Annotated in this window: 33 protein-coding genes; 22 read left to right on the forward strand and 11 right to left on the reverse strand. The window is 75.0% G+C overall.

Annotation, left to right across the window (positions count from 1 at the left end):
- The first annotated feature begins 199 nt into the window (after window positions 1-199).
- The 7 genes from ACTWP5_RS09505 (at window position 200) to ACTWP5_RS09535 (ending at window position 10,201) form a co-directional block, all read left to right on the forward strand.
- Window positions 200-1,009, forward strand: coding sequence for a sirohydrochlorin chelatase (locus tag ACTWP5_RS09505; RefSeq protein WP_443220348.1), 810 nt, complete (start codon window positions 200-202; stop codon window positions 1,007-1,009).
- Between the two features lie 35 nt (window positions 1,010-1,044).
- Window positions 1,045-2,433, forward strand: a complete 1,389-nt coding sequence (locus tag ACTWP5_RS09510; RefSeq protein WP_443220349.1) for a deoxyguanosinetriphosphate triphosphohydrolase — start codon at window positions 1,045-1,047, stop codon at window positions 2,431-2,433.
- Between the two features lie 143 nt (window positions 2,434-2,576).
- A complete protein-coding gene (locus ACTWP5_RS09515) occupies window positions 2,577-3,851 on the forward strand; it encodes an NAD(P)/FAD-dependent oxidoreductase (protein WP_443220350.1) in 1,275 nt (424 codons plus the stop codon).
- Between the two features lie 204 nt (window positions 3,852-4,055).
- A complete protein-coding gene (locus ACTWP5_RS09520) occupies window positions 4,056-4,913 on the forward strand; it encodes an Acg family FMN-binding oxidoreductase (RefSeq protein ID WP_443220351.1) in 858 nt (285 codons plus the stop codon).
- Between the two features lie 130 nt (window positions 4,914-5,043).
- A complete protein-coding gene (locus tag ACTWP5_RS09525; protein WP_443220352.1) occupies window positions 5,044-6,786 on the forward strand; it encodes a pyruvate dehydrogenase in 1,743 nt (580 codons plus the stop codon).
- Between the two features lie 149 nt (window positions 6,787-6,935).
- A complete protein-coding gene (gene dnaG, locus ACTWP5_RS09530) occupies window positions 6,936-8,900 on the forward strand; it encodes a DNA primase (RefSeq protein WP_443220353.1) in 1,965 nt (654 codons plus the stop codon).
- A gap of 158 nt (window positions 8,901-9,058) precedes the next feature.
- Complete coding sequence (locus ACTWP5_RS09535) at window positions 9,059-10,201, forward strand: RNA polymerase sigma factor (RefSeq protein ID WP_443220354.1); 1,143 nt, start codon at window positions 9,059-9,061, stop codon at window positions 10,199-10,201.
- 41 nt (window positions 10,202-10,242) lie between these two features.
- Here ACTWP5_RS09535 and ACTWP5_RS09540 read toward each other — a convergent pair whose 3' ends face one another.
- Window positions 10,243-10,980: an SDR family oxidoreductase gene (locus tag ACTWP5_RS09540; protein ID WP_443220355.1), complete on the reverse strand. Its 738-nt coding sequence runs from the start codon at window positions 10,978-10,980 to the stop codon at window positions 10,243-10,245.
- A gap of 119 nt (window positions 10,981-11,099) precedes the next feature.
- Between ACTWP5_RS09540 and ACTWP5_RS09545 the strand changes: the two genes are divergently transcribed.
- From ACTWP5_RS09545 to ACTWP5_RS09555, 3 genes are all read left to right on the forward strand, one after another.
- Window positions 11,100-11,963 (forward strand): LysR family transcriptional regulator, encoded by an 864-nt coding sequence (locus ACTWP5_RS09545; RefSeq protein WP_443220396.1) that lies wholly within the window; start codon window positions 11,100-11,102, stop codon window positions 11,961-11,963.
- 121 nt (window positions 11,964-12,084) lie between these two features.
- Window positions 12,085-13,545 (forward strand): arylsulfotransferase family protein, encoded by a 1,461-nt coding sequence (locus ACTWP5_RS09550; RefSeq protein WP_443220356.1) that lies wholly within the window; start codon window positions 12,085-12,087, stop codon window positions 13,543-13,545.
- 119 nt (window positions 13,546-13,664) lie between these two features.
- Window positions 13,665-15,848: an SGNH hydrolase domain-containing protein gene (locus tag ACTWP5_RS09555; RefSeq protein ID WP_443220357.1), complete on the forward strand. Its 2,184-nt coding sequence runs from the start codon at window positions 13,665-13,667 to the stop codon at window positions 15,846-15,848.
- Between the two features lie 31 nt (window positions 15,849-15,879).
- On the opposite strand, the gene ACTWP5_RS09560 is transcribed toward ACTWP5_RS09555, so the two are convergent.
- The 3 genes from ACTWP5_RS09560 to ACTWP5_RS09570 form a co-directional block, all read right to left on the reverse strand.
- Window positions 15,880-17,397 carry an FGGY family carbohydrate kinase gene (locus ACTWP5_RS09560; protein ID WP_443220358.1) on the reverse strand — a complete coding sequence of 506 codons (1,518 nt, stop codon included), beginning with the start codon at window positions 17,395-17,397 and terminating at the stop codon, window positions 15,880-15,882.
- Between the two features lie 231 nt (window positions 17,398-17,628).
- Window positions 17,629-18,876, reverse strand: a complete 1,248-nt coding sequence (locus tag ACTWP5_RS09565; RefSeq protein WP_443220359.1) for a cation:proton antiporter — start codon at window positions 18,874-18,876, stop codon at window positions 17,629-17,631.
- 68 nt (window positions 18,877-18,944) lie between these two features.
- Window positions 18,945-19,460 carry a cation:proton antiporter regulatory subunit gene (locus tag ACTWP5_RS09570; protein ID WP_443220360.1) on the reverse strand — a complete coding sequence of 172 codons (516 nt, stop codon included), beginning with the start codon at window positions 19,458-19,460 and terminating at the stop codon, window positions 18,945-18,947.
- Window positions 19,461-19,812: 352 nt separating this feature from the next.
- On the opposite strand from ACTWP5_RS09570, the gene ACTWP5_RS09575 reads away from it, so the two are divergent.
- The 5 genes from ACTWP5_RS09575 (at window position 19,813) to sigJ (ending at window position 25,422) form a co-directional block, all read left to right on the forward strand.
- Entirely contained in the window at window positions 19,813-20,226 is a 414-nt protein-coding gene (locus ACTWP5_RS09575) for a hypothetical protein (protein ID WP_443220361.1), read from the forward strand.
- A gap of 264 nt (window positions 20,227-20,490) precedes the next feature.
- A complete protein-coding gene (locus tag ACTWP5_RS09580) occupies window positions 20,491-22,014 on the forward strand; it encodes an MFS transporter (RefSeq protein ID WP_443220362.1) in 1,524 nt (507 codons plus the stop codon).
- Between the two features lie 132 nt (window positions 22,015-22,146).
- Window positions 22,147-22,647 carry an ester cyclase gene (locus ACTWP5_RS09585; RefSeq protein WP_443220363.1) on the forward strand — a complete coding sequence of 167 codons (501 nt, stop codon included), beginning with the start codon at window positions 22,147-22,149 and terminating at the stop codon, window positions 22,645-22,647.
- Window positions 22,644-24,395, forward strand: coding sequence for an AMP-binding protein (locus ACTWP5_RS09590; RefSeq protein ID WP_443220364.1), 1,752 nt, complete (start codon window positions 22,644-22,646; stop codon window positions 24,393-24,395). The genes ACTWP5_RS09585 and ACTWP5_RS09590 overlap by 4 nt, the downstream gene beginning before the upstream one ends.
- On the forward strand, window positions 24,370-25,422 hold the full coding sequence (gene sigJ, locus ACTWP5_RS09595) for an RNA polymerase sigma factor SigJ (RefSeq protein WP_443220365.1): 1,053 nt from the start codon (window positions 24,370-24,372) through the stop codon (window positions 25,420-25,422). Before ACTWP5_RS09590 ends, sigJ begins: the two co-directional genes overlap by 26 nt.
- A 6-nt stretch (window positions 25,423-25,428) precedes the next feature.
- Here the strand turns inward: sigJ and ACTWP5_RS09600 are convergent, their stop codons facing one another.
- From ACTWP5_RS09600 to ACTWP5_RS09630, 7 genes are all read right to left on the reverse strand, one after another.
- Entirely contained in the window at window positions 25,429-27,774 is a 2,346-nt protein-coding gene (locus ACTWP5_RS09600; RefSeq protein ID WP_443220397.1) for an ATP-binding protein, read from the reverse strand.
- Between the two features lie 313 nt (window positions 27,775-28,087).
- Complete coding sequence (locus ACTWP5_RS09605) at window positions 28,088-29,299, reverse strand: benzoate/H(+) symporter BenE family transporter (protein WP_443220366.1); 1,212 nt, start codon at window positions 29,297-29,299, stop codon at window positions 28,088-28,090.
- Window positions 29,296-30,585 carry a nucleotide sugar dehydrogenase gene (locus tag ACTWP5_RS09610; protein ID WP_443220367.1) on the reverse strand — a complete coding sequence of 430 codons (1,290 nt, stop codon included), beginning with the start codon at window positions 30,583-30,585 and terminating at the stop codon, window positions 29,296-29,298. The genes ACTWP5_RS09605 and ACTWP5_RS09610 overlap by 4 nt, the downstream gene beginning before the upstream one ends.
- A 134-nt stretch (window positions 30,586-30,719) precedes the next feature.
- Window positions 30,720-31,679 (reverse strand): UbiA family prenyltransferase, encoded by a 960-nt coding sequence (locus ACTWP5_RS09615; RefSeq protein WP_443220368.1) that lies wholly within the window; start codon window positions 31,677-31,679, stop codon window positions 30,720-30,722.
- Entirely contained in the window at window positions 31,676-32,584 is a 909-nt protein-coding gene (locus ACTWP5_RS09620; RefSeq protein WP_443220369.1) for a class I SAM-dependent methyltransferase, read from the reverse strand. The genes ACTWP5_RS09615 and ACTWP5_RS09620 overlap by 4 nt, the downstream gene beginning before the upstream one ends.
- Window positions 32,585-32,762: 178 nt before the next feature.
- Window positions 32,763-33,896 (reverse strand): DegT/DnrJ/EryC1/StrS family aminotransferase, encoded by a 1,134-nt coding sequence (locus ACTWP5_RS09625; protein ID WP_443220370.1) that lies wholly within the window; start codon window positions 33,894-33,896, stop codon window positions 32,763-32,765.
- A complete protein-coding gene (locus ACTWP5_RS09630; protein ID WP_443220371.1) occupies window positions 33,893-35,104 on the reverse strand; it encodes a DegT/DnrJ/EryC1/StrS family aminotransferase in 1,212 nt (403 codons plus the stop codon). The genes ACTWP5_RS09625 and ACTWP5_RS09630 overlap by 4 nt, the downstream gene beginning before the upstream one ends.
- A 256-nt stretch (window positions 35,105-35,360) precedes the next feature.
- On the opposite strand from ACTWP5_RS09630, the gene ispH reads away from it, so the two are divergent.
- The 7 genes from ispH to ACTWP5_RS09665 form a co-directional block, all read left to right on the forward strand.
- Window positions 35,361-36,293, forward strand: coding sequence for a 4-hydroxy-3-methylbut-2-enyl diphosphate reductase (gene ispH / locus ACTWP5_RS09635; protein WP_443220372.1), 933 nt, complete (start codon window positions 35,361-35,363; stop codon window positions 36,291-36,293).
- On the forward strand, window positions 36,290-37,369 hold the full coding sequence (locus ACTWP5_RS09640) for a polyprenyl synthetase family protein (protein WP_443220373.1): 1,080 nt from the start codon (window positions 36,290-36,292) through the stop codon (window positions 37,367-37,369). The genes ispH and ACTWP5_RS09640 overlap by 4 nt, the downstream gene beginning before the upstream one ends.
- A gap of 231 nt (window positions 37,370-37,600) precedes the next feature.
- Complete coding sequence (locus ACTWP5_RS09645; RefSeq protein WP_443220374.1) at window positions 37,601-38,677, forward strand: hypothetical protein; 1,077 nt, start codon at window positions 37,601-37,603, stop codon at window positions 38,675-38,677.
- Window positions 38,667-39,611, forward strand: a complete 945-nt coding sequence (locus ACTWP5_RS09650; protein WP_443220375.1) for a sugar phosphate isomerase/epimerase family protein — start codon at window positions 38,667-38,669, stop codon at window positions 39,609-39,611. Before ACTWP5_RS09645 ends, ACTWP5_RS09650 begins: the two co-directional genes overlap by 11 nt.
- A complete protein-coding gene (locus tag ACTWP5_RS09655; RefSeq protein ID WP_443220376.1) occupies window positions 39,608-41,056 on the forward strand; it encodes a M20/M25/M40 family metallo-hydrolase in 1,449 nt (482 codons plus the stop codon). Before ACTWP5_RS09650 ends, ACTWP5_RS09655 begins: the two co-directional genes overlap by 4 nt.
- 108 nt (window positions 41,057-41,164) lie before the next feature.
- Window positions 41,165-42,307 carry an Ldh family oxidoreductase gene (locus tag ACTWP5_RS09660; RefSeq protein WP_443220377.1) on the forward strand — a complete coding sequence of 381 codons (1,143 nt, stop codon included), beginning with the start codon at window positions 41,165-41,167 and terminating at the stop codon, window positions 42,305-42,307.
- Window positions 42,304-43,328, forward strand: a 1,025-nt coding sequence (locus ACTWP5_RS09665) for a Gfo/Idh/MocA family protein (protein ID WP_443220378.1), incomplete at its 3' end; no start/stop codon positions are given. The genes ACTWP5_RS09660 and ACTWP5_RS09665, both read left to right, overlap by 4 nt.

Genomic DNA, 43,328 nt, shown 5'->3' on the forward strand with positions numbered 1-43,328 from the left:
TCTCCGGCCGTGTCCGGCCGTGGGATGCTCTCCGTCGTGACACCAGCATGCTTCGCGCGTGTTACGGCGGGGACGGCGATCGGTTACGCCACCGGTGCGCCGCGCTCCGAGTGTGAGCTTCGCTACGGTGAGGAGCGGGAGGGGCTTTGGTGACATCGAGGCAACACGGCGGCAACGAGACGGGCGCACGCTGGCGGTCATGAGCACCCGCCCGTTCTCCGCCGTGCCCGCCGCCGGTCGTCCCGCCGCGTCGCCGGGCGCGCAGGCGCCGACGCTGGTGGCCGTCGCCCACGGCTCGCCCGACCCGCGCGCCCGAGGGGCCGTCGAGGCCCTGGTCCGCCTCGTGAGGGCGCTGCGCCCGGGGCTGCGGGTGGAACTCGCCCACCTGGAGACGGACCAGCCCCTGCTGGCCGACGTCCTGGGCCGGCTGCGCGGCGAGGCGGTCCTGGTGCCGCTGCTGTTCAGCCGGGGCTTCCACGTCAAGCACGACATCCCCGCGGTGCTGGCCGCCCGCGCCCGCCACCTGACGGCGGTCACGGCCGCCTGCCTGGGCCCGCACCCGCTGCTGGCCGAGGGGCTCCACAGCCGGCTGATGGAGGCCGGGTACCGGCCGGGCTCGCCGGTGGTGTTGGCGGCGGCCGGCTCGCACGACCCGGAGTCGGCGGCCGGCACGCAGCACACGGCCGACCTGCTCTCGGCGCGGCTCGGCGGCGTCGTGGTGACGCCCGCCTACGCCTCCGCCGCGCGTCCCACGGTCGGCGAGGCGGTGCGGGCGCTGCGGGAGGCGGGCCACGCGGCGCGGGACGCCGACGTCGCCGTGGCCTCCTGCTTCACCGCGCCCGGCCTCTTCGCCCGCCGCTGCGCCGAGGCGGCCCCCGGTGTCGTCGCCGCGCCGCTCGGCGCGCACCCGGCGTTGGCGCGCCTGCTGCTCCACCGTTACGACCAGGCGCGCGGCGCGACCGCCGCGAAGCCGCCGGGTACCGGCCGCGCGTTGGAAACCGTCTCGTAGCGCCGCGGTCCCGCCCGTGGGGCTACGGTCGGGCTATGCACGCGCACGAGCCGCACGAGCCGCACGAGCCGCACGAGCCACGGGGCGGGCACGACGACGGGCCGCGCGCCCCGTTCGCCCACCACGGCGCCTACGACCCGGCCGACGCCGAGCGGTTCGACCCCGAGCCGGACAAGCGGCCCGGACGCACCGCGTTCCAGCGCGACCGCGCCCGCGTCCAGCACTCCGCCGCGCTGCGCCGCCTCGCGGGCAAGACCCAGGTCGTCACGCCCGACACCGCCGACGCCGCCGCGTTCCCGTGGGACGCCGCGCCCCGCACCCGGCTGACGCACTCGCTGGAGTGCGCCCAGATCGGCCGGGACCTCGGCGCCGCCTTCGGCTGCGACCCGGACGTCGTGGAGGCCGCCTGCCTCGCCCACGACCTGGGCCACCCGCCGTTCGGGCACAACGGGGAGCGCGCCCTGGACGAGATCGCCCGCGACTGCGGCGGGTTCGAGGGCAACGCCCAGTCGCTGCGCCTGCTGACCCGGCTGGAGCCCAAGCGGTGGAGCGGCGGCGGCAGCGGCCGGTCCGTCGGCCTGAACCTCACCCGCGCCACGCTCGACGCCGCCACCAAGTACCCCTGGCCGCGCGGCGGCGACCCGCGCGACGCCGCCTCGCCGAAGTACGGCGTCTACGAGGACGACCTGCCCGTCTTCTCCTGGCTGCGCCGCGGCGCCCCGGCGGGCCCGGCCCGGCGCTGCTTCGAGGCCCAGGTGATGGACTGGTCCGACGACGTCGCCTACTCCGTCCACGACGTGGAGGACGGCCTGCACGCCGGCCACCTCGACCCCGGCCTGCTGCTGGCCGAGCCCGAGCGCCGCGAGGTGTTCGCCGTCGCCGCCCGCCGCTACGCCCCCTCCGGCACCGAGCCCGCCGAACTGGCCGCCGCGCTCGACCGGCTGCTGGACCAGGAGTGGTGGCCCCACGGCTACGACGGCTCCGCCCCCGCGCAGGCCCGGCTGAAGAACGCCACCAGCCAGCTCGTCGGCCGGTTCTGCCTGGCGGCCGAACGCGCCACCCGCGCCGCCCACGGCCCGGGGCCGTTGCGCCGCTACGCCGCCGAGCTCGTCGTGCCGCGCGAGGCCCGGCTGGAGTGCGCCGTGCTGAAGGCCGTCGCCGAGGTCTACGTGATGCGCCGCCCCGACCTGTCCCGGCAGCGCACCCGGCAGCGGGAGATCCTCGCGGAGCTGGGCGCGGAGCTGCTGCGCCGCGCGCCCGAGGGCCTGGACCCGCAGTACCGCGCGCTGTTCCAGGAGGCGGCCGACGACGCCGCGCGGCTGCGGGTGGTCGTCGACCAGATCGCCTCCCTCACCGACGCCGCCGCCCGCTGGCTGCACGCCCGGCTCACACGCGGGCGCGCGGCCGGCGCCACGCCCGCCTGACGCCCCCGTCCCTCCCGACCACCCGACCCGGGGACACCCGGGTGGCTGACCGCCCCCTTTCGGGAAGGCACCAGGTGGGGCAGGCTCCATCCAGACTCCGCGCACCGTCCGGCGGGGTCGCGACCGACCGGGAGGGAAGCGCGTTGAACGGGACATACAGGACGTTCGTGATCGTCGGGGGTGGTCTGGCCGGCGCGAAGGCCGCACAGACCCTCCGCGAGGAGGGCTTCACCGGCCGCGTCATCCTCGTCGGCGACGAACACGAGCACCCCTACGAACGTCCACCGCTCTCCAAGGACTACCTCGCCGGCCGCGTCGAGCGCGACAGCGTCTACGTCCACGACGCCTCCTGGTACGCCCACCACCGCGTCGAGCTCCACCTCGGACAGCCCGCCGTCGCCATCGACCGCGACCGCCGCGAGGTCCGCCTCGGCGACGGCACCCGCCTGGAGTACGACGCGCTGCTGCTGGCCACCGGCGCCGAGCCCCGGCGGCTGGGCATCCCCGGCACCGACCTCGCCGGCGTCCACCACCTGCGCCGCCTCGCCCACGCCGACCACCTGCGCGGCGTGCTGACCGACCGCTCCCGGCCCGAGGAGCCCCTGGTCATCGCGGGCGCCGGCTGGATCGGCCTGGAGGTCGCCGCCGCCGCCAGGACGCTCGGCTCGCAGGTCACCGTCGTCGAGCCCGCGCCCGGTCCGCTCCACCAGGTCATCGGGCCCGAGATCGGCGAGGTCTTCACCGCGCTCCACCGCGAGAACGGCGTCACCTTCCGCTTCGGCACCCGCATCCGCGAGATCACCGGCCGCGACGGCGTCGTCGCCGGCGTCCGCACCGAGGACGGCGAGGAGCTGCCGGCCCGCGCCGTCCTCGCCGCGATCGGCGCCACGCCCCGCACCGCGCTCGCCCGCTCCGCGGGCCTGGCCCTCGTCGACGACGGGGCCGGCGGCGTCGCCGTGGACGCCGGGCTGCGCACCTCCGACCCGCGGATCCTGGCCGCCGGCGACGTCGCCGCCGTCGCCCGACCCGCCCCGGCCCCCGGGACCCCGGAGCGGCTGCGCGTCGAGCACTGGGCGAACGCGCTGAACTCGGGCCCCGCCGCCGCCCGCGCCATGCTCGGCCAGGACGTCACCTACGACCGGGTCCCGTACTTCTACTCCGACCAGTACGACGTCGGCCTGGAGTACTCGGGCTGGGCCCCGCCCGGCGCCTACGACCAGGTCGTCTGCCGGGGCGACGTCCCCGGCCGCGCCTTCGTCGCGTTCTGGCTGAGCGAGGGCCGGGTGCGCGCCGGCATGAACGTGAACGTCTGGGACGTCACCTCCCCGATCCAGCAGCTGATCCGCTCCGGCGCCCCCGTCGACACCAAGGCCCTGGCCGACCCGGACGTCCCCCTGGCCTCCCTCGTCGCCGAGTGACGCCCCGGCCGGCTCCCCTCCGGGTGCGGGAGGGCGCCGGCCGGCCTAGCGTGGGGAACAGCGGGCGGGAGGAGTACGGCCAGGGCGGAGGACGAAAGGCCGCCCCCGGGCGGGCCGGCGAAGGAAGGACAGGACGGAACAGGACGGGACGGGGCGGGGCGGACGGAGCAAGGACGACGCGCGAGCGAGGGCCGGTGCCGGGTGGTGCAGTCGCTGATCCTGGACACGCCGACCGTGACCTCCCTGGTGAGGGCCGCCACGGCGGCCCCCTCCCTGCACAACGCCCAGCCCTGGCGCTTCCGCTTCCTCACCGACAGCGTCACCTTCCAGGTCAGGGCCTCCCTGGACCGGGCGCTGCCCAGGGAGGATCCACACGGCCGCGCCCTGCACATGGGCTGCGCCGCCGCCCTGCTGAACCTGCGCGTCGCCGCCGCCCACGCCGGCTGGCTGCCGCTCACCGCCCTCCTGCCCGACCCCTACGACCCGCGCCTGCTGGCGACCGTCCGGCTGGAGCGCCCCCTCGGCGGGCTCCACCCCGAGGCCGTGCCGGACACCGAGCCGGGACCGGAGGACCTCGCCGCCCTCGCCGCGCTCCACCCGGCGATCCGGCGCCGCCACACCTGCCGCCAGCCCTTCCGCGAGGAGCCCGTCCCCGTCGAACTCCGCGCCGCCCTGTGCCAGGCCGCCGGCCGGGAGGGCGCGAGGCTCCGCTTCCCCGAGCCCGACGAGGCGTGGAGGCTCCTGGAGACCTCCCGGGACGCGGAGGGCCGCGACCTCGCCCCATTCACCACCGCCACGACGGGGGCGCCCTCCCCGAACCTCGCGGTGATCGGCACCACGGAGGACCGCTCCGTGGACTGGCTGCGCACCGGCCAGGCGATGGAACGCGCGCTGCTGCTGGCCGCCGGGCACGGCCTCACCGCCGTCCTGACCTGCCACACCCCCGGCTGGCACGAGCCCCACGCCCCCGACCATCCGCAAGCGATGATCCGCTTCGGCTACGCCCCCGCGTCCCCGGCGACGCCGCGCCGCCCGACCAGTCTCGTCCTCGACATCGTCTGACCCCTCCGAGCCCGCCGTCCCGTCCGTCGACCCCGGCAGCCACCGCCACCGCGGCAGCCACCGCCACCGCGACAGCCACCGCGACAGCCACCGACCGAGCGAGCACCCAGCAGAAAGGCGTGTGCCAGCGATGCCCAAACAGACCGTGGCCGAGCAGTTCGTCGACATCCTCGTCTCCGCCGGAGTCAGCCGCCTCTACGGCGTCGTCGGCGACAGCCTCAACCCCGTCGTGGACGCGGTGCGCCGCAACGCCGCCATCGACTGGGTCCACGTCCGCCACGAGGAGACCGCCGCCTTCGCCGCCGGCGCCGAGGCCCAGCTCACCGGCCGGCTCGCCGCCTGCGCCGGCTCCTGCGGCCCGGGCAACCTCCACCTCATCAACGGCCTCTACGACGCCCACCGCTCCATGGCCCCCGTGCTGGCCCTCGCCTCCCACATCCCGAGCTCCGAGATCGGCACCGGCTACTTCCAGGAGACCCACCCCGACCAGCTCTTCCGCGAGTGCAGCCACTACTGCGAGCTGATCTCCAACCCGCGCCAGATGCCGCGCGTGCTCCAGACCGCCGTCCAGCACGCCGTCGGCCGCGGCGGCGTCAGCGTCGTCGTCCTCCCCGGCGACATCGCCGCCCAGCAGATCCCCGAGCGCACCGCCGAACACGCCCTGGTCACCAGCCGGCCCACCGTCCGCGCCGCCGACAGCTCCATCGACGCCCTGGCCCGCATGGTCGAGGAGGCCGAACGCGTCACCCTCTTCTGCGGCAGCGGCACCGCCGACGCCCACGCCGAGGTGATGGCCTTCGCCGACCGCGTGAAGGCCCCCGTCGGGCACGCGCTGCGCGGCAAGGAGTTCATCCAGTACGACAACCCCTTCGACGTCGGCATGAGCGGCCTGCTGGGCTACGGCGCCGCCTACGACGCCATGCACGAGTGCGACCTGCTCCTCCTGCTGGGCACCGACTTCCCCTACGACTCCTTCCTCCCCGACGACGTGGCGATCGCCCAGGTCGACGTCCGCCCCGAGCGCCTGGGCCGCCGCTCCACCCTCGACCTCGCCGTCTGGGGCGACGTCGGCGAGACGCTGCGCTCCCTCACGCCCCGCGTCTCCGCGCGGACCGACCGCCGCTTCCTGGACCGGATGCTGAAGAAGCACGCCGACGCGCTGGAGGGCGTGGTCCGCGCCTACACCCGCAAGGTCGACCGCCGCGTCCCGATCCACCCCGAGTACGTCGCCTCCGTCCTCGACGAGGAGGCCGCCGAGGACGCCGTCTTCACCGTCGACACCGGCATGTGCAACGTGTGGGCCGCCCGCTACCTCACGCCCAACGGCCGGCGCCGCGTCATCGGCTCCTTCAGCCACGGCTCCATGGCCAACGCCCTGCCCCAGGCCATCGGGGCCCAGTTCCTCGACCGGGAGCGACAGGTGGTGTCGATGTCGGGGGACGGCGGCTTCTCCATGCTGATGGGGGACTTCCTCACCCTCGTCCAGCACGAGCTCCCGGTGAAGGTGGTCCTCTTCGACAACTCCTCCCTCGGCATGGTCGAGCTGGAGATGATGGTCGCCGGCCTGCCGGCGTACGGCACCGCCACCACCAACCCCGACTTCGCGGCCATCGCCCGCGCCGCCGGGGCGCACGCCACGCGGGTGGAGAAGCCGAGGGAGCTGCGCTCGGCGCTGCGGGAGGCGTTCGCGCACCCGGGGCCCGCCCTCGTCGACGTCGTCACCGATCCCACCGCGCTGTCGATCCCGCCGAAGATCAGGGCGGAGATGGTCACCGGCTTCGCGCTGTCGGCCAGCCGGATGGTGCTCGACGGCGGCGTCGGCCGGATGCTCCAGATGGCCCGCGCCAACATCCGCAACATCCCCCGCTTCTGAGGCCGCCCGCCTCCGAGGGGCCGTTCCCGAGGCCGCCGCGCCCGGCCTGCCGGCCGCCGACGACCCACCCGCCGCCGCGGCCCGACGACCAGCGGTGAACCGGTCCGGGGCGCCCCCCGACTGTCACCGGGCGGCCGTAGACTTCCCTCGTGGCGGGCAGGATCAACGACGAGGACGTGCGAGCGGTCAGGGACGCGGTCCCGATCGACGCGGTCGTCTCCGAGTACCTCCAGCTGCGCAACGCCGGCGGCGGGAACCTCAAGGGCCTGTGCCCGTTCCACGACGAGAAGTCCCCCTCCTTCCACGTCTCCCCGAGCAAGGGCCTCTTCCACTGCTTCGGCTGCCAGGAGGGCGGGGACACCCTCGCCTTCGTGATGAAGGTCGAGCACCTGTCCTTCGCCGAGGCCGTCGAGCGGCTCGCCGCCCAGGCCGGCATCACCCTTCGGTACGAGCAGGGCGGGTACGCCCCCGGACGGCAGCAGAGCGAGCGGACCCGGCTCGTCGAGGCCCACCGGGCCGCCGCCGCGTTCTACGCCGAGCAGCTCGCCGCCTCACCCGAGGCCGAGATCGGCCGCCGGTTCCTCCAGGAGCGCGGCTTCGACCAGGCCGCCGCCGAGCACTTCGGCGTGGGGTACGCCCCGGCCGGCTGGGACCACGCGGTGCGCTTCCTGCGGGGGAAGCGCTTCACCGACCGGGAGCTGCTGGCCTCGGGCATCGCCCAGGACGGGCGGCGCGGCCCCATCGACCGCTTCCGAGGCCGGCTGATCTGGCCCATCCGGGACATCACGGGCGAGATCATCGGCTTCGGCGCCCGCCGCCTCCGCGAGGACGACACGGGACCGAAGTACCTGAACACCCCCGACACCCCGATCTACCGCAAGTCCCAGGTGCTCTACGGTATCGACCTCGCCAAGCGCGAGATCGCCAAGCAGAACCGCGCCGTCGTCGTCGAGGGGTACACCGACGTGATGGCCTGCCACCTCGCGGGCGTCACCACGGCCATCGCCACCTGCGGCACCGCCTTCGGCGGCGAGCACGTCAAGATCCTGCGGCGGCTGCTGATGGACGCCAGCAGCTCACACGGCGCCGGCGAGGTCGTCTTCACCTTCGACGGCGACGCCGCGGGCCAGAAGGCCGCGCTGCGGGCGTTCGACGACGACCAGAAGTTCGCCGCCCGCACCTCGATCGCCATCACCCCCGGCGGCATGGACCCCTGCGAGCTGCGGCTGGCCGAGGGCGACGACGCCGTGGCCGCGCTGGTGGAGGCCCGTTCCCCCCTGTTCGACTTCGCCATCAGGAACGTCGTCGGCCAGCACAACCTGGAGACCGCCGAGGGCCGTTCCGCCGCGCTGGAGCACGCGGCGCCGATCGTCGCCCAGCTGAAGGACCCCTCGATCCAGCACGAGTACGCCGTCCGCCTCGCGCACCTCGTCGGCATCCCCGACGAGCGGTTCGTGCTGCGCCGCGTCGCGCGGCTCGGGCAGCTCGCCCGGGCGGGCGGCTCCGGCGGCTCCCGGCGGCCGGTGGCCGCCGCGCCGGGCGGGCACGCGGCCGGCCCCGCCGGGGTGTCCACCGGGCCGTCGTCCGCCGGCTCCGCCCACGCCGGCCCCGCCGGGCCCCCGCTGAACCTGCGCAGCCCGGCCCTGCTCGCCGAGCGCGAGCTGCTGAAGCTCGCCCTCCAGCTGCCCCACCTGGTCTCGCCCGTCTTCGACGCGTACGGCGAGGACGAGTTCACCGCGCCGCCGTACGCCCTGATCCGCCGCGTCATCGCCGAGGCCGGCGAGGCCAGCTCCGCCGACGGCGACGCCGCCGGGTACCTCGCCCGCGTGCAGGACGCGGCGCCCGACGACGCCGTGCGCGCCCTCGTGCGGGAGCTCGCCGTGGAGCCGCTGCGCACCCGCCGCGACCCCGACGAGGCGTACGCGGGGCAGCAGCTGGTGCGGGTGCGGATGGCCGCCGTGGAGCGGCGCGTCGCCGAGCTGGAGGGCAGCGCCCGCCGGCTGGAGGCCCAGGGCGACGCCGCGCGGGCCTCGGCCGTCCGGCAGGACCTGTGGACGCTCGCCCGGTACCGCACCGCCCTGCGCGAGCGCGGCGCCGAGGCGCTCTACGCCTGAACGCGTCCCGTCCTCAACCCTGTCCTCGGCCCCTCCCTCCGCCCGTGCCTCCGCCGCGCCCACACGCCGCGCGCACCGCGCATCCCCGGAGATTCCCGGAACAAAAGTGCCCGCACGCATCTCGTGGCGACGGTGTGTCGTAGCGCACACTGGGTGCGGTGCCGCTCCCCGGCCGACGACTGGAGGTCGCGTACGTGCAGACCCAGACGCTCAGCAGTGCCCTCCCCGCCGCCCCCGCACCACCCCTCGCCACGCTGGAGCCGGAGCGCGCCGAGCCCGACGGGCCGTGGCGGCGCGAGCCGGCGGACGCCGGACACGGCCTTGACCTCGACGCGGAGCCGGAGCCGGAGCGCGGCCGGGCCCCCGGACCCGTCGCCTCCTCCGGCGGTGGCAACGACCTGCTGCGCCAGTACCTGCGCGAGATCGGCCGCATCCCCCTGCTGACCGCCTCCGAGGAGGTCGAGCTCGCCCGGCGCATCGAGGCCGGCCTCTTCGCCGAGGAGAGGCTGCTGAAGGCCGCGCCCGAGGAGCTGGACGAGCTGCTCGCCCTCGACCTCGACCGGCTCGTCGTCCGTGGCCGGCTCGCCAAGCGCCACCTCATCGAGGCCAACCTCCGCCTCGTCGTCTCCGTCGCCAAGCGGTACATCGGCCGCGGCCTGACCATGCTGGACCTCGTGCAGGAGGGGAACCTCGGCCTGATCCGCGCCGTGGAGAAGTTCGACTACACCCGCGGCTTCAAGTTCTCCACCTACGCCACGTGGTGGATACGCCAGGCCATGTCCCGCGCCATAGCGGACCAGGCCCGCACCATCCGCGTCCCGGTCCACGTCGTCGAGCTCATCAACCGCGTCATCCGAGTGCAGCGCCGCGTGCTCCAGGAGCAGGGGTACGAGCCCAGCTCGGAGGAGGTCGCCGTCCTCCTCGGCCTCACCCCCGCCCGCGTCACCGAGATCCTGCGGCTGGCCCAGGACCCCGTCTCCCTCCAGGCCCCCATCGGCGAGGAGGACGACGTGCACCTCGGCGACCTCATCGAGGACGCCGACCTCCTCTCGCCCGCCGAGTCCGCCGCCTTCCTGCTGCTGCGCGAGCAGTTGGAGGCGGTGCTGTCCACCCTCGCCGACCGCGAGCGCCGCGTCGTCGAGCTCCGCTACGGCCTGCTCGACGGCCGTCCCCGCACGCTGGAGGAGATCGGCCGCCTCTTCGGCGTCACCCGCGAGCGGATCCGTCAGATCGAGCACAAGACGCTCGGCAAGCTCCGCGACCACACCTACGCCGAGCAGCTGCGCGGCTACCTCGACTGAGCCGGCGCCGGCTGGTGCCGGCCGGTGCCGGCCGGGGCCGCTCACCAGGGGACGACGCCGTCGTCCTCGAAGAACGAACCGGTCGGGCCGCCGTCGGGCAGCGTGGCGAGCCGGATCGCCGTGGCCGCGCCCTGCTCGGGCGTGCGGGGCCCGTGGAAGCCGGTGAAGTCGGTCGCGACCAGGCCCGGACAGACGGCGTTGACGAGGATGTCCGTGCCGGCGAACCACCGGGCGTACTGCACGGTGACGGCGTTGAGGAACGACTTCGACGGCGCGTAGGCCGCCATGACGGGGCCGACGTCGACGTCGGGGTCGGCCTGCCGGGTCAGGGAGCCGACGGAGCTGGAGACGTTGACGATCCGTGGCGACGTCGAGCGCCGCAGCAGCGGCAGGAGCGCGTTGGTCACCCGGATGACGCCGATGACGTTGGTCTCCACGACCGTGCGGACCAGGTCGAGGTCGAGCGTGGTCGGGTCCTGCGCCCACCCCGGCCCCGTCTCTCCCGCTATGCCGGCGTTGTTCACCAGCGCGTCCAGGCGCCCGGCGCGTCGCCCGACCAGCGCCGCCGCGTCGGCGACGCTCCGGTCGTCGGTCACGTCCAGCGGCACCCCGAAGGCGTCGGCCCCGGCCGCGCGCAGCGCCTCGACGGCGGCCTCGCGCCGGTCCTCGTCGCGCGCTCCCACGCCCACGCGGTACCCGAGGGCGCCAAGCCCGGCCGCGATCGCGTATCCGATGCCCTTGTTCGCGCCGGTCACCAGCGCGGTCCTCGTTTCGCTCATGCCCTGATGCTCGCCCGCGGACCGACGGCCCCTCCAACACCGATGCGGTGCCCTGTCATACCCGGTGGGTATCAGCGGGGTCGTACGCTGGTGGTGTGGCTGTGGAGACCGTGGACACCGTGGACGCCGTGGAGACCCGCGAGTTGAGGTACTTCGTGGCCGTCGCCGAGGAGCTGCACTTCGGCCGCGCCGCCGAGCGCCTCGGCATGGCCCAGCCGCCGCTGTCCCGGGCGATCCAGCGGCTGGAGCGGCGCCTCGGCGTCACCCTGCTGGAGCGTGACCGTCGCGGCGTCCTTCTGACGGGCGCCGGCGAGGTGCTGCTGCACGAGGCCCGCGCGGCCCTCGACGCGACGACCGCCGCGGTCCGCCGCACCCGTCGCGTCGGGGGCGCCGACGGCCCCGGGGGTCCCCGCGACCGGCTGGTGCTGGCGGTGAAGGCCGCCGCCTCCCACGAGTTGCTGCGCAAGCTCCTCGACGCCTACGCGGCCGAGCCCGGCGCCGCCGAGGTCGAGGTGCTGCCGAGCGGCACGTGCGAGCAGGGGGACATGCTGCGCGACGGCCGCGCCGACGTGGCCCTCATGCACGTGCCCTTCAACTCCCTGGCCGGGTTCGACAGCGAGGAGCTGCTGACCGAGGGGCAGATCGCCGTCCTGCCCGCCGGACACCCCCTCGCCGCGCGCCGGAGCCTGTCCCTGGCCGAGGTCAGCGCCGTCCCCGACCTCCCGCTCGCCCGCTGGTCCCGCCACGGGACGTTCCCACCCGGTCCGGGCCCCGAGATCCACGACCAGACGCAGCTGGCCCAGCTGATCGCCCTCGGGCGCACCGTCGCGGTCTTCCCCGACTCCGCCCGCGCGTGGCTGTGGGCCGAACACGCCGCCGTCCCCCTGACCGACGCGCCCCCGGTGGTCACCCACATCGTCTGGCCCGCGCACAGCCGCTCCCTCGCCCTGGCCGCGCTGGTCCGCACGGCCACGCGGCTGTGACCCTCCCGCGCCGGGCCGCCGCCGGCGGCGGCGGACAGCCCTGAGGGCTCGTTGCGCCGGCGCCGAGGGCTGACTACAGTCCCCGCCGGGGCTGGGCCGTCCATCAGCAGGGAGATCACCCGTGCGTCCCTTACGGACACGTGTCCCGGTCCGGTCCTGTGTCGCGGCGGCGGCCGGCGCAGCGCTCATCGTCCCTCTCGCGTCGGCGGCCGGTGCCGCCGAGCGCCACCCCTCCCCACCAGCCGTCGTGCCGCTGGCGGCCCTCGACCCCGACGCGTACGTCACCCTCGACGCCAGCCTCCAGGCTCCCGAGCTCACCACCACGACCTCGGGCCGGGAGGACCCCGGCCTGCTGCTGACCACCCCGGGCTTCCTGGACACCGCACCGGCCGTCATCTACGACAACACCGGTCAGGTCGTCTGGCAGCGGGACGGCGTCCACCTCAACTTCGAGCAGGTCACGTTCCGGGGCCGACCCGCGCTCGCCCTCTTCGACTCGACGCGCGGCGCGCACGTCGTGCTGGACGAGTCCTACACCGAGGTCGCCACCCTCCAGCTGCGGGGCGGCCCGGCGACGGACGGCCACGACATCGCGTTCAGCCCGGACGGCTCCCGCGTCCTCCTCCAGGGCTGGGTCGAGACGGAGATCGACCTCAGCCCGTGGGGCGGCCCCGCCGACGCCACGGTCCTGGACACGGTCATCCAGGAGCAGGACGTCGAGACCGGCGAGGTCACCTTCGAGTGGAACGCGCTGGACCACGTGGCGCCCGACGAGACGCAGGAACCCCTCGGCAGCCGCGACCTGTTCCACGCGAACTCCCTCGCCTACGACACGGACGGCGACATCCTCACCAGCTTCCGCCACACCAGCACCGTCTACAGGATCGACACCGGCAGCGGCCGGATCGTCTGGCGGTTCGGCGGCGAGCAGAGCGACGTCACCTTCGAGGGGGGCGCGGGCGACATGCCGAGCTACCAGCACGACGCGCAGCGTCTGCCGGACGGCTCGCTCTCGGTCTTCGACAACGGCGCCACGCACAGCCCGCGGGAGTCGCGCGGCGCCGTCTACACCCTCGACGAGTCGTCGATGACGGCCACGCTGACGAGGGAGCTGCGGGCCGACCCGCCGGCGTTCACCCAGATCATGGGCAGCAACCGGCGGGTGGCGGGTGGCAACCAGCTCGTCAGCTACGGCACCACCGGCCGGATGGTCGAGTTCGCCGACGGCCAGGAGGTCTTCAGCGCACGGTTCGGGCCGTACGTCTCGACCTACCGGGCCGAGCGCACCACCGACTGGACCGGCACCCCGGCCACCGCGCCCGCGGTCGTCGTCGGCGACGCGGCCGGGGACGGCACCCGCGCGGTGAACGTCAGCTGGAACGGCGCGACCGAGGTCGCCGACTGGCGGATCCAGGCCGGCCCGGACCGGGGCCGGCTGACCACGCTGGGCACCGTGCCGAGGACCGGTCTGGAGACGGCCGCCGAGGTCACCGTCCCCGAGGACGCCGACGTCCTGCGCGTCACCGCCCTCGACGAGCACGGCAGGGCCCTCGCCAGCCGCACCCTCTCCACCACCACCTGACGCCCCGCCCGACACCGGCGTCGGACCGCTTCTGACCAGGCGTGTCATCCCGCCCCACGGGCCCCGTGCGGGCCGTGCCGGGTTGACTCCGTACCGGTACCGTCTGATATCGAGGATTGATGCATGGTGAACGGAACGGGACGCCCGAGCAGCCAGGAGACCTCCGCTCGACCAGCTCGACCAGCTCCGCGAGCCCGACCAGCTCCGTAGCGACCCTGCCGGAGGCCAGACCCGGCACCGTCGGCGGAAGCCGCGAGGCGGAGCCCGGACACCGTGCCCACCGCTTCCGTGGCGACGTCGAGGGCCTGCGCGCCGTCGCGCTCGGAGCCGTGCTGCTGTACCACGCCGAGGTGTCCTGGACGCCCGGCGGCTACGTCGGCGTCGACGTGTTCTTCGTCATCTCCGGCTTCCTCATCACCGGCCTGCTGCTGCGCGAGGCCCAGAGCACGGGCCGCGTCGGCCTGCTCGGCTTCTACGCCCGCCGCGCCCGCCGCCTGCTGCCGGCCGCCGTCGTGGTGCTGGCCAGCGTCACGGCCCTCGCCTGGCTGCTGATGTCGCCCGTCGAACGGTCCGGCGTCTACCGGGACGTCGTCGCCTCCGCCCTCTACGTCGTCAACTGGCGGCAGGCGTCCGAGGCCGTGGCGTACTCCGAGCTCGACGCCGAGGCCAGCCCCGTGCAGCACTTCTGGTCCCTCGCCGTGGAGGAGCAGTTCTACCTGCTCTGGCCGCTGCTCGTGCTCGCCGTCGCCTGGTGGTGCCGGGGTGGCCGCCGCCGCCCCCGACGCGACCCCCGCCTGCCGCTGGCGGTCGTGCTCGGCTCGCTCGCCGTGGTCTCGTTCGCCTACGCCGTCCGGTTCACGGCCGAGCGGGGCGACGCCGCCTACTTCACGACGACGGCCCGCGCCTGGGAGCTGGCGGCCGGCGGCCTGCTGGCCCTGGTGCCCGCCGCCCGCTGGCAGCGGCTCGGCCGGCACGTCGCCCTGGCGCTCGGCGTGGGCGGCGTCGCCGCGCTCGTGCTCGCGGTGTACGGCCTCACCGAGGAGAGCCCCTTCCCGGGACCGTGGGCGGCGCTCCCCGTCGCCGGCACCGCCGCCGTCATCGCGGCGGGCTCGATCACCCAGGCCACGCCCGTCGGGTGGCTGCTCGCCACCCGCCCCATGCGGGCCGTGGGACGCGTCTCCTACTCCTGGTACCTGTGGCACTGGCCGCTGGTCGTTCTCGCGACGGCCTGGCAGGGCAGGCTGCCCAGCATCCTGCTGCTGACCGTGGTGGTGCTGGCGTGGGTCCCGGCCTACCTCACCTACCGCCTGGTGGAGACCCCGGTCCGCCGCGCCCGCCCGCTGGCCGCCACCGGTCCCGCGCTGGCGCTCGGCGGCGGCTGCACCGCGGTGGGCGTGGCACTGGGGACCGTGGCGCAGGCGGCGGTGCCGACCGTGGCGCTGGCGCCGCTGTCCCAGACCCCGGGCGCCCAGGCGCTGGCCAGCAGCACCGCGCCGCAGCGCGTCGCGAGCGCGCTGCGTCCGCTGCCGGCCGACGCGACGGACGACCGGGGCCGGGCGCACGCCGACGGCTGCCTCGTCGACCAGGAGTCCACCGAGGTCAGGGCCTGCGTCTACGGCGACACCTCCTCGGACACCACCGTCGTGCTCCTCGGCGACTCGCACGCCCTCCAGTACTCCGCCGGGCTCGACCCCGTCGCGAGGGAACGCGGCTGGCGGCTGGTGACGCTGACCAAGTCCGGCTGCACCCCGGCGGACGTCTCCCTCTACCACCAGCAGTACGACCGGGTGTACGAGGAGTGCGACACCTGGCGGGCCGGGGCGCTGGAGCGCGTCGAGGAGCTTTCGCCCGCCCTGGTCGTCACGGGGAACCGGGCGGTCGCGCCGGTGGTGAGCGAGGGCCGGCGGCTGAACGAGGAGGACAGCGCCGAGGCCATGACCGAGGGCTACGCGAAGACGCTGCGGCGGCTCGCGGACACGGGCGCGGAGGTCACGGTCATCGCCGACAACCCCTACCCGCCGCGGGACGTCCCGTCCTGCGTCTCGGAGAACCTCGACGACCTGACCGCCTGCGCCTTTCCCACGAGCGAGGGCCTGGCGTACACGCCGGTCAACACCGACGCCGCCAGGGAGGTGTCGGGCGTCTCCCTGATCGACCCGACGCCGCTGCTGTGCCCCGAGGACGACCTGTGCCCGGCGGTCATCGGCAACGCGCTGGTGTACCGCAACGGCACCCACCTCACCTCCACCTACACCCGCACCCTGGCCGACTGGTTCGACAGGCGCCTGCCCGACGAGCTGTGACGCGCCGGCGGGGCCGGCGCCGGCCCCGCCGTCAGGCCGGCGCGCCCGGGGCCTCGCCGGGACCGCCGGCCTCCCCGGACGCGTCGTGCTCAGGGTCCCCGGGCGTGCCCGCCGCGTCCAAGGCGCCCGGGTGGGCCTGTTCGCGCACCGCCGCGTACTGCTGGCGGACGGCCGCGCCGACCTCGACGTCCTCCGCCCCACCCTCGCCGGGACGGAACGTCAGGCCCGGGGCGGCCGGCCACGCGGGCGGCTCCCCGGCACCGGAGTGGCCCGAGGACCCCTCCGCCGCCTGGGCCCACGCCGCCTGCCGCGCCGCGCCGAGCGTCGTGTAGGGGCCGGGCTCGGGTATCACGATCTCCGCGTCGAAGATCGACGGGGCCAGCGCCTGGACCGCGGGCAGGCCGGCCGCGAGACCCAGCAGGAAGACGCGGTCGATCCGGACGCCGCGCCGCCGCAGCACCTCGGCGGCGTCGGCCAGGCCGCACAGCATGCCCTCGAACGCGGCCCGCGCCAGGTGCTCCGGCCTCATGCTCTCCCGCCGCAGCCCTGCCAGGGTCCCGGCGGCGTGCGGCAGCTCCGGCGTGCGCTCACCCGCCAGGTACGGCAGCAGCACCAGGCCGTGCGCACCGGGCGTGGAGGCCGTCGCCATCTCCGACAGCCGCTCCAGGTCGCAGCCGAGGAGCTGGGCGGTGCCGCGCAGCACCCGCGTCGCGTTGAGGGTGCGGACCACCGGCAGGTGACGGCCGGTGGCGTCGGCGTAGCTGCTGATCGTGCCGGTGGTGTCGGTCAGCGCCTCGCCGTGGACGGCGAAGATCGATCCGGTGGCGCCCAGCGACACCACCGCGTCGCCGGGACCGACGCCGAGGCCCAGCGCGGCGGCCATGGTCTCGCCCGTGCCGGCCGAGATCAGCAGCCCCTCGGGCGTGCGGCCGGAGGCGTCGGCCGGGCCCAGCACCCGCGGCAGCGCCACGGGATGGCCGACGGCGAGCTCGGCCAGCTCGGGCCGCCAGGACTCGGAGGCCGCCGACCAGTACCCCGTGGACGAGGCGCCGCCCCGGTCGGTGGTCCACCCCTCGGGGCGGCCCAGCAGCTGCCAGACCAGCCAGTCCTGGGCCTGCACCACGGCGGCGGTGCGCCGCGCCGCCTCGGGATCGGCGCGGGAGAGCCAGCGGAGCCGGGAGACCGGCTGGCCCGTCTGCGGCACCAGGCCGACGGCCTCCGCCCAGGCGCGCCGGCCGCCGAGGGCGTCGACCAGCCACGCCGCCGCGGCCTGCGCCCGGTCCTCGCCGCCGGAGGGCAACGCCACGGGCTGCCCCTCGTCGTCGAGCGCGACCAGGCCGTGCTGCTGGGCCGTGACGCCGATCGCGGTGACGTCCTCCAGCAGCCCGCCGTCGGCCGCCTCGCCGAGCGAGAGCAGCCACGACTGCGGGGCCGCCTCGTCCTCGGGATGCGTGGCCTGGCCGTGCCGGAGGACCCGGCCGGTCTCTGAGTCGCAGACGACGATGCGCGTGTGAACGGCGGAACTGTCCAGGCCGGCGACGATACCCATGCGGCCGATGATGCCTCATCCCGCCGACAGCCTCCGGGCGTTCCCGTCACGTTCCGGCCCTGTGCCTCCCTGCGCCCCACCTGAGCCCCCGGCCGCACGCACCGTGAACGGGTCCGGGCCGAACCCGCGCGGTGTCCACGCGGGTTCGGCCCGGACCGGGTCGGGGTTTCGGCGGAGATTCGGCGGGATGCGGCTGAGCCCTCCCGGGCCCCGCCGCACCCCGCGGAAGGACTACACGCGGGACGCCGAGTCCGTCGGGGTGCCGTCCGTCGGCGTGCCGCCCTTGGCCGCCGACGCCGCGGCCTCCTCCGCCGCCCGGCGCGCCGCCAGCCGCTCCCGGATCGGCCGGGTGGCGGGCTCGGTGAAGCGCGCGGCGAACGGCCCGAGGATGACGAGGATCAGCACGTACGCGGTGGCCAGCGGCGCCAGCCGCGGCTCCGTGCCGGCGGCGAGGCCGGCGATGACGATGGAGAACTCGCCGCGTGCCACCAGCGCCCCGCCCGCCCGGAACCGGCCGCGCGGCCCGATCCCGGCGCGGCGCGCCGCCCAGTACCCGGTGGCGATCTTCGTCGAGGCCGTGACGACGGCCAGCACGAGCGCCGGCACCAGCACCGGCGGTATCTGCGTGGGATCGGTCGACAGGCCGAAGAACACGAAGAAGACGGCCGCGAACAGGTCCCGCAGTGGGGTGAACAGCCGCCGGGTGGTGTGCGCCACCTCGCCGGACAGGGCGATGCCGACGAGGAACGCGCCGACCGCCGCCGACACCTGGAGCTCCTGCGCGAGACCGGCGACGAGCAGCGTCAGGCCGAGCACCACCAGCAGCAGCATCTCCGGGTTGTCGGAGGACACGGCCCTGCTGATCACCCGCCCGTGCCGCAGCGCCACGTAGAGCGTGACGCCCGCCGTGCCCAGCGCCAGCGCCACCGTGAGGCTGCCGCTGGCCAGGCCGACGCCGGCCACCGCCGTCGTGAGGATCGGCAGGTAGAGGGCCATTATCAGGTCCTCGATCACGAGGACGCCGAGGATCACGGGCGTCTCGCGGTTGCCGAGCCGGTCGAGGTCGGTGAGGACCTTCGCGATGACGCCGGAGGAGGAGATGTACGTGACGCCGGCCAGGGCCAGGGCGCCGACCGGCCCCCAGCCGAGCAGCAGCGCCGCGATCGCGCCGGGCAGCCCGTTGAGCAGGAGGTCGACCAGGCCGGAGGGGTACTGCTCGCGGAGGCTGTCGACCAGCTCCGAGGCCGTGTACTCGAGGCCCAGCATGAGCAGCAGGAGGATCACGCCTATTTCGGCGCCGACCTCGACGAAGCCCTCGACGTCGTGGAGCGGCAGCAGCCCGCCGTGGCCGAAGGCCAGCCCGCCCAGCAGGTAGAGCGGGATGGGAGAGAGCCCCACGCGCTCGGCGAGCCGGCCGACGATGCCGAGGCCCAGGACGAGCAGGCCGAGTTCGATGAGCATGCCGGCGGTGTCGTGCACGTGCCAGTCCCCCTTCTAGTCAGTCTTCCCGGTCTTCCCGGTCTTGCCGGTCTTTCCGGACGTTCCCGTCAGTCTTCTTCTGCGAGGCCGTTGAGGATGTCGGCCAGGTCGGACACACCCTCCCGGGTGCCGACGGCGACCAGCGTGTCCCCGGCCTCCAGGCGGTGGTCGGGACCGGGCGCCGGGTGGTGGGCGCCGGTCCTGCGCAGCACGGCGACGATCGACGCCCCGGTGCGGGTGCGGGCGCGGGTGTCGCCCAGGGGGCGCCCGCGGTAGGGGGAGTCCGCGGGGATCGGGATCTTCTCCGTCACCAGGTCGATGTCGATCTCGCCACCCCCGGAGGCCTTGTGCACGGCGGCGCCGATCGCCTCGGCGCCCCGCGGCGCGAGGATGGCCGCGAGCTTGGCGGCCTCCATCATCTCCAGCGGCACGGTGGCCTGACAGGTGTCCGGGTCCTCGGGGTCGAAGAACCCCACGAACCGCCGCCCGTCGTCGTGGACGACGACGGAGATGTGCCGCCCCTCCCGTGTGGAGAAGTCGTACTGCGTGCCGACTCCCGGCAGCGGAGTGCGCTTGAGCGCCATGGTTGGCCTCCCTGGGGCCTTCTTCGAGGTGGCTGCCGTGGTTCCGCGGCTTGTGCGATCGTAACGTTCCCCCGGCCTGTTCCGTGTACACGACCATTCGCGCCAGCAAGCGAACGGCGTGGACACCCTGGGGACACACCCGCGGTCCCTCCCGCGGGCGCCGCCGTACGGCCCACCGCCCGTCCCGCCCGTCCCCCACCCGGCCCTCGCGCGCCGCTCGCGCGCGGATCGAGGAACCGGTCGAGGACGCGGGCCCCGTAGACCCCACGTGTCACCTGGCTGACACACTGTCTCGAACCTTCTGTGGGAAGGCAGTTCGTGACCCTCCACTACTGAAGCAGGTGAGTAGCAGGTGAGTACGAAAGAAGAAGTCGCCGGTCCGGGCCGGGCGTTGGTCGGGGCGATACGGACCACGACACTGCTGGCGTTGGTGATCGCGCTCTTCCAGGCCATGTCGGCGGGCACGGGGATCGTCGACGGCAACGAGACCATGCGGGACCTGCACGGACTCAACGGGCTGATCACCAACATCATCGCGCTCGCGCAGGTCATCGTCGTGATCCTGCTGTGGTGGCGTGTCCGTAGCCTGTGGTGGCCGATCCTGGCGTCCGTGGTCCTCTTCGCGCTCGTCGCGACGCAGGTGGTGACCGGCGAGGACCGGGACCTGGCCTGGCACGTCACCTTCGGCTCCGTGATCGTCGCCGCCGACACCGCGCTGTTGTTCTGGGCGTTCACGCTGCGCGCCGTGGGCCGCGAGCGGGCGTGACGGCGGCTCTCCCGCCACCCCGGCCGCCCCGGGCGGGTCGCCGTGGGGCGAGGCGGGGAGCGCAGACGACCGCGCCGGGCTGAGGCGCGGCGTCCGTGGGCTCTCGACGGGCCGGGCAGCGATGCCCGGCCCGTCCGTCGTCCCGACCCCGTGCGGTGCCGTGCCACATCCGGTCCGGCGGGGCGTGTCACACTTCCGGGCCCTCGTGCGTCGGTCGTGGGTGAGAGTCACCCCGACCGGCACGTGGCACGAGGGAGCCCTGGGATGGAAGCGCGGAAAGCGGAAGAGCGGCAGCGAAACCCGTGGCTGGTGCTGGCGGTGCTGTGCCTCAGCTTCTTCATGACGCTGCTCGACACGACGATCGTCAACATCGCCGTCCCCGAGATGGCCGAGGGCCTCGGCGCCTCCGTCGACGACATCCTCTGGTTCGTCAACGCCTACCTGCTGCTCTTCGCGGCCCTCCTGCTGCTGGCGGGCCGCATCGGCGACCGGTTCGGGCCCCAGCGCGTCTTCCTCGCCGGCCTCGCGGTCTTCACCCTCGCCTCCGCCCTGTGCGGCATGGTGGACACCCCGGGGCAGATGATCGCGGCCCGCGCCGTGCAGGGCCTGGGCGCCGCCGTGATGATGCCGCAGACGCTGGTGCTGATCAGCGCCGTCTTCCCCGCCGAGCGCCGCGGCGCCGCCTTCGGCGTCTGGTCGGCCGTGGCCGGCCTCGCGACGGTCTCGGGCCCGGCCGTCGGCGGCGTCGTCGTCGACGTGCTCGACTGGCGCTGGATCTTCTTCATCAACGTGCCGCTCGGCGTCGCCGGGCTCGTCGGTGCGCTGCTGCTCGTCCCCGACGTGCGCACCGGGCGGCGCACCCCGCTCGACCTTCCGGGCGCGGTGCTCGCCACCGTCGGCCTCTCCCTGCTGGTGTACGGGCTGATCGAGGGGGAGCGGTACGACTGGGGCACGATCGAGGGCTTCGTGAGCATCCCGCTGGTGCTGGCCCTCGGCGCGGCGGTGCTCGTCGCGTTCGTGCTCCACCAGCGGGCCCGCCAGGGCCGGCAGCCGCTGCTGCCGTTCGCGCTGCTGCGCCTGCGCCGTTTCACCGTCTCCTCCTCCGTGGCCGGCCTGCTGCTCTTCGGCTCCATCGGCGGGCTGGTGCCGCTCACCCTCTATCTCCAGTCCGTCCTCGGGCTCTCCCCGGCCGAGGCCGGACTGGCGCTCGTGCCCGGTCCGCTGCTGTCGGTCTTCGTGGCGCCGGTGGCGGGCAACCTCGTCGCGAAGGTCGGCGGCCGCGTCCTGCTGGTGCCCGGCCTGCTGGTCTTCGGCGGCGGCATCGCGATGATGGCGCTCATGATCCAGGCCGACTCCAGCGTCTGGGCCCTCATCCCCGGGCAGCTCGTCTTCGGCCTCGGCATGGGCCTGGTCTTCGCGCCCACCAGCACCGTCGCCATGCAGGAGGTGACGCCGCCGCTGGCGGGCGTGGCCTCCGGCGTGTTCACCACCGCGCGGCAGATCGGGGCGGTCGTCGGCGGCGCCGCCGTCGGCGCCGTGCTCTCCAGCCGGCTGGCGGCCGAGGGCGTCCCGGAGGAGGCGCGCGAGCAGGCCGAGTTGCTGGCCGCCCCCGCGTACGCGGAGGCGCTGACCGAGGCCGTCCGGTACGGCCTGCTGCTGGCCGTCGCCGTGTCCCTGGTCGCCGCGCTGCTGGCGATGCTGCTGCCCGCGCACCGGCCCTTTGCCGCCGCCGGGCCGGCCGAGTCCGCCGAGCCCGACGAACCCGCCGTCGCGGGCGCCCGCGGCTGACCCGCCCGCGAGCCCCCGCCTCCCCACCCCACCCCACACCGCCCCACCCCACCCGACCCGCGTCCGCCCCTCGCCCGGCGCCACCGCACACGCGCCATCGCCATCGCCATCGCATACGGAAGAAGGTCACGCATGTCCGACACCACGCTGTTCCAGCGCTACGTCCGCGCCCTCGGCGAGCAGGACTGGGAGCTGCTGCGGGAGCTGTACACCCCCGACGTCGTCATGTACGCCCCCTCGCGCTGGGGTGCCAAGGGCATCGACTTCGTCCTGGCGTTCTGCCAGCAGATCCACAGCGCCCACCCCGGCATCCGCGTCGTGCTGCACGACGAGTTCTACAGCGCGGACGGCACCCGCGGCGCGGTCCGTTTCGCGCTGCACTGGCACAACACGGGCACCTTCTTCGGCAAGCCCGCCACCGGCGAGCGCGGCATCAGCATCGAGCAGCACACCGTCCGCGTCGAGGACGGCAGGATCGCCGAGCAGGTCGCCGCCGTCAGCACCCTGCACCTGCACACCCTCCAGAAGGAGGCGTGGGGCATGGACCACGTGCGTGACGTCGCCGACCCCGCCCCCGCGATCCTCTCCGTACCGGCCCCGGCCACCACCCCGGCGGAAGGAGACCTTTCGTGACGGTCCGGGGGGTCGCCCGGGTCCACCGCGTCGAGGGCGTCGACGGCCTGTTCACCGTCCGACCGCCCGTCGAGGTCGCCACGCGGTTCCGGGCGCGCGGCTGGTGGCGCGACACCTCCGTCCTCCACGACCTGGTGCGGCACGCCGTCGAACGCCCCTACGCCCCCGCGATCGTGGCCCGCGGCGTGGCGGAGGGCCGCACCCGCGTCATCCGCTACGCCGACCTCCTGTGCTACGTCCGACGGTTCGCCGCCGCCCTGACCTCCCTCGGCGTCGACCGCGGCGACCGTGTCGCCTTCCAGCTGCCGAACTGGTGGGAGGCGGCGGCGATGACGCTGGCCTGCCGCTGGGCCGGCGCGATCGCGGTGCCGCTCCAGATCACGCTGCGCTCCCTCGAACTCGAACGGGTGCTCAACGCGGCCCAGGCCCAGCTGTGCGTCGTCCCCGACAGCTGGGACGGCTACGAGTGCGCCGCCGCGCTGGAGGAGATCGCCCCCCGCCTGCCGTGGCTGCGCTACCGCGCGGTCTACGGCGACCGCGTCCCCCCGGGCGCCGTCGACTTCGCCGAGTACTTCCTGCGCACCCCCCACGAGGAGTGGGACACCGCCCCCGCCCGCCTGCCCACCAGCGGCGAGCTGGACCAGCCCTGCGTGCTGCTGTTCACCTCGGGCACGACCGGCGAGCGCAAGGCCGTGCTCCACACCGAGAACACCCTCTACGCCGGCTGTGGCGGCCACGCCGCGGTCGTGGCCCGCGGCTGGTCGGACGGCGAGGTCTTCGCGACCCCGCTGCCCATCACCGGTCAGGCCGGGATGCTCTACGCCGTCTGGGCGCCGGTGCTGGCCGGCGGCACCGGCGTGTACCAGGACGCGTGGTCGCCGGCCGGGTACCTGGAACTGCTGGCCGAGGCTGAGGTCACCCAGACGCTGATGGCGCCGCTCTTCGCCGAGCAGCTGATGGCCGAGTACCGCCGCCGCCCCCGGCCGCTGCCGTCGCTGCGCCTCGTGATGTGCGGCGGCACGCCCGTCGAGCCCGAGCTGGTGCGCGAGGTCACCGCGCGGCTCGGCGTGCCGCTGCGCGCCTGCTGGGGCATGACCGAGACGGGCATGGGCTTCCGCACCCCGGAGGACGCCCCGGACGACCGCGCCTGCCACAGCGACGGCGCCCCGATGCCGGGCGTGGAGACCGAACTGCCGCCGGTCCCGGGCGGCGACGGACTGTGCCGGCTGCGGGTGCGCGGCGCCGGCGTCTCCATCGGCTTCTGGCAGCCGGGATCGGGCACGGGCGTGCGCCAGCCGTGGCACGACGACGCCGGCTGGGTGGAGACCGGGGACCTGGTGCGCCCGGACGGGCGGGGCGGGATCCGCTTCGCCAGCCGGGGCGACCGGCGCCTGGGCAGCTTCCACATCATTCCGGTCGCCGAGGTGGAGCGCGAGATCATGCGCCACCCGGGCGTCCGGGAGGCCGCGATCGTCGGACACCACGACGCGCACGGCCACGAGCACCTGTGCGTCGCCGTCGTGGCCAGCGGAAACCGCTGCCCGAGCCTCGCGGAGCTGGCCCAGATCCTCACCGAGCGCGGCATGAGCCAGGCCTATCTGCCGACGATGCTGAGGGAGGTGGGACCGGCGCTGCCCAGGACCGAGAACGGCAAGATTCACTACGGTCGGCTACGGGCGATGACGGTAGACTCCGCGGCGGGTTCGGCCGAGAGGGGGAGCCATGGCTCGTACGACGGTCACCGCTGAGGACACCACCGAGGGCACGGCGCGCGGCAGGGCACGGGGCGGGGCACGCGGCACGGGCGAGGGCGTGGTCGGCACCGCGGACGGACCCGGCGGACCCGGCGGACCCGGCGGACCGGGCGGACCCGTCCCGGGCGCGGCGGCCACCGCCGTCGCCGACCCCTTCCTCGCCCACCGGGACGTGCTGTTCGCGATCTCCTACCGGATCCTCGGCAGCGTCGTCGACGCCGAGGACGTCGTCCAGGAGGCGTGGCTGCGGTGGCGGCGGGTGCGGCGCGAGGACGTCGCCGACCCCCGCGGGTACCTGGTGCGGACCGTGACCCGCACCGCCATCGACCAGCTGCGGCGCCGCAGGTCCCGCGGCGAGGAGTACGTCGGCCCGTGGCTGCCCGAGCCGCTGCTGGTCTCCTCCGACGTCGCCGTGGACTCGGCCCTGATGGGGGAGTCCCTCAGCGTGGCCGTGCTGGTGATGATGGAGACGCTGTCGCCGCTGGAGCGGGCGGTCTTCGTGCTCCACGAGGTCTTCGGCTTCACCTTCCCCGAGGTGGCCCGCGCCGTGGACCGCTCGGAGAGCGCGGTGCGGCAGCTCGGCAGCAGGGCGCGGCGGCGGCTGAAGGGCCGTGAGCGGCGGTTCGAGCCCGACCACCACCAGTGCCGTGCCGCCACCGAGCGGTTCGTCGCCGCCTGTCTCGACGGGGACATGGCGGCGCTGATGCGGGTGCTGGCGCCCGAGGTGACGATGTGGGCGGACGGCAACGGACGCGCCGAGACGCCCAGGGTCCCGCTCCACGGCGCCGAGGCCATCGCCCGGTACTTCGTCTCCGTCGCGGGCGGGTACCCGCCGGGCATGGCGCTGCGGCTGTGCGAGCAGGCCGACGGGCGTCCCGCCGCCGTGCTGGCCTCGCCCGGCGGGGTGTTCGCGGTGGTCGCCGTCGACGTGGAGCTCGTCGACGGCGAGCCCCGCGTGACCGGCGTCGGCGCCGTCCGCAACCCCGACAAGCTCCGCCGGGTGCCCGTCGCGGCGGCCTGACGGCCGTCACCGCCGCTGGGACCCGGTGCCGTTCTGCCGTTCCCGGTGGAGCACCCACTGGGCGATGTGGATGCGCGAGGAGGCGTCCAGGCGCCGCATGATCTGCCGCACGTGGTTGACCACCGTCCACTCCGAGAGGTCGAGATGACGCGCTATCTGCCGGTTGGTCATGCCGTGGCTGACCAGCAGCGCCACCTCGTACTGGCGCGCCGTCAGCTGGACGGTGCGCGAGGTGGCGGGGCAGGGCTCCGCCGCCGGGGGCGGCACGGCCAGCGCCTCGGTGGCCGCGGCCTCGGCCGACATCTGCCGGCCGGCACGGCGGTCCGCCTCGTACTCCGCCCCCGACAGCATGGTCCGCAGCCGCCGCAGCAGCGCCGGGGCGCCGTTCCTGCCGGGCGGGCAGACGCCGAGCGGGCTGACGCCCGTCGCCTCGCGCAGCGAGGCCGCCGCCGCCAGCAGGCGCGCCACCCGGTGGCCCTGTTCCGGCAGCCGCTCCCACAGCAGGCGGGCCCGGCTCTCCAGCACCTCGGGCAGCAGCGTGTGCTCCCCGATGGGCCGCAGCCGGTGCAGCGCCTCCCACAGCAGCCGCTCGCCGAGGTCCGCGTCGCCCCGCTCGGCGGCCAGGTGGCCGCGCAGCGCCAGCACCTCGCCCTGCCCGCGGGCGTCCTGAAGGCGCGTGTACTGGCCGTCGGCCGCGTCCAGCAGCTCCGCGGCGATCTTCGCGTCGGTGCGCCAGCCGTGCCCGGCCGTCGCCAGCAGCGCCCGCGCGAGGTCCGGGTGCGGCTCGCCGTCCCCGGCGGCGCGCAGCAGCCGGGTGGCGGCGGCGCGGGTCTCGGCGGGCCCCGCGTCGCGCTGCGCCGTCGCCAGGTGCGCGAGGGCCGCCGCGGACCGGGTGGCGTCGCCCTGGTCGTGGAAGGCGACGGCGGCGCGGTGGAAGCAGTCGGCCGCCAGCCGGACGTCGCCGGCGGCCATCGCGATCCTGCCCCTGGCCAGCTCGGCGCGGGGCGCCTGGGCCCGGTGCCGGGGGTCGTCCAGCAGCGAGGCCGCGGCCTCGCCCAACCACCGCTCGCCGAGCGCGAGGTGGCCGCGCACCAGCCAGTACCGCTCCAGCGACACGGAGGCCAGCGCGGCCTCGGTGCGGCGGCCGGACTTCTCCAGGTGGGACAGGGCGGTGTGGACGCCGTCGTGCTCCAGCGCGATCAGCCCGAGCCACCGCTCCTGCCGGGGCCCCGTCAGGTGCCGGGAGGCGCCCAGCACGAAGCCCAGGAAGTGCTCGGCGTGGCGGCGCCGCGCCCAGCCCAGCTCGCCGGAGCGCTCCAGGCGCTCCAGGCAGAACTCCCTGACGGTGTTGAAGAGGGTGAAGCGTGGCTCCTCGCCCTCCGGGCTGACCCACAGCAGGTGGTGCGCGACGAGCGTCTCCACCGCCTGCTCGGTGGGGAGCGAGGGCATCTCCCAGAAGCTCTCCAGCGTGTCCAGGCTGACGCTGCCGGTGAAGACCGCCAGCCGGGTCAGCAGCCGGCGGTGCTCCTCGTCGAGGAGGGAGAAGCTGTGCTCGGTCAACGCGGCGGCGGAGCGGTGGTGCGGGGAGCGGGCCGAGTGCCGGCCGCCGAGCACGGGATGGCCGAGCCGCAGCCGTTGCAGCAGGGTCTCCACCCGGAACAGCCGCAGCCGGTCGGCGATCAGCTCGATCGCCAGCGGCAGGCCGTCGAGGCGGGCGCAGATCTCCGCCACCGCCCGGGCGTTGTGCGGGGTCAGCGTGAACGACGGCTGGACGGCCCGCGCCCGGTCCAGGAAGAGCGCCACCACCGCGTAGTTCTGTAACTCGGCGGGGTCCTGCCGGTAGGGCGGAACGGGCGTGGACAGCGGTTGGACCTCGTACAGCCGCTCCCCGTAGGTCCACAGCCCGCGGCGCCCGGTGGCGAGGATCCGCAGGCCCGGCAGGCGGGCCAGCAGCGACTCGGCCGCGGCGGCGGCCGGGTCGGCGACGTGGTCGATGCCGTCGAGGAGCAGCAGCGTCTCCTCCCGGCCCGGCCGCGCGGTCAGCGCCTCGTCGACGCGGCTGCGTAACTGCCGTTCCTCGGTGGCGTCGTGCAGGTCGACGACGCAGACGTGGGGCAGCCCGGCCTGGGCGACGGCGGCGGCGGCCAGGCGGCTCTTGCCGACTCCGGCGGGTCCGGTGAGCGTGATCAGCCGGTCGGTGGCGTGGCGCAGCCGGGCGGCGAGGGTCAGCAGGTCGACGTCCCGGCCGATCAGGGAGGTGCGGTCCTCTCGGCCCGGCCACGGACCGCCCGGCCACGGACCCAGGAGGGCCGAGGCCCCCTGCCGTCCCGAGCCGTCGAACTCTGCCCCCATCACCGCCGCGGCCCTTCGGGGCCGGGTTCAGTGGGTTGGTCGGTTCCCCATAACAGCAACAGAAGCGCGACGTGCAGCGACATGGTCGTCCCCGTGTGTGGTGGTTTCCCCGTGAGCACTCGCGGTCGGTTAGCTTAGGCGAGAATCCGCACAAAGGCACGACACCGGAAGGAAGTTGTGTCGGCCGTTGGCGGAACCTGAACGTCCCGGGCACGCCGCGCGGCGGGATGGCGTGAACCCGCCGGGCACGGGCCGGGACCGGTCCGGTGGCGGGCCCGGGAGTCCCGCCGGGGCCCCCGGTGGCGGCGCGCCCTCAGCGGCGGTGGAGCACCGCCCGGCAGGTCACGCCGAACACCAGGCCCCAGAAGGCCGCCTCCAGTCCCAGCAGGGTGACGCCCGACGCGGCGGTCAGGAACGCGACGAGCGCGGCGTCCCGCTCCGCCGGCCGCGACAGGGCGTCGGCGAGGCTCCCGCCGAGGGCGCCGAGGAGCGCCACGCCCGCGATCGCCGCGACCAACGCGGGCGGCAGCGCCGTGAAGGCGCCGGCGACGGTCGCCCCGAACAGGCCGAGCACCACGTAGAACACGCCGCACGCCAGGCCGGCCGGGTAGCGGCGCCGGGGGTCGGCGTGGGCGTCGGGTCCCGTGCAGATGGCGGCCGTGATGGCGGCGAGGTTCAGCGCGTGCGCGCCGAACGGGGCCAGCACCGCCGAGGCCGTGCCGGTGCCCCAGATCAGCGGGCCGGTGGGCACCTCGTACCCGGAGCCGCGCAGGACCGCGAGGCCGGGGGCGTTCTGCGAGGTCATGGTGGTGAGGAAGAGCGGCAGCGCGAGGCCCACCAGGGCGTCCCCCGACCAGGCCGGCAGCGTCCAGACGGGTGCGGCCAGCCCCAGTTCGGTGCCGGTCAGGTCGATGGACCCGCCCGCCGCGGCGACGGCGACCCCGGCGGCCAGCGGCAGGGCCACGGCGTAGCGCGGCAGCAGCCGGCGGCAGAGCACGTACCCCCCGACGACCACGCCCGCCGTCAGCGGCTCGGCCTCCAGCGACGCGAAGGCGTCGAGCCCGAACCGGAGCAGCACCCCGGCCAGCACGGCCGAGACGACGGACGCGGGCACCCGCCGCATCAGCGCGTCGAGCCAGCCGGTCACGCCGACGACGATCGTCGCCAGCGCCGCCGCCACGTAGGCGCCGACGGCCTCCTCGTAGCGGTACCCGTCGAGCTGGGTGACCAGCAGCGCGGCGCCGGGCGTGGACCACGCGGCCACCACCGGCGCGCGGTACCGCAGGCTGAGCACGAAGCCCGTCACGCCGCTGCCCAGCGCGACGGCCCAGATCCACGAGGACAGCTGGTCCTGGCTCAGCTCGGCCGCGCGCGCCGCCTGCACGACGACGACCAGCGGCCCGGCGAAGGCGACCAGGACCGCGACGGCGCCCGCGGTGACGGCGGAGAGCGAGACGTCCCGCCACACCGGCCGCCGGGGCGCCGGCCCCGTGGGAGGAGGCGCGGGGTGGGCGGGCGCGGTCACAGCAGTTCGACGTTGTCGGCGGGGGGAAGGCGCCGCTTGCAGTCCAGCACGTAGGAGGCGCGGCGCAGCACCGCGTCGTAGTCCACGTCGTCGTGGTCGGTGAGCAGCACCACCGCGTCGGCGGCCGACAGCTCCTCCTCGGTCAGCGTCACCCGCACCACCCGGGGGTCCAGGGGCACGGACTCCCGGACGTGGGGGTCGGCGACGCGGACCTCGGCGCCGGTGCGCAGCAGCAGCTCGGTGACGCGCAGCGCGGGGGACTCCCTGGCGTCGCCGCTGTTGCGCTTGTAGGCCAGGCCCAGCACCAGCACGCGGGAGCCGCTGACGGGGCGCTGCCGCTGGTGGAGGGCCTCGACGAGGCGGCGCGTCACGTAGTGCGGCATCTGGCCGTTGATGTCGTTGGCGAGGTCGACGAAGCGGACGCGGCGGCCGAGGGTGCGCTCCACGCGCCAGGAGAGGTAGCTGGGGTCGACGGGCAGGCAGTGGCCGCCGACGCCGGGCCCCGGGGTGAAGCGCATGAAGCCGAACGGCTTGGTGGAGGCCGCGTCGATCGCCGACCAGGCGTCGACGCCGAGTTCGCGCGCGATGGTGGCGACCTCGTTGACCAGAGCGATGTTGACGTGCCTGAAGGTGTTCTCCAGGAGCTTGGCGAGCTCGGCGGTCTTCGGCCCCTCCACGGGGACGGTGCGGTCCACCACCGTGTCGTAGAAGGCGGTGACGTGGGCGAGCGACTCGGCGTTGACGCCGGAGACGATCTTCGGGGTGTTCTCCAGGGTCCAGCGCTGGTTGCCCGGGTCGATGCGCTCGGGGCTGTAGCCGAGGTGGAAGTCGGTGCCGGGCGCGAGGCCGCTCTCCTTCTGGAGGATGGTGCCGAAGACGTCCTCGGTGGTGCCGGGGTAGGTGGTGGACTCCAGCACCACCAGGGCGCCCGGCGTGAGGTGGGGGGCCAGGGTGTGGGCCGAGGACTCGACGGCGGTGAGGTCGGGGACGCCGTCGCGCAGCGGCGTCGGGACGGTGACGACGGCGACCTCGAAGCCGTCGAGCGCGGCCGGGTCGGTGGTCGGGCGGTACACGCCGGAGGCCAGCGCGGTGGCGAGGCGTTCGGGGGAGACGTCCTCGACGTAGGAGTCGCCCGCGAGCAGTCGCCCGACGCGGGTGGCGTCCACGTCGAATCCCACGACCTCGTGGCCCTGCTCGGCGGCGCGTAACGCCAGGGGCAGGCCCACGTATCCCTGGCCCATCACCGCCACGCGGCGGCGGGGGGCCTCGTTCGTCGGGTGGGTCATCGAGTCCTGCCTTTCACAACGGTCACAAACGAAAAGGGCTGGGGGAAGCCGGGGTGCGGGAGGGGGTGCGGGTGCGGTGCGGATGCGGGGCGCGGATGTGGGTGCGGGCGCGGCGGGCCGACCGAGGGCGTCGGTCAGCCGTGGTGAACCAGCAGCACGTTGGCCACCACCAGCACAACGACGCCGAACCGGTGGATGGTTACGCCCTGGCGGCGGGCGATCAGCACCCGTCCCGCGCGCAGGCCGTGGTGGGCCTGGCGGGCGCGCAGCGCGACGACGGGCAGCAGCAGCGCGCAGAACCACCACGGCACCGCGCCCAGCGCCCAGGCCAGGGCGATGGCGCCGGTCTCGCTCAGCGAGAGGACGGCGACGACGCCCCGGTAGGCGGCGGGGGAGACGCTGGTGGCGAGGTTGCGGCGGCCGGCCTCGCGGTCGCCCTCCACGTCGTTGATGTTGGAGTAGACGGAGACCATCAGGCTCCACAGCCCGAACAGGTAGCACTGCAACGCGGCGGCGCCGGTCATCTCCCCGTTGAGCAGGCCGAACGGCACGAGCACGCACAGCCCGGTGCTCAGCAGGATGACGGCCTCCTGGCCGCCCCGGTAGCTCAGCTTGAGGCCGTAGGAGTACTGGACGCTGATCACGACCGAGAGCGCGGCACCGGCCAGCGCCCACCACGGCCGGTGGGGCGCGGCCAGGGCGGCCAGCGACCACAGCGCCACGCCGGCCGCGGCGCAGGCCCAGCCGAAACGTATCGCCTGGCGGAGCGTCAGGCGCCCGTCGAGCAGGGGCTTGCGGTCGCGGGAGCGGAGGGTCTGGGCCGGGTCGTAGTTGCGGGCGTCGCTACCGTCGCGGTAGCCGGTGACGTCGTCGAGCGCGACGGTGGCGGCGACGACGCCGACCCATCCGAGGTCGAACAGGAGCAGCACCAGCCAGGTGCCGGGGTCCTCGCGCGTGGCGGCCGGCAGCAGCGCGGCGACGACGAGGACGCACAGGTAGTAGTCGAAGAAGGAGAGCTTGGCGAGCCGGACGTAGGCGGCGGCGCGGTCGCGGACGGTGGTGGACAGTGGGGTCGAGGCGGCGGTGGCGGTCATGAGCCCGCCCCCGCCGTCGCTATCTCCCCGTTCCCGTTCCCGCTCCCGTTCCCGTTCCCGTTCGCGACCTCGGTCCCGGCCGTGGCCTCGGCCGTGGCCGCGCCCCGCGCCGACGCGGCGCCGGGCCGGCGGGCGACGGTGCTGATCAGGACCTGGCTGAGCCAGTGGTGCGCCGGGTCGGCCATCTCGGCCAGCGCCTGGTCGATGCGGGCGTCGGTCACCAGCCCTGCCTCGACGATGCGGGGCCGCATGAACTCCAGCCACAGCATGTAGTGGCGGGCCTGGTCGGAGCCGCCGCGGACCATGACGACGCGGCCCTCGGCGGTCACGTCGTCCAGCCCGGCGGCCAGGGCCAGTCGGAGGTTGACGTGGCCGCCGCGCGGGTCGTGTCCCGACTGGCGCATCAGCCCGTAGCCGGCGGCCCGCACGTCCTGGAGGAAGTCCTCGGAGCCGGCGGTGCGGAAGAGGGTGGAGGAGTCGGTGTCCTCCAGGAAGAGCACCCCGCCGGGGCGCAGCGCGCGCACCAGGCGGGCCAGGGCCGCGGGCCGGTCCGGCAGGTGCTGGAGCAGCATGCGGGCGTGGACCAGGTCGAAGGCGGCCTCGGGGAGTTCGTCGGAGCACAGGTCGTGGTGGACGACCTCCAGCCACGGCAGCTCCTCGGCCAGGGGCAGCAGCCGCTCGGTCTGGAGGTCGGCGGCCGTCACCCGGCCCGAGGGGCCGACCCGTTCGGCCAGCCAGCGGGCCACCGAGCCCGAGCCGGCACCGACCTCCAGACAGTGCCAGCCGGGTGCCACGCCGAGCCGCTCCAGCCGCTCGAAGGTGCCGGGATCCCAGATGGCCTCGTTGGTGCGGAGGCGTTCGGTCTCCTTCTCCCACACCGGGTCGAAGACGTAGGTCTGAGGCATCGCGTGTGACCTCCTAGGTGCCCGTGGTTCTGTCGCCCTGTCGAGGTGTCGCTTCGTCGCTTCGCTACTTCGTTGCTTCGTCGGGCTGTGTGGTCTCTCGGTCCGTCGTCGTGCCCGCGCCGCCGTGATCGCGCTCCGGGGTCCGGCGGGCGCGGGGCGGGGGGAAGGGTGCTCCGGGTCAGTCGAAGAACTCGCAGACGGTGTCCGCGATGAACTCCACCTCGGCGTCCGTCAGGTGGGGCCAGATCGGGATGGCGAGGTTCCGGTCGGAGGCGAGCTGGGAGTTCGGCCACTGGGCGCCCTCCGGTGCCCAGTCCGAGAAGGCCGGCTGCCGCGGCAGCGGCACGGGGTAGTAGATGTGCGAGCCGATCTGGTGTTCGGTCAGGTAGGCGCGCAGGTCCTCACGTCGCTCCACCAGGAGCGAGTACACGTAGTAGCAGCGGCCGTTGCGGCCGGCCGGCGGGGCCAGGACGCCGCGGTCGCGCAGCGGTTCGAAGCGTTCGGTGTAATAGTCCGCGATCCGGGCGCGCCGCTCCAGCCGTTCGGGGAAACCGGCCAGCCGCCGCAGCTGGAAGACGGCCTGCACCTCGTCGAAGCGGCTGTTGACCCCCACGCGGTGGTGCAGGAAGCGCGTGACGCCGTCCTGCCCGTGGTTGCGCAGCATCCTGACCGTCCGCGCCAGCTCGGCGTCGTCGGTCAGCACCACCCCGCCCTCGCCCGCGGTGCCGAACGCCTTGACCTGGAAGAACGAGAAGACGCCGAGGTCGCCCCAGCGGCCGGCGGGCCGGCCGTCGAGCACGGCGCCCTGCGCGACGGCGGCGTCCTCCACGAGGGCCACGCCGTGGCGCGCGGCGATCTCGCCCAGCCGTGGCATGTCGGCCATGATCGAGAAGACGTGCGCGGGCATCAGCGCCCTGGTGCGCTCGGTGATCAGCGGCTCGACGGCGTCGGGGTCCATCACCATCGTCCACGGGTCCACGTCCGCGAAGACGGGCCGGGCCCCCACGTTGACGACCGAGCTCGCCACCGGCTGGCAGCAGAACGCGGGCACCACGACCTCGTCCCCGGGGCCGACGCCAAGCGCCCGCACGCACAGCTCCAGCGCCCCGGTGCCGCTGCCGCAGGCCACGACGTGTTCGGCGCCCGTGGCCTCGCGCAGCGCCTCCTCCAGCGCCGCGGTGTGCCCTCCGAGGATGAAGCGCTGCTCCGCCCCCGTGCCGAGCTCGTGCAGGGCCGACAGCATCGTCTCGCGGTCGGCCTCGAAGAGGTCGGGCGGGAAGAACGGCAGGGTACGGCCGACGGTGCTGGTCATGACGGGGCACCTCCCCGGTAGAAGTCGCTGACGGCCTCGCACACCCGGTCGACGTCCGCCAGCGCGAGGTCGGGGTGGAACGGCAGCGCCACGGTGCGGGCGCAGGCGGCCTCGGCGTGCGGGAAGTCGCCGGGGCGGTGCCCGAGGTGGGCGAAGCAGGGCTGGAGGTGCAGCGGCGTCGGGTAGTAGACCTCGGTGCCGATGCCCTGACGGGTCAGGTGCTCGACGAGCGCGTCGCGCCGCTCCACCTCGACCAGGTACACGTAGTAGACGGGGTTGGTGGCGGCCTCGCGCGGGACGACGGTGGGGAGCCGGGTGACGCCCGGGACGTCCCGCAGTCGCTCGGTGTAGGCCGCGGCCAGTTCGGCGCGGCGGGCGATCGCCGCGTCCAGCCGGGGCAGCTTGCCGAGCAGGACCGCAGCCTGGAGGTCGTCGGCCTTGCTGTTGGTGCCGGAGGCCCCGGAGAGGTTGGAGATGCCGGCGATGTGGTCCACCGTCCGGCCCATCCGGCCGTGGTGACGCAGCGTCGTGACGCGCTCGGCGACCTCGGGGTCGTCGGTCAGCACGGCCCCGGCGTCGCCCAGCGCCCCGAGCGTCTTGGTGGGGAAGAACGACAGGACGCCGCCGCGGCCGAGCAGCCCGGCGTGCCGGCCGTCCCAGCGCATGCCGATGGCCTCGGCGCTGTCCTCCACCACCATCAGCCCGTGGCGCCGCGCCACCTCCCCGAGGGCCGCCATGTCCGCGAGCTGCCAGAAGAGGTGGACCGGCATCACGGCCCGGGTGCGCGGGGTGACGGCGGCCTCGACGGAGGCCGGGTCGAGGGAGTAGCTGACGGGGTCGATGTCGGCGAAGACGGGCGTGGCGCGGGCCAGCGCGACCGACGACGCCGAGGCGACGAAGCTGAAGGCGGGAACGATCACCTCGTCGCCTGGCTCGATTCCGCAGGCGCGCAACAGCAGCACCAGGGCGTCGGTTCCGCTGTTGACGGCGAGAACGTGTCGCGCGCCGGTGTACGCGGCCAGCTCCTTTTCCAGCTGGGCGACCTGCCTGCCGTGGGAGAACTTCCCGCGATCGAAGACGGCGTTCACGTGCCGCTGAATATCGGGCCAGCACTCGGTGAAGGACGCCGCCTGTGTGAAGAACGGAACCGGACGGTTCTTATCCAGTACGGGAGAGCTCCGATCTGCACTTCGGATGGGGGAGATCACTTCCGTTTTTCCTCCCTGGTGCGACGGAGATATCGACGAGCGATGCTAGGCCCGCTGCGGTTATGTCGAGCAATAGCAAGGTTTTGCCATGGCCTTTCCGGGCCAGTGGCAAGCATCAGTCACCGGGGCGTTTGGCACTTGCCTTGACAACCCCCGGCGAGCGCCCTCACTTTTGACGAAGTGTCGCCACCCAATTTCTCGCCGACGCAGGGATGTGCTGACTTTGAAACGCGAAGAGAATTCGGCGAAAACGATCGTGCTGGCGGAGCCGCGGAGCTTCTGCGCCGGCGTCGAAAGAGCCATCGAAATCGTCGAGGTCGCGCTGGAGCGCTTCGGCCCGCCGGTCTACGTCCGCAAGCAGATCGTCCACAACCACCGCGTCGTGGCCGAGCTGGAGACGCGCGGGGCCCGGTTCGTGGACACGGTCGACGAGGTCCCGACCGGCGCCGTCTGCGTGTTCTCCGCCCACGGCGTCTCCCCGGCGGTGCGCGAGGCGGCCGCCTCCCGGGAGCTGACGGTGATCGACGCCACCTGTCCGCTGGTGTCCAAGGTCCACCAGGAGTCCCGGCGCTTCGCCGAGGACGAGCGGACCATCCTGCTCATCGGGCACCGCGACCACGAGGAGGTGGAGGGCACCTTCGGCGAGGCGCCCGAGCACACCCTCGTGGTGGGCACGGTCGAGGAGGTCAGGGAGCTGGAGCTGCCCCGGGACGCCCGCGTGGCGTACCTGACGCAGACCACGCTCGCCCTCGACGAGACCCGCGAGATCGTCGAGGCCATCCACGAGCGCTTCGACGACCCGCGCGGTCCCGGCAGCGAGGACATCTGCTACGCCAGCCAGAACCGGCAGAACGCGGTCAGGGCGGTGGCGGCCCGCACCGAGCTGGTGCTCGTGGTCGGGTCCGTGAACTCCAGCAACTCCGTGCGGATGGTCGAGGTCGCCCAGGGCGAGGGGGTGCCCGCCTACCTGGTCCCCGAGGCCCGTGACCTGCGGGAGGAATGGCTCACCGGGGTTGCGTCGGTGGGGGTGAGCGCCGGCGCGAGCGCCCCCGGCGAGCTCGTCAACGAGCTGCTCATGCGCCTGGCGGAGCTGGGTTTCGCTCACGTCGAGGTCGAACAGACCGCTACGGAGGACGTGGTCTTTGGCCTGCCCTCTGCCCTGAAGAACCCGAAGGCGGCCACCGCATGACACTGCCCACCAACCCGAACCCGCTGCCCCCCGCGCCCGCGTCGGACCGCGACGTCACCCTCGCCGGACTGCTCGCCGACGTGGAGCGCCGCATCGCCGACACCCTGGCGGCCGAGCGCGACCGCTGGTCGTCCGTCGACCCGCGCTGCGGCCCGTTCGTCGACGTCGTCGCCGCGCTCAGCACCGCCAAGGGCAAGCTGCTGCGCCCCCGCTTCTGCCTCCTCGGATACCTCGCCGTCGGCGGCGAGGCCGCCCGGCTGGGCTCGGCCGTCGACGCGGCGGCGGCCGTCGAGCTGCTGCACAGCTTCGCGCTGCTGCGCGACGACGTGCTCGACGACTCGCCCCTGCGCCGCGGCATGACCACCGCGCACGAGTGGCACGCCGCCGACCACCGCGACCGCGCGCTGCGCGGCGAGCCCCGCCGCTACGGCGAGGGCGTCGCCAACCTCGCCGCCGACCTCGCCCACGTCTACGCCGACCGGCTCACCCGCCCCCTCCCGGAGGCCGCCCGCGCGGTCTGGGACGAGCTGCGGGTGGAGGTCACCGTCGGGCAGTACCTCGACATCGCCGTCGCCGCCGAGGGCGTCGCCGATCCCGACCTCTCCCGCTGGATCGCGATCTGCAAGTCCGGCCGGTACACCATCCAGCGCCCGCTCCAGTTCGGCGCGGCCCTCGCCGGCCGGCCCGAGCTGGCGGCGGCCTTCGCGGAGTACGGCACGGCGCTGGGCGAGGCGTTCCAGTTCCGCGACGACCTCATCGACGCCTTCGGCGACTCCCGGGAGACCGGCAAGCCGGCGGGGCTCGACCTCGCCCGCTTCAAGATGAGCTACCTGCTGAGCCTCGCCGTCGGCCGCGACGAGCGGATCCGCCGGCTGGCCGCCGCCCCGGGCGGCCCGGCCGAGGCGCTGCGCATGCGGGAGCTGCTCGTCGAGACCGGCGTGGCCGAGGAGGTCGAACAGCGCATCGCCCGCCTGGTCGAGGACGCGCGCCGCGCCGTCGTGGACGCGCCGCTGGTGCCGCGCTGGCGTGCCGAGCTGCTCGACCTCACCTCCCTGGTCGCCTACCGGGACCGGTGACGCGCCGCCGAACGAGGACCGACCCCGAAGCCGACGAGCCGACACCCACCAGCCGACACCGACCAGCCGCACCCATGAGCCGACATCCACGAGCCGACGCCGACGCGCCGACGACCTGACGCCGACGACCCGTCGGCCGGTCACCGCCGGCCGGTGACCGCCACCCCACGCCGCCCACCGTCCACCGTCCACCGCTCCCCGCCACCCACCGCTCGAAGGAGACGCCCCGCTATGTTCCGGACCCTCATCATCGGAACGGGCCGCGCAGGTTACGGCCTGCACTGGCCGGTGATGCGCCGCCTGCGCGAGGGCGGCCGGTACCCCGAGCTGTTCGACCCCGCCCCGGTCGTGGCCGTCGACCCGGTGATGCCGGAGCCTCCCCCGGGGCTGACCACGGGACCCCTGCACCTGACCACACTCGAACGGGCCCGCTCCCTGCTGGACCCCGAGCGGACCGTCGTCCACCTGTGCACCCCGCCGGTGGCGCGGGTCGGCCCGTTGCGCGAGCTCGCCGACGCCGGGTTCCGTCGGGTCATCGTCGAGAAGCCGCTGGCGGCCGACCGGCCCGCGCTCCGCGAGCTGAAGGACCTGGCCGCCGCCGAGAAGCTCCGTCTCGCCGTGGTCTCGCCCTGGCTCGCCAGCTCCCTGACGGAGCGGCTGGCCGCCCTCGTCGCCGAGGGCCGGATGGGCGCGCTGCGCCGCGTCGCGGTCCGCCAGCACAAGCCGCGGTGGCGGCGCACCCTCGCCGACAACGGCCATCCCACCGCGTTCGACATCGAGGTGCCGCACTCCCTGGGCGTCTGCCTGCGCCTGGCCGGGGACGCCACCGTGGAGCGGGCGCGGCTGCACGACATGCGCCTGGGCACCACCGTCGTCCCGGCGATGGGCACGGCCGAGGCCGTGCTGCGCCACCACCCGGGACGAAAGCCGGGGGCCACCAGCCACATCGTCTCCGACCTCACCGCGCCGGTGCGCGAGCGCCGCATCGACCTCCAGTTCGACCGCGGCCGCGTCGTCGGGTACTACCCCCACGCCTCCGACGACCACTACGCGCAGCTGCTGACCAGCCCACTCGACGGCCCCGAGACCCGGGAGATATTCCCCGACGACGCCCTGTCGGCCTACCTGGCCCAGGCGTACCGCGACTTCCTCACCGACGCCGACCTCACCCCCGCGTTCGACCTCGCCACCCGCGTGGTGGAGCTGCTGGCCGACGCGAAGGACGCCGCGGGTCGGACCGCGGCCGACGCCCCCGGCGCGCCCGCGACCGGGAAGGCCGCCGACGAGGAGGTGGCCCATGCCGGCTGAGACCACCACGGCCGCGACCCCCGGCGCCGCCCCGCCCGGCATCCGCCTCGCCGGCGTCGGCGACGAGGCCGCCCCCGACACGGCCGGCCAGATCCTCGCCCACCAGCTGCTCGGTTGGAGCACGATCGAGCTGCGCTCCGTGGACGGCACCGCCCTCGCCGACCTCGACGACGACGCCTTCGCCCGTCTGGCGAAGGAGCTGCGCGACGCCGGCCTCGACGTCGTCTGCGTCGACTCCCGCATCGCCAACTGGGCCCGCCCCATCACCGGCGACGTGGGCCTCGACGTCACCGAGCTGGAGCGCCTGGCACCCCGCTGCGCCGCCCTCGGCACCCGCTACGTCCGCGTGATGTCCTACGCGCCGGACCCCGACGGCCTCCTCGACGACGCCGAGTGGGGCCGCCGCACCATCCGCCGCATGCGCCGCCTGGCCCGGCTCGCCGAGGACGCCGGCCTGGTCCTGCTCCACGAGAACTGCGCCGGCTGGGCCGGCTCCCACGCCGAGCGCGCCCGACGCCTGCTCGCCGAGGTCGACAGCCCCGCGCTGCGGCTGCTGTTCGACACCGGCAACGGCGTCGCCTACGGGTACGAGGCCCACGCCCTGCTCGTCGAACTCCTCCCGTGGGTGGAGCACGTCCAGGTCAAGGACGCCCGCGAGGAGGCGGGTGAGGCGGTCTACACCCTCCCCGGCGAGGGCGACTGCCGCGTCGCCGACTGCCTCCAGCTTCTCCTGGACCACGGCTACGCGGGCACCTGGAGCATCGAGCCGCACCTCACCGTCCGTCCCCACGAGGGACGCGGCCACGCCGACGACGCGGCGAGCGCCGCGACCGCCGACGGCGGGCTTCCCGCGACCGTCGCCGAGTTCGTGCGCTACGGCCGCGCGCTGGAGCGGCTGGCCGCCGGCCTGCGCCACCCCGGAGCCGCCTCGTGAACCAGCACGTGAACCAGCACGCGAGCCAGAACAGAAGCCGGCACGCCCACGCGAACGGGCACGGGAACGCCCACGCGAACGGGGACCGGAGCCCCGCCCCGGCCCCTCACCCGGCGGCCCGCCTCACCGACGCCGAACGCGCCCTGCTGCTGCGCCTCCTGCGGCTGCCCACCGCCGGCCCCCTGGAGGGCGGGGCGGAACCCCGCCTGTGGGAGGCACAGCGCGCCTACGCCGACGCCGCCCGCTCGCTCGGCTTCACCGTCCTCCACCACGCCGCCCCCGACCCCGCCGAGGTGACGGGCGACCACGTGCCGGACGCCGTGCGGCGCGCCTGCGCCGAGGACCCCTCCTTCCTCGCCTCCCAGCCGAGCCTGGTGCTCGCCCTCGGCCCGGCCGACGCGCCCCGCGCCGACACCGTCATGTTCAACGTCCACCTCGACACCGTCGCCGGCGACGAACCCGTCGTCTTCGACGGCACCCGCTTCACCGGCCGTGGCGCGATCGACGCCAAGGGCCCGGCCGTCGCCCTCCTGGCCGGCGTGCGGGCCGCCCTCGCCGAGTGCCCGGAGCTGGCCGAGGACACCCGCGTCCTGATCCAGGCCGTGTCCGGCGAGGAGGGCGGCACCATGGGCGTCTTCGGCACCCGCCCCCTCGTCCACCGCGGCTGGTACGGCCGGCTCAACGTCTTCTGCGAACCGACGGGGCTGCGGCTGCTGCCGCGCGCCACCGCCTCCATGACCGCCCGCCTGCGCGTCGACGGCCAGGACGCGATCGACGACCGCCCCGCCGCCGGACACAACGCGACGGTGCTCCTGGGCCACCTCGCCCAGCACCTCGCCGCCCGCCTCCCGGCACGCGCTCCGGCCGGCAGCCAGGTCTGCGTCGCCGGCCTCCACACCGGCCACCTCCACAACAAGGTCTACGGCACCGGCCGGCTGCTGCTCAACTGCTCCTACGCCGAGGCCGCGGACGGGCGGGCCCTGGCCCAGGCCCTGACGGAGGAGGTCGCCGCCGGCCTGCGGGACTTCGCCCGCGCCTTCGCCGACCACCGGGACCTGGCGCGCACCGCCGCCGACGCCGCCGTCGTCACGCGCGTCGAGTGGCTCAAGCGGGACCTGCCCGCCCTGGGGCCCGCCGACGACCCGTGGGCCACCGAACTGCTCGCCGAGCGGGCGGGACTGCCCTGGTGGCCGGCCGACGAGCCCGCGTTCACCTGCGACGCCCTGTGGATGGCCGAGCTGCCCGAGGCGTACACCGTCGTGCTCGGGCCCGGGGACCTCGCCCACAACCACGGCCACGCCAGCGGCGAGTTCGCCGAGCTGGGCGAGCTGGAGGCGTTCGCCGACGCCGTCCGCCGCGTCCTCGTCCACTTCGCCCGCGGGGAGCGACCCGGCGGCGGCGGCTCCTCGCGCCGACCCGACCGGGCCGGGACGGCCCGCGGCTGACCACGACCACCGACCACCGACCACCTTCCACCGAGAGCCCGCCCGACAGCCCGCCCGTCCCACCGACCGACCGCCCCAGCTCACCCGTGAAGGAGCCAAGGAGACCCGATGTCGTCCTCTCCCGCAGCGCCCACCGCCGCCGTCCGCGTCGGCCACGAGGACCTGGTGGCGTTCACCACCGACGTCCTCGCCGACCGCGGCCTGCCCCCGCGGCGCGCCCGCCAGTCCGCCGAGGCCCTCGTCTACGGCGACCTCGCGGGACTCACCTCCCACGGCCTGACCAACCTCACCCGCCTCTACCTCCCCGCCCTGGACTCCGGCCACATCGACGCCACCGCCGAGCCGGAGAAGGTCACCGACACCGGCCCCGCCGTCCTCCTCGACGGCCGCCGCGCACTCGGGCTGTGGGCGGCCACCGAGGCGTTGACGCTGGCCGCCGACCGCGCCGCCGAGACGGGCGTCGGCCTGGTCACCATGCGCGACGGCACCCACGTCGGCTGCGCCGGCTACCACACCCGCCGCATCGCCGAGGAGCGCGGCGCCGTCGCGATCCTCGCCACCAACTGCGGCCGGCAGCGCATCGCCCGCCCACCCGGCGGCGTGGCCGCCCTGTTCGGCACCAACCCGTTCAGCATCGCCGCCCCCGCCGGCGACCACCCCCCGTACGTCCTCGACATGAGCACCACCGTCGTCCCCACCGGCCGCGTGCGGGCCGCCGCCCGCGCCGGCGAGTCCATACCGGCCGGCTGGCTGGAGGACGCCGACGGGTGGCCCGTCACCGACCCCCACGCCCTCGACGCCGGCACCGGCTTCCTGCGCTGGCTCGGCGGCGACCGCGCCACGGGCGCGTACAAGGGATACGGCCTCGGGCTGATGGTCGAGGTCCTCGCCGCGCTGCTGCCGGGCGCCGGCACCGGCCCCGCCCCCGAGGCGCTCGACGGCGACGGCCGGCCCACCGGCCGCGACGACGACATCGGCATCACCGCCCTCGTCCTCGCCCCCGACGCGCTGCGCCCCCGCGAGGACTACGTCGACCAGTCCCACGGCCTGTTCACCGCGCTGCTCGACTGCCCGCCCCTGGACCCCACCCAGCCCGTGCGCTACCCGGGCTGGCCCGAGTGGCGCGCCGCCCATGACAACACCCGGCACGGCGTGCCGCTCGCCCCCTCGCTGGCCGCCGAGCTCGCCGCCCTCGCCGAGGAGCGCGGCATCACGCCGCCCGCCGCCCTGCGGGGAGGTGCCGCCCGGTGACCGCGACCGCGACCACCCCGCCGCTGCGCGTCGGCATCATCGGCCTCGGCGTCATCGCGAAGTTCTACGTCGCCGCGTTCGCGCACCTGCCGTCGGTGGAGCTGACGGCCGTCTGCGACCTGCGCCCGCGCGCCCTCGACCCGTTCCGCTCCGGCCCGGCGTGTTACACCGACCACCGCGCGCTGCTCGCCGACGACGCCGTGGACGCCGTCGTCGTCAACGTCCCGAACGACGTCCACGCCGCCGTCTGCCGCGACGCCCTGACCGCCGGCCGGCCCGTCTGCGTGGAGAAGCCCCTGACGACCCGGCTCGCCGACGGCCGAGAGCTGGTCGCCCTCGCCCGCGCGCGCGGCGTGCCGCTGTTCACCTCCTTCCACCGCCGGTACAACGACGAGGTGCTCCGCCTGCTGGCGGCCGTCCCCCGGGAGAACCCGGTCCGCTCCCTCACGGTCCGGTACCTGGAGATGATCGAGGAGCACGCGGGGGACGACCGCTGGTACCTCGACCCCGAGCGCTGCGGCGGCGGCTGCGTCGCCGACAACGGGCCCAACGCCTTCGACCTGGTCCGCCTCTTCCTCGGTGACGTCGCCCTCGTCGGCGCAGAGGTGGTCCGCGACGCGCACGGCGTCGACCGGCAGGCGCGCGTCGAGCTGCGCGCCGTCCGGGCGGACGCCCGCGCCGAGGTCGAGCTGGACTGGTCCCACGAGGGCGAGACGAAGGACGTCGCCGTCGAGCTCGCCGACGGCACGCGGATGACCGCCGACATGCTCGCGGGCCACACCGCGTTCAAGGGCTCCCTGTGGCACGAGTACGTGGGTGTCCTCGCCGACTTCGCGGGCACCGTCCGCCGCCACGCCGAGACCGGAACCGGGACCGGAACCGGGACCGGAACCGGGACCGGAACCGGGACCGGAACCGAGGCCCCCGGCCCCAGCCCCGCGACCGACCCCGCGCCCGCCCCCGCGCACGCCCGCGGCGAGAAACACGACGGGCTCGCAGCCCTCGAACTCGCAGACGACGT

The sequence above is a fragment of the Streptomyces sp. 4N509B genome (assembly GCF_052245655.1).
Taxonomy (GTDB): Bacteria; Actinomycetota; Actinomycetes; order Streptomycetales; family Streptomycetaceae; genus Streptomyces.

Coding starts and splice junctions, on each gene's coding strand:
- ACTWP5_RS09505 (WP_443220348.1), top strand. CDS start 200: ATGAGCACCCGCCCGTTCTCCGCCGTGCCCGCCGCCGGTCGTCCCGCC.
- ACTWP5_RS09510 (WP_443220349.1), top strand. CDS start 1,045: ATGCACGCGCACGAGCCGCACGAGCCGCACGAGCCGCACGAGCCACGG.
- ACTWP5_RS09525 (WP_443220352.1), top strand. CDS start 5,044: ATGCCCAAACAGACCGTGGCCGAGCAGTTCGTCGACATCCTCGTCTCC.
- ACTWP5_RS09540 (WP_443220355.1), bottom strand. CDS start 10,980: ATGAGCGAAACGAGGACCGCGCTGGTGACCGGCGCGAACAAGGGCATC.
- ACTWP5_RS09555 (WP_443220357.1), top strand. CDS start 13,665: ATGCATGGTGAACGGAACGGGACGCCCGAGCAGCCAGGAGACCTCCGC.
- ACTWP5_RS09560 (WP_443220358.1), bottom strand. CDS start 17,397: ATGGGTATCGTCGCCGGCCTGGACAGTTCCGCCGTTCACACGCGCATC.
- ACTWP5_RS09570 (WP_443220360.1), bottom strand. CDS start 19,460: ATGGCGCTCAAGCGCACTCCGCTGCCGGGAGTCGGCACGCAGTACGAC.
- ACTWP5_RS09580 (WP_443220362.1), top strand. CDS start 20,491: ATGGAAGCGCGGAAAGCGGAAGAGCGGCAGCGAAACCCGTGGCTGGTG.
- ACTWP5_RS09585 (WP_443220363.1), top strand. CDS start 22,147: ATGTCCGACACCACGCTGTTCCAGCGCTACGTCCGCGCCCTCGGCGAG.
- sigJ (WP_443220365.1), top strand. CDS start 24,370: ATGGCTCGTACGACGGTCACCGCTGAGGACACCACCGAGGGCACGGCG.
- ACTWP5_RS09600 (WP_443220397.1), bottom strand. CDS start 27,774: ATGGGGGCAGAGTTCGACGGCTCGGGACGGCAGGGGGCCTCGGCCCTC.
- ACTWP5_RS09610 (WP_443220367.1), bottom strand. CDS start 30,585: ATGACCCACCCGACGAACGAGGCCCCCCGCCGCCGCGTGGCGGTGATG.
- ACTWP5_RS09615 (WP_443220368.1), bottom strand. CDS start 31,679: ATGACCGCCACCGCCGCCTCGACCCCACTGTCCACCACCGTCCGCGAC.
- ACTWP5_RS09620 (WP_443220369.1), bottom strand. CDS start 32,584: ATGCCTCAGACCTACGTCTTCGACCCGGTGTGGGAGAAGGAGACCGAA.
- ACTWP5_RS09625 (WP_443220370.1), bottom strand. CDS start 33,896: ATGACCAGCACCGTCGGCCGTACCCTGCCGTTCTTCCCGCCCGACCTC.
- ACTWP5_RS09640 (WP_443220373.1), top strand. CDS start 36,290: ATGACACTGCCCACCAACCCGAACCCGCTGCCCCCCGCGCCCGCGTCG.
- ACTWP5_RS09645 (WP_443220374.1), top strand. CDS start 37,601: ATGTTCCGGACCCTCATCATCGGAACGGGCCGCGCAGGTTACGGCCTG.
- ACTWP5_RS09650 (WP_443220375.1), top strand. CDS start 38,667: ATGCCGGCTGAGACCACCACGGCCGCGACCCCCGGCGCCGCCCCGCCC.
- ACTWP5_RS09660 (WP_443220377.1), top strand. CDS start 41,165: ATGTCGTCCTCTCCCGCAGCGCCCACCGCCGCCGTCCGCGTCGGCCAC.